This window comes from Pseudomonas sp. GOM7 (assembly GCF_026723825.1).
GTDB lineage: Bacteria > Pseudomonadota > Gammaproteobacteria > Pseudomonadales > Pseudomonadaceae > Aquipseudomonas.
Window position 1 is genome coordinate 1,762,277 of record NZ_CP113519.1, and the last position, 56,683, is coordinate 1,818,959.

General features: G+C 63.0%; 50 protein-coding genes and 2 pseudogenes (2 of these 52 cut by a window edge). 39 read left to right on the forward strand and 13 right to left on the reverse strand.

Annotation, left to right across the window (positions count from 1 at the left end; all coding sequences use genetic code 11):
• The 5 genes from OU800_RS07930 to OU800_RS07950 form a co-directional block, all read right to left on the reverse strand.
• On the reverse strand, positions 1-274 hold the start of the coding sequence (locus OU800_RS07930) for an IS5 family transposase (protein ID WP_268182650.1). The gene continues 731 nt to the left of window position 1, outside the view; only the first 274 of its 1,005 coding nucleotides appear in the window; its start codon is at positions 272-274; its stop codon lies off the left edge, out of view.
• A gap of 261 nt (positions 275-535) precedes the next feature.
• Positions 536-1,381 carry a glutathione-dependent disulfide-bond oxidoreductase gene (gene yghU, locus OU800_RS07935; protein WP_268182651.1) on the reverse strand — a complete coding sequence of 282 codons (846 nt, stop codon included), beginning with the start codon at positions 1,379-1,381 and terminating at the stop codon, positions 536-538.
• Positions 1,382-1,514: 133 nt separating this feature from the next.
• Positions 1,515-1,757, reverse strand: a complete 243-nt coding sequence (locus OU800_RS07940; RefSeq protein ID WP_268182653.1) for a DUF3079 domain-containing protein — start codon at positions 1,755-1,757, stop codon at positions 1,515-1,517.
• Positions 1,758-1,883: 126 nt separating this feature from the next.
• Positions 1,884-2,351, reverse strand: coding sequence for a MarR family winged helix-turn-helix transcriptional regulator (locus OU800_RS07945; protein WP_268182654.1), 468 nt, complete (start codon positions 2,349-2,351; stop codon positions 1,884-1,886).
• 73 nt (positions 2,352-2,424) lie between these two features.
• Positions 2,425-4,194 carry a sigma-54-dependent Fis family transcriptional regulator gene (locus OU800_RS07950; RefSeq protein WP_268182655.1) on the reverse strand — a complete coding sequence of 590 codons (1,770 nt, stop codon included), beginning with the start codon at positions 4,192-4,194 and terminating at the stop codon, positions 2,425-2,427.
• Between the two features lie 254 nt (positions 4,195-4,448).
• Here OU800_RS07950 and OU800_RS07955 point away from each other — a divergent pair, with 254 nt between their 5' ends.
• From OU800_RS07955 to OU800_RS07980, 6 genes are all read left to right on the forward strand, one after another.
• Complete coding sequence (locus OU800_RS07955; protein WP_268182656.1) at positions 4,449-5,924, forward strand: benzaldehyde dehydrogenase; 1,476 nt, start codon at positions 4,449-4,451, stop codon at positions 5,922-5,924.
• 37 nt (positions 5,925-5,961) lie between these two features.
• A complete protein-coding gene (locus OU800_RS07960; protein ID WP_268182657.1) occupies positions 5,962-6,729 on the forward strand; it encodes a coniferyl-alcohol dehydrogenase in 768 nt (255 codons plus the stop codon).
• Between the two features lie 85 nt (positions 6,730-6,814).
• A complete protein-coding gene (locus OU800_RS07965) occupies positions 6,815-8,440 on the forward strand; it encodes a DUF1302 domain-containing protein (RefSeq protein WP_442964741.1) in 1,626 nt (541 codons plus the stop codon).
• 17 nt (positions 8,441-8,457) lie between these two features.
• Positions 8,458-9,822, forward strand: coding sequence for a DUF1329 domain-containing protein (locus OU800_RS07970; RefSeq protein WP_442964742.1), 1,365 nt, complete (start codon positions 8,458-8,460; stop codon positions 9,820-9,822).
• A gap of 49 nt (positions 9,823-9,871) precedes the next feature.
• The gene (locus tag OU800_RS07975) at positions 9,872-10,933 is read left to right on the forward strand and encodes a WD40/YVTN/BNR-like repeat-containing protein (RefSeq protein WP_268182662.1); all 1,062 of its coding nucleotides are present in this window, start codon (positions 9,872-9,874) and stop codon (positions 10,931-10,933) included.
• Positions 10,934-10,979: 46 nt separating this feature from the next.
• The gene (locus tag OU800_RS07980; RefSeq protein ID WP_268182664.1) at positions 10,980-13,370 is read left to right on the forward strand and encodes an efflux RND transporter permease subunit; all 2,391 of its coding nucleotides are present in this window, start codon (positions 10,980-10,982) and stop codon (positions 13,368-13,370) included.
• A gap of 259 nt (positions 13,371-13,629) precedes the next feature.
• On the opposite strand, the gene OU800_RS07985 is transcribed toward OU800_RS07980, so the two are convergent.
• Complete coding sequence (locus tag OU800_RS07985) at positions 13,630-14,580, reverse strand: PDR/VanB family oxidoreductase (RefSeq protein WP_268182666.1); 951 nt, start codon at positions 14,578-14,580, stop codon at positions 13,630-13,632.
• On the reverse strand, positions 14,577-15,641 hold the full coding sequence (locus OU800_RS07990; protein ID WP_268182668.1) for an aromatic ring-hydroxylating oxygenase subunit alpha: 1,065 nt from the start codon (positions 15,639-15,641) through the stop codon (positions 14,577-14,579). Before OU800_RS07990 ends, OU800_RS07985 begins: the two co-directional genes overlap by 4 nt.
• Before the next feature lie 322 nt (positions 15,642-15,963).
• On the opposite strand from OU800_RS07990, the gene OU800_RS07995 reads away from it, so the two are divergent.
• The 4 genes from OU800_RS07995 to OU800_RS08010 all read left to right on the forward strand — a co-directional run bounded on the left by OU800_RS07995 (position 15,964) and on the right by OU800_RS08010 (position 20,746).
• Positions 15,964-16,692 carry a GntR family transcriptional regulator gene (locus OU800_RS07995; protein WP_268182670.1) on the forward strand — a complete coding sequence of 243 codons (729 nt, stop codon included), beginning with the start codon at positions 15,964-15,966 and terminating at the stop codon, positions 16,690-16,692.
• Between the two features lie 242 nt (positions 16,693-16,934).
• A complete protein-coding gene (locus OU800_RS08000; protein ID WP_268182672.1) occupies positions 16,935-17,387 on the forward strand; it encodes a type II toxin-antitoxin system RatA family toxin in 453 nt (150 codons plus the stop codon).
• A 228-nt stretch (positions 17,388-17,615) separates the two neighbouring features.
• Positions 17,616-18,311, forward strand: coding sequence for a hypothetical protein (locus OU800_RS08005; RefSeq protein WP_268182673.1), 696 nt, complete (start codon positions 17,616-17,618; stop codon positions 18,309-18,311).
• Positions 18,312-18,604: 293 nt separating this feature from the next.
• Entirely contained in the window at positions 18,605-20,746 is a 2,142-nt protein-coding gene (locus tag OU800_RS08010; protein WP_268182674.1) for a KAP family P-loop NTPase fold protein, read from the forward strand.
• A gap of 279 nt (positions 20,747-21,025) precedes the next feature.
• Here OU800_RS08010 and OU800_RS24265 read toward each other — a convergent pair whose 3' ends face one another.
• Positions 21,026-21,193: a hypothetical protein gene (locus tag OU800_RS24265; RefSeq protein WP_442964743.1), complete on the reverse strand. Its 168-nt coding sequence runs from the start codon at positions 21,191-21,193 to the stop codon at positions 21,026-21,028.
• Positions 21,194-21,222: 29 nt separating this feature from the next.
• A pseudogene (locus tag OU800_RS24270) lies at positions 21,223-21,477 on the reverse strand (IS110 family transposase); the annotation flags it as partial.
• A gap of 150 nt (positions 21,478-21,627) precedes the next feature.
• Between OU800_RS24270 and OU800_RS08020 the strand changes: the two are divergent.
• The 5 genes from OU800_RS08020 (at position 21,628) to OU800_RS08040 (ending at position 23,829) form a co-directional block, all read left to right on the forward strand.
• The gene (locus OU800_RS08020; protein ID WP_268182676.1) at positions 21,628-21,873 is read left to right on the forward strand and encodes a hypothetical protein; all 246 of its coding nucleotides are present in this window, start codon (positions 21,628-21,630) and stop codon (positions 21,871-21,873) included.
• A gap of 135 nt (positions 21,874-22,008) precedes the next feature.
• Positions 22,009-22,437 (forward strand): hypothetical protein, encoded by a 429-nt coding sequence (locus OU800_RS08025; RefSeq protein WP_268182677.1) that lies wholly within the window; start codon positions 22,009-22,011, stop codon positions 22,435-22,437.
• A gap of 79 nt (positions 22,438-22,516) precedes the next feature.
• The gene (locus tag OU800_RS08030; protein ID WP_268182679.1) at positions 22,517-22,846 is read left to right on the forward strand and encodes a hypothetical protein; all 330 of its coding nucleotides are present in this window, start codon (positions 22,517-22,519) and stop codon (positions 22,844-22,846) included.
• An 86-nt stretch (positions 22,847-22,932) separates the two neighbouring features.
• Entirely contained in the window at positions 22,933-23,196 is a 264-nt protein-coding gene (locus OU800_RS08035; protein WP_268182681.1) for a hypothetical protein, read from the forward strand.
• 219 nt (positions 23,197-23,415) lie between these two features.
• Positions 23,416-23,829 carry an ester cyclase gene (locus OU800_RS08040; protein WP_268182682.1) on the forward strand — a complete coding sequence of 138 codons (414 nt, stop codon included), beginning with the start codon at positions 23,416-23,418 and terminating at the stop codon, positions 23,827-23,829.
• A 211-nt stretch (positions 23,830-24,040) separates the two neighbouring features.
• Here the strand turns inward: OU800_RS08040 and OU800_RS08045 are convergent, their stop codons facing one another.
• From OU800_RS08045 to OU800_RS08055, 3 genes are all read right to left on the reverse strand, one after another.
• Positions 24,041-24,958 (reverse strand): LysR family transcriptional regulator, encoded by a 918-nt coding sequence (locus OU800_RS08045; RefSeq protein ID WP_268182683.1) that lies wholly within the window; start codon positions 24,956-24,958, stop codon positions 24,041-24,043.
• Positions 24,959-25,216: 258 nt separating this feature from the next.
• Positions 25,217-26,200 carry an MBL fold metallo-hydrolase gene (locus OU800_RS08050; RefSeq protein WP_268182685.1) on the reverse strand — a complete coding sequence of 328 codons (984 nt, stop codon included), beginning with the start codon at positions 26,198-26,200 and terminating at the stop codon, positions 25,217-25,219.
• A gap of 251 nt (positions 26,201-26,451) precedes the next feature.
• A complete protein-coding gene (locus OU800_RS08055) occupies positions 26,452-27,744 on the reverse strand; it encodes an OprD family porin (protein ID WP_442964744.1) in 1,293 nt (430 codons plus the stop codon).
• A 306-nt stretch (positions 27,745-28,050) separates the two neighbouring features.
• Between OU800_RS08055 and mhpT the strand changes: the two genes are divergently transcribed.
• The 5 genes from mhpT to OU800_RS08080 all read left to right on the forward strand — a co-directional run bounded on the left by mhpT (position 28,051) and on the right by OU800_RS08080 (position 35,021).
• Complete coding sequence (gene mhpT / locus OU800_RS08060) at positions 28,051-29,253, forward strand: 3-(3-hydroxy-phenyl)propionate transporter MhpT (RefSeq protein WP_268182687.1); 1,203 nt, start codon at positions 28,051-28,053, stop codon at positions 29,251-29,253.
• A 199-nt stretch (positions 29,254-29,452) separates the two neighbouring features.
• Complete coding sequence (locus OU800_RS08065) at positions 29,453-30,283, forward strand: p-hydroxycinnamoyl CoA hydratase/lyase (protein WP_024308460.1); 831 nt, start codon at positions 29,453-29,455, stop codon at positions 30,281-30,283.
• Between the two features lie 66 nt (positions 30,284-30,349).
• Positions 30,350-31,792 carry an aldehyde dehydrogenase gene (locus OU800_RS08070; protein WP_268182690.1) on the forward strand — a complete coding sequence of 481 codons (1,443 nt, stop codon included), beginning with the start codon at positions 30,350-30,352 and terminating at the stop codon, positions 31,790-31,792.
• Positions 31,793-31,923: 131 nt separating this feature from the next.
• Entirely contained in the window at positions 31,924-33,792 is a 1,869-nt protein-coding gene (locus tag OU800_RS08075; protein WP_268182692.1) for a feruloyl-CoA synthase, read from the forward strand.
• Positions 33,789-35,021 carry a thiolase family protein gene (locus OU800_RS08080; RefSeq protein ID WP_268182694.1) on the forward strand — a complete coding sequence of 411 codons (1,233 nt, stop codon included), beginning with the start codon at positions 33,789-33,791 and terminating at the stop codon, positions 35,019-35,021. The genes OU800_RS08075 and OU800_RS08080 overlap by 4 nt, the downstream gene beginning before the upstream one ends.
• A gap of 207 nt (positions 35,022-35,228) precedes the next feature.
• Here OU800_RS08080 and pobA read toward each other — a convergent pair whose 3' ends face one another.
• Positions 35,229-36,413, reverse strand: a complete 1,185-nt coding sequence (pobA, locus tag OU800_RS08085) for a 4-hydroxybenzoate 3-monooxygenase (protein WP_268182696.1) — start codon at positions 36,411-36,413, stop codon at positions 35,229-35,231.
• Positions 36,414-37,069: 656 nt separating this feature from the next.
• Here pobA and OU800_RS24275 point away from each other — a divergent pair.
• The 19 genes and pseudogenes from OU800_RS24275 to OU800_RS08175 all read left to right on the forward strand — a co-directional run.
• Positions 37,070-37,945, forward strand: a pseudogene (locus OU800_RS24275) (cache domain-containing protein); the annotation flags it as partial.
• Between the two features lie 198 nt (positions 37,946-38,143).
• A complete protein-coding gene (locus tag OU800_RS24280; protein ID WP_442964767.1) occupies positions 38,144-38,848 on the forward strand; it encodes a methyl-accepting chemotaxis protein in 705 nt (234 codons plus the stop codon).
• A 145-nt stretch (positions 38,849-38,993) separates the two neighbouring features.
• Positions 38,994-39,851 (forward strand): helix-turn-helix domain-containing protein, encoded by an 858-nt coding sequence (locus OU800_RS08095; protein ID WP_268182702.1) that lies wholly within the window; start codon positions 38,994-38,996, stop codon positions 39,849-39,851.
• Positions 39,848-40,777, forward strand: coding sequence for a pca operon transcription factor PcaQ (pcaQ, locus tag OU800_RS08100; RefSeq protein ID WP_268182703.1), 930 nt, complete (start codon positions 39,848-39,850; stop codon positions 40,775-40,777). Before OU800_RS08095 ends, pcaQ begins: the two co-directional genes overlap by 4 nt.
• Positions 40,778-40,871: 94 nt before the next feature.
• Complete coding sequence (gene pcaH / locus OU800_RS08105; RefSeq protein WP_268182704.1) at positions 40,872-41,591, forward strand: protocatechuate 3,4-dioxygenase subunit beta; 720 nt, start codon at positions 40,872-40,874, stop codon at positions 41,589-41,591.
• A 169-nt stretch (positions 41,592-41,760) separates the two neighbouring features.
• Complete coding sequence (gene pcaG, locus OU800_RS08110) at positions 41,761-42,369, forward strand: protocatechuate 3,4-dioxygenase subunit alpha (RefSeq protein WP_268182705.1); 609 nt, start codon at positions 41,761-41,763, stop codon at positions 42,367-42,369.
• Positions 42,370-42,539: 170 nt separating this feature from the next.
• Positions 42,540-43,385 carry an IclR family transcriptional regulator gene (locus tag OU800_RS08115; RefSeq protein ID WP_268182706.1) on the forward strand — a complete coding sequence of 282 codons (846 nt, stop codon included), beginning with the start codon at positions 42,540-42,542 and terminating at the stop codon, positions 43,383-43,385.
• A 374-nt stretch (positions 43,386-43,759) separates the two neighbouring features.
• Positions 43,760-44,716, forward strand: a complete 957-nt coding sequence (locus OU800_RS08120) for an AraC family transcriptional regulator (RefSeq protein ID WP_268182707.1) — start codon at positions 43,760-43,762, stop codon at positions 44,714-44,716.
• A gap of 226 nt (positions 44,717-44,942) precedes the next feature.
• A complete protein-coding gene (gene benA / locus OU800_RS08125; protein WP_268182709.1) occupies positions 44,943-46,304 on the forward strand; it encodes a benzoate 1,2-dioxygenase large subunit in 1,362 nt (453 codons plus the stop codon).
• Entirely contained in the window at positions 46,305-46,793 is a 489-nt protein-coding gene (gene benB, locus OU800_RS08130) for a benzoate 1,2-dioxygenase small subunit (RefSeq protein WP_268182711.1), read from the forward strand.
• 81 nt (positions 46,794-46,874) lie between these two features.
• Positions 46,875-47,885, forward strand: a complete 1,011-nt coding sequence (benC, locus tag OU800_RS08135) for a benzoate 1,2-dioxygenase electron transfer component BenC (protein WP_268182713.1) — start codon at positions 46,875-46,877, stop codon at positions 47,883-47,885.
• Between the two features lie 148 nt (positions 47,886-48,033).
• The gene (locus OU800_RS08140; RefSeq protein WP_268182715.1) at positions 48,034-48,798 is read left to right on the forward strand and encodes a 1,6-dihydroxycyclohexa-2,4-diene-1-carboxylate dehydrogenase; all 765 of its coding nucleotides are present in this window, start codon (positions 48,034-48,036) and stop codon (positions 48,796-48,798) included.
• A 74-nt stretch (positions 48,799-48,872) separates the two neighbouring features.
• Positions 48,873-50,213 carry an MFS transporter gene (locus tag OU800_RS08145; RefSeq protein WP_268182717.1) on the forward strand — a complete coding sequence of 447 codons (1,341 nt, stop codon included), beginning with the start codon at positions 48,873-48,875 and terminating at the stop codon, positions 50,211-50,213.
• Positions 50,214-50,311: 98 nt separating this feature from the next.
• The gene (locus tag OU800_RS08150) at positions 50,312-51,526 is read left to right on the forward strand and encodes a benzoate/H(+) symporter BenE family transporter (protein ID WP_268182719.1); all 1,215 of its coding nucleotides are present in this window, start codon (positions 50,312-50,314) and stop codon (positions 51,524-51,526) included.
• A 205-nt stretch (positions 51,527-51,731) separates the two neighbouring features.
• On the forward strand, positions 51,732-53,012 hold the full coding sequence (locus tag OU800_RS08155) for an OprD family porin (RefSeq protein WP_268182720.1): 1,281 nt from the start codon (positions 51,732-51,734) through the stop codon (positions 53,010-53,012).
• A 146-nt stretch (positions 53,013-53,158) separates the two neighbouring features.
• Positions 53,159-54,010, forward strand: a complete 852-nt coding sequence (locus tag OU800_RS08160; protein ID WP_268182722.1) for a CoA transferase subunit A — start codon at positions 53,159-53,161, stop codon at positions 54,008-54,010.
• Entirely contained in the window at positions 54,010-54,792 is a 783-nt protein-coding gene (locus tag OU800_RS08165; protein ID WP_017362031.1) for a CoA-transferase subunit beta, read from the forward strand. Before OU800_RS08160 ends, OU800_RS08165 begins: the two co-directional genes overlap by 1 nt.
• The gene (pcaF, locus tag OU800_RS08170) at positions 54,789-55,994 is read left to right on the forward strand and encodes a 3-oxoadipyl-CoA thiolase (RefSeq protein ID WP_268182724.1); all 1,206 of its coding nucleotides are present in this window, start codon (positions 54,789-54,791) and stop codon (positions 55,992-55,994) included. The genes OU800_RS08165 and pcaF overlap by 4 nt, the downstream gene beginning before the upstream one ends.
• Positions 55,995-56,224: 230 nt before the next feature.
• On the forward strand, positions 56,225-56,683 hold the start of the coding sequence (locus OU800_RS08175; RefSeq protein WP_268184239.1) for a 3-carboxy-cis,cis-muconate cycloisomerase. The gene runs 852 nt beyond the window's last position; only the first 459 of its 1,311 coding nucleotides appear in the window; the start codon lies at positions 56,225-56,227; the stop codon falls past the right edge of the window.

Consider the following 56,683-nt stretch of genomic DNA (forward strand, 5'->3'; position numbering starts at 1 on the left):
GCCCGGCAAAGCGCTGAAAGCTCATGCGGTCGAGTAGCTGGAACTCCATCTGTTCGTCGGACAGGTTGAACAACTGCTGCAAGACCAGCAGGCGCGTCATGAGCTCTGTTGGGTACGGAGGCCTACCGCCTTTAGCGCGACTCGGGCGAGGAACCCAGCGGTCGATCTCCTCGGCCATGAGGCGGAAGTCGACATGCTTGTTCAGCAAGGCCAGCGGATCGCCCAAACTGTCGAGTTTCGCTTCACGTTCCTGGTCGGCAAATAGGCTGAGCATGCGCGGGTAGTCCTGTGGTTCAGAGACTCAGATTTTAATGGGAGCAGCCGGTTTTTGGAGGTTCCCAAAGGGGCGCAGTGAGCATACGGCATAACGCGAAAGCCCCGATTTTTCTGGCTTTGGGCAACAACGGGCACCCGTCAAAACGGGTTCAATCTCCCTTCTTCCCGCCACATAGAAAAGCCCCGAACTGCATTGCGTCGGGGCTTGGTTTTTCTGCTTTCCCGGAAAGTCCCGGCTTTCGCCAGGAGCCTTCTCGCTTCAGACCTTGTCCAGATCGGACGCCTGGTGCCGTTCGGGTACTTGCTCCGACTCATCGCCCCAGGTGCGGTTGACGCGGCGGCCGCGTTGCACGGCTTCGCGTTGGGCGATTTCTTCGGCCCAGCGCAGTACGTGGGGGTATTCGTGAACGGAGAGGAATTCTGCGGCCGAGTAGACGTTGTTGCGCACCAGTTCGCCATACCAGGGCCATACGGCGATATCGGCGATGCTGTAGGTGTCGCCGGCCAGGTAGCGGTTGTCGGCGAGGCGCTGGTTGAGCACGTCCAGTTGGCGCTTGGTTTCCATGGTGAAGCGGTTGATGGCGTACTCGTACTTTTCCGGGGCGTAGACGTAGAAGTGGCCGAAGCCGCCGCCCAGGTAGGGCGCCGAGCCCATCTGCCAGAACAGCCAATTGAGGGTTTCGGTACGGCCTGCCGGATCCTTGGGCAGGAAGGCGCCGAATTTTTCTGCCAGGTAGAGCAGGATCGAGCCGGACTCGAACACGCGGATCGGGGGCGTGGTGCTGCGGTCGAGCAGGGCGGGGATTTTCGAGTTCGGGTTGACGCCGACGAAACCGCTGGAGAACTGGTCGCCCTCGCCGATGCGAATGAGCCAGGCGTCGTATTCGGCGCCGGCGTGGCCCTGGGCAAGCAGTTCTTCCAGCAGGATGGTCACCTTCACGCCGTTGGGGGTGGCCAGGGAGTAGAGCTGCAGCGGGTGCTGGCCGACCGGCAGTTCCTTCTCGTGAGTCGCCCCTGCAACCGGGCGGTTGATCTTGGAGAACTGGCCACCGGATGCTGCCAGGTGTTGCCAGACCTTCGGCGGTACGTAGGTGGATTGGGTCATCGATGCCTCGCTTGTCGAAGTGTGACGGGTGCAGTTGCAGCCAAGGCTATCTGGATTGCGCCCGAAATTTGAATGCATAGCGTGCATTTGGATTATCGGCTTGGATGATAGTGCCTGCCGATGATTGCGTTCGTCAGGTGTCGTGGTGGGTGGCAGGGGGAGGGGATGTTTCGCCCGTTTGCACGTCGTTGGGATTTTCCGGCGTAGCGAAGCCCCAGTCGCCGTCCAGGTACCAGTCGTCACCGAGCATTTCCACCGGGTGCATGGTGCGATCCGCGCCGTTGCCGCAGGCCAGGTCAGTGGCCGGGCAGTAGCGGTCGCAGCCCCAGCAGACGCGCTCGGGGTGCTTTGGGAGGAGGGGAAATTTCTTGCTCATGGCGCCACCTTGCGGCAGGTCGTGTCGTCAGGCTAAGGGCGTAGGGTTCGACCCATCTTGATCGAGGTCAAGGTGGGTCTGCCTGACGAACATCGAGGTGGCGCTATCGACTCTGCTGTCGAGGCATTAGCCCCGGTAAAGCTTGCGCAGCAGGTGCAGCAGTTGTTCGCGTTCTTCACCATCCAGAGCGCTGGTGGAGTCCTGGTCGCTTTGCGCGGCGATCTGTTTGAGCTCCTTCAACTGGGTTTCCCCGGCCTTGCTGAGGAAGATGCCGTAGGAGCGTTTGTCCGGCTTGCAGCGCAGGCGCATGGCCAGGCCGAGCTTCTCCAGTTTGTTGACCAGCACCACGGCCTGTGGGGGCTCGATGGCCAGGGCACGGGCGAGTTCGGCCTGCATCAGGCCCGGGTGCTGTTCGATGATCATCAGGGCGGTGAACTGCGCGGGGCGCAGGTCGAAGGCTTCCAGGCGGGTGGAGAGGTGCTGGAAGACTTTCATCTGCGCGCGGCGCAGCACGTAGCCGAGGTAGCGTTCGAGCGCCTGGTCGAGAATGGCGGGGTCGGGGATCTTTTCGCTCAGGTCGGGTGTTCTGGCCATAGTGCCTGCGTTGATGAATTTTCCAGTTAAGCAAGTTAATCATTCTGCTGGCTGGGCTGCCATGACGCCAGCATTAATTGCCGCTGGCGTCCTGGCTGGCGTGCTTCTTCAGACGGTAGGCGAACTGCGCGCGGGTCAGGCCGAGCAGGCGGGCGGCGGCGGCCAGGTTGCCTTCAGCCTTGCTCAGGGCGTCGTCGAGCAGGCGCCGTTCCAGGCGCTCGATGTCCGGCTCGATCTGCAGTTGCTGCAAGCGTTCGAGCAGGTTGTCCTCGCCGTTTTCCGGGCTTTGCATGCCGCTGGAGAGGGTACCGCTCTGGCTCAACGAGTAGAGCTGCGGCGGCAGGGGCTCGTTGTGGAACAGGTGCAGGATGTCGATGGGCCGGCCTTCGTCGCTGGCGATCAGGCCGCGCTCGATCAGGTTCTGCAGTTCGCGCACGTTGCCGGGAAAGTCGTACAGCAGCAGCGCCTTGAGCGCCCGCATGGTCAGCCCGGCAGGTGTGCGCTGGTATTCGCGGCAATAGCGGCTGAGAAAGGCATCCACCAGCAGGGGGATGTCGTCGCGCCGTTCGCGCAGCGGCGGCAGGCTGATAGGGTAGACGTTGAGGCGGTAGAACAGGTCTTCGCGAAAACGCCCGGCCTGCACTTCCTGGCGCAGGTCGACGTTGGTGGCGGCGACCACGCGCACGTCCACCTTGATCGGCTGGCCACCACCGACACGCTCCACTTCGCGCTCCTGCAGGGCGCGCAGCAGCTTGCCCTGGCCGGGCAGGCTGAGGCAGGCGATTTCGTCGAGGAACAGGGTGCCGCCATGGGCGCGCTCGAAGCGCCCGGGGCGTGAATGGCTGGCGCCGGTGAAGGCGCCACGCTCGACGCCGAACAGCTCGGCCTCGATCAGGTTCTCCGGGATGGCGGCGCAGTTGAGGGCGACGAAGGGTTGTTCGCGCCTAGGGCTCAGGCGGTGCAGCTCGCGGGCGAATAGTTCCTTGCCGGCGCCGGATTCGCCGCCGATCAGCACCGTTGCCGGGGTTGGCGCGACGCGCTGCAGGGCGTGGCGGGCGGCGGTGAACGCGGCGCTGGCGCCAATCGGGATCAATTCGCCCGGCTCGCTCGCGCTGCTGCGCAGGGGCGCCGTGGCCTGGCTGGTGGCCGGCGCCGGGGAAGCGTTGGCGTAGAGCAGGGCGAGGTCGGCGCTGACGTCGCCCCATTGTTCGGCGGTCTTGCCGATCACCCGGCACACCTTGTGGCCCATGGCCCGGCACTCCACCTCGCGGAAGATCACCAGGCGCCCGAACAGGCCGCTGACGTAGCCGGTGGCGTAGCCGATCTCGGTCCAGCAGGCCGAGTCCTGGCCGACGCCATAGGCGGCGATGTGTTCGTCCGCCTCGCAGGAGTGGTGCCAGAGAAATTCGCCTTCGTAGAGGCCGGTGTCGGCATCGAACTTGAAGTGCAGCGGCTCCACCTTGGTCATGCCTTCGAGGGTGTGCAGGCGCGTGCCGGCGAAGAACACGGCGGTGCGGTCGGCCTGTGGCCAGCGCGTGCGGATCAGGTGTGCGTCGCGCGCGCCGGACTGGTAGCCGGTACGGGTGAACAGCCCACGCGCGCGTTCCAGGCCGAGGTTGTCGATGAACTCGCGACGCAGGGCGCCGAACGAGGAGCCATGCATCAGCAGCATGCGCTGGTCGTTGAGCCAGATGCGTCCGTCACTGGGGGAGAAGAACAGGCATTCGGCCAGCTCCGCCGTGGTCGGCGACTGATCCTGCTGCAACTGCGAACTGTCGCCGCGCAGCGGGCTGGGATCCTTGCCTTGGGCGAAGTCGCTGAACAGGTGCTTGGGCGTCTCCATGGGTGTCGACTCGCTTCATCAAATCATCAATGGGTAGATAGTTAATTAGCATAACTTTGATCATTTGCGTAATTTCAGTTTGGCAAGAAAAGCCCGTCGACTGCTCGAAAGCTGGACGAAAGTGCCGGATTAGAGCCTCCGCATGAGTTTTCTCGGCGAGTGGGCACAGCGCTTGCTCTAGTGCTTGCAAGGCCAGGCTCGCAACCGATATCGCGAGCGGTGCCCTCACAAGTACAAGAACATCGGAGTGCGATATGTCCGCAGTCAAAGAGGCTGGTTTCCTGCGCGAAGAGCAGTGGCGCGAGAAGATTTTCAACGGCGCCTGGGTCACCCCGCTGGGTGGGGTGAACACCGTGCGCGAACCTGCGACCAATACCCCGCTGACCAGTACCGGCCTGGCCAACGCCGAGGACGTGCGCATCGCCTGCGCCGCGGCTAGCAAGGCGCAGCTAGCTTGGCAGGCGCTGGGGCCGCGGGACAAGGCGCTGATCTTCCGCCGTGCCGCTGGTTATGCCGAGACGCATTTTGCCGAGCTGGCGCTGTTCGTGGCGCGGGAAACCGGCGGCAGCATCCTCAAGGGCAGCCATGAGGTGCGTGAAACCATCGTGCTGCTGCATCAGGCAGCCGGGCTGCTGTCGCAGGGCCATGGTCTGGTGCTGCCCAGCGAGGCCGGGCGTCTGTCCTATGCGCGGCGTGTGCCGCATGGCGTGGTCGGGGTGATCTCGCCGTTCAACTTCCCCCTGGTGCTGTCGCTGCGCTCGGTGGCGCCGGCGCTGGCCGCCGGCAATGCGGTGGTGCTCAAGCCCGATCCGCAAACGCCGGTCAGCGGCGGTTTTCTTATCGCGCGCCTGTTCGAGGCTGCCGGGCTGCCGCAGGGCTTGCTGCAGGTATTGCCGGGCCATGCCGAGGCCGGTGTGGCGCTGTGCGAGAACCCGCAGGTGAAGATGATCGCCTTCACCGGTTCCACCGCTGCCGGGCGCAAGGTGGCCGAGACGGCCGGGCGCACGCTGAAGAAGGTGGCGCTGGAGCTGGGCGGCAAGAATTCGCTGATCGTGCTGGAGGACGCCGACCTGGAATTGGCCGCCAGCAACGCCGCCTGGGGCGCCTGGCTGCACCAGGGGCAGATCTGCATGGCCACTGGGCGCATCCTCGCTCACGCCTCGATTGCCGATGAACTGACCCGCCTGCTGGTGGAGAAGGCCCGTGCCATGACGGTGGGCAACGCCGCCCGTGGCGAGGCGCACATTGGCCCGTTGATCAACGAACGCCAGCACGCGCGGGTCTGCCAGATCGTCGAGGCCAGCGTCGCCGCGGGTGCGCGCCTGGAGGTGGGGGGGCCTGCTGACGGCCTGTTCTACAAGCCCAGCGTGCTTTCCGGCGTGCGCCCCGGCATGTCGGCTTTCGACGAGGAAATCTTTGGCCCGGTCGCCTGCGTGGTGGCGTTCGATGACGACGACGAGGCGGTGGAGCTGGCCAACGCCACCGAATACGGCCTGTCCGCAGCGGTGATCTCGCCCTCGGTCGGGCGCGCCATGGCCATCGGCGAGCGCCTGCACTGTGGCCTGCTGCACATCAACGACCAGACCGTGGCTGACGAGTGCATCAACCCCTTCGGCGGGCGCGGCAATTCCGGCAACGGCGGCAGCGTCGGCGGTCCGGCGGACTGGGACGAATACACCCAGTGGCAGTGGGTGACCATCAAGGATACGCCGCCGCGCTACCCCTTCTGAGCCCAAGCCAACAGAACAATAACAAGAGGAAACCAAGATGAATCTGCAAGGCAAGACCCTGGCGGTAACCGGTGTCGCCTCCGGTATTGGCGCCGAGACCGCACGCCTGCTGCGCTTTCACGGCGCGCGGGTGATCGGCCTGGATCGCAGCGAACCGCACATGAGCCTCGACGGCTTCGTCGAGATCGATCTGGAGCACCCGGCCAGCATCGACCAGGCCGTGGCCCAGCTACCGGCGCAGCTCGACGGGCTGTGCAATATCGCCGGCGTACCCGGTACGGCCAACCCGCACCTGCTGGCGCGGGTCAACTACCTCGGCCTGCGTCACCTGACCGAGGCCGTGCTGCCGCGCATCAACGCGGGCGGCAGCATCGTCAACGTCGCCTCGATTCTCGGCGCGCAGTGGCCCGAGCGCCTGGAGCAGCACAAGGCACTGGCGGCCACCCAAGGGTTCGCCGCTGGCGAGGCCTGGCTGGCGGCCAACCCGGTGCCGCCGCAGACCTGCTACCAGTACTTCAAGGAAGCGCTGATCGTCTGGAGCATGACCCAGGCGCAGCCCTGGTTCATGGCCCATTCGGTGCGCATGAACAGCGTGGCGCCGGGGCCGGTGTTCACGCCGATCCTCGGCGACTTCGTGGCCATGCTCGGCACCCAGCGCACCGAGGCCGACGCGCATCGCATGAAGCGCCCGGCCTATGCCGACGAGGTGGCCGCGGTGATCGCCTTCCTCTGCGCCGACGAGTCGCGCTGGATCAACGGCATCAACCTGCCGGTCGATGGCGGCCTGGCCTCCACCTATCTCTGAACCCACGAGGTCGTAGCACCCCTGTAACACGGCTGTCTCTGCCGACAGCCGTTGCCTCTGCACAACAAGAACAATGAGGAACGACATGAAGCACACACAAGCGAATACCAGCGTTCGCTCGCTGGCCCTGGCCGTCAGTCTTGCCAGCAGCGTGCCGGCCATGGCGGCGCAGATCGATCTGGGCGACAGCGAGTGGCAACTGCGCTGGGACAACACCCTCAAGTACAGCCAGGCCTGGCGCCTCAACCGTGCCGATGACCGGCTCACCAACGCGCCCACGGCGGGTGGCCTGTTCCCCTCGATCCAGAGCCAGGGCGACAAGAATTTCAGCCGTGGGCTGGTTTCCAATCGCCTCGACATTCTCTCGGAAATGGATCTGAGCCACCGCAACTACGGCCTGCGCCTCAGCGGCGCGGCCTGGTACGACCGCGTCTACAACGAGGACACCGACAGCAGCGAGCAGCCGCACTTCCTGCCCAAGACCCGCGACCTGCACGGGCGCGATGCCGAGCTGCTGGACGCCTTCGTCTATCTGCGCGGTGAGTTGGGCGACACCTCCCAGGGCGTGCTGCGCCTGGGCCGGCACAGCCTGGTCTACGGTGAAAGCCTGTTCTATGGTGGCAACGGTATCGGCGCCGCGCAGGGGCCGACCGACGTGGTCAAGCTGCTCAGCGTGCCGGGCACCCAGTTCAAGGAGATCCTGCGCCCGGTCAACCAGATTTCCGGGCAGTTGCAGATCAACCCGCAGCTCTCGGTGGGGGCCTACTACCAGTTCGAGTGGGAACGCTCCAACCTGCCGGGCGCTGGCAGCTACCTGAGTGACCTCGACGGTATCGGCGACGGCTCCGGTGCGCTGACCGATGTGACCGGCGGGCGCACCCTGCACGCCAGTGACATCGAGGCGAAGAACAGTGGCCAGGGTGGCGTGCAACTGCGCTTCAAGCCCGAGGGCACCGAACTGGAGCTGGGCCTGTATGCCGCCCAGTACCACGACAAGGCGCCCAGCGGCCTGTATGGCTACGTCAACGCTACCGGGGCGTCGCCCGTGCTTTCGTCCTACCGCCAGGTGTTCGCCGAGGACATCAAGACCGTCGGCGCCAGCTTCTCCACCGCCTATGGCGACTTCAACTTTGCCGGTGAGGCCTCGCTGCGCTGGAACGCGCCGCTGGTCAGCAACCTGCAGGTGATCGCACCCGGCCAGGTGGCGGACAACGAAGACGATGCGCGCTATGCCAAGGGCCGTACCGCGCACGTCAACCTGTCGACCATCTACCTGCTGTCGCCGTCGGCGCTCTGGGATGGCGGTTCGATCCTCGCCGAACTGGCGTGGAACCGCACCTTGAGCGTCACCGACAACCGCGCCGCGCTGGACAGCAACACCACCCGCGACGCCACGGCCCTGCGCGTGCTGGCCGAGCCGGCGTACTTCCAGATCGCCGATGGTCTCGACCTCAGTGTGCCGATCGGCGTCGGTGTGGTGCTCGATGGCCGTTCCTCGGCGGTGAGCAAGTCCGGCTTCGGCAACACCCATGCCGGTGACTGGAGCGTGGGCCTCAAGGCCACCTACCTGCAGCGCTGGGAGATGGGCCTGAACTACGTGAACTTCTTCGGCGCCCCGGAGGCCGGGCTGCGCGAGGACGGCAACTTCAGCTACGCGCAATCGCTGGCTGACCGCGATTTCGTCTCGCTGTACGTGAAGACCACTTTCTAAGAACAACAACAGGTGTAATGACCATGCCTAACAAGACACTGATTTCCACCCTCTGCAGCTTGGCCCTGCTCACTGGCAGCCTGGCGCAAGCGGCCGTCTCCCCTGAGCAGGCCGCGCGCCTGAAAACCGATCTCACCCCCATGGGTGCCGAGCGCGCCGGCAATGCCGACGGCAGCATCCCGGCATGGGACGGTGGCTACACCCAGGTACCGGCTGGCTTCAAAAGCGGTGACAAGCGCGCCGACCCCTTCGCCGGTGAAAAACCGCTCTACAGCATCAACGCCGCCAACATGAGCCAGTACGGCGAGCTGCTGGCCGAAGGCACCAAGCTGCTGATGAGCAAGTACCCGGACTACCGCCTGGACGTCTACCCCACCCATCGCAGCGCCGCCGCACCGCAGTGGGTGTATGACAACACCTTCGCCAACGCCACCCGTGCCCAGCTCGAAGTGGCCAGCGAGAAGGTCAGCAATGCCTATGGCGGCATCCCATTCCCGATCCCGCAGAACGGCGCCGAGGTGTTGTGGAACTATCGCCTGTCCTGGCAGGGCGGCGACACCATCAGCTCGCCCTTCGACACCTGGCTGATGACCGCTGGCGGCAAGAAGGTGCAGGCCACCCGCGCGCAGTATTCCTACCAGTTCCCCTACTACTTCGAGGAGGGCAATCTGGAGAACTTCAGCGGCAAGTACCTGCTGGGCAAGCTGTACACCGAGCTGCCGTCCTCCAAGGCCGGCGAAGGGCTGATGACCCACTGGGACCTCGACCCCGCCGCCCGCGCCGCCTGGCAGTACCTGGTGGGCCAGCGCCGCGTGCGCCGCGCGCCGAACATTGCCTACGACACGCCTGACTTCGTCACCTCCGGCGTCGGCCTGTTCGACGAGGCCTTCATGGTGTTCGGCCCGACCGACCGCTACGACCTCAAGTTGGTGGGCAAGAAGGAGCTGCTGGTGCCCTACAACAACAACCGCGCCGCCCTGGCCAAGAGTGATGACCTGGTACAGCCGCGCTTCCTCAACCCGGATCTGGTGCGCTGGGAGAAACACCGCGTGTGGGTGGTCGAGGCCACGCTCAAGGCCGGCAAGCGCCATGTGGTGCCGCGCCGCACCTACTACGTGGACGAGGACTCCTGGCAGGTGCTGCTGGTGGACGGCTACGACGCCCAGGGCCGCCTGGGCCGGCAGATGTACAGCCTGACCCTGCTGGCACCGGACATGCCGGCCCTCACCGCGCAGGTGATGTGGGGTAGCTACAACCTCGACACCGGTGCCTACTTCCTCAACTCCTCGAGCAACGACCTGAAGGTGCAGTACCAGAAGATCCCACGGCCTTCTGCCTCCTTCTTCACCCCCGATGCCATGGCCAACTCCAGCATCCGTTGAGTCGAGCAACCGGGGCGGCGTTGCTGCCCCGGCCTTCGAGGAGGTTTCGATGAAAGTCTTAGCGAAAGGGCTCGGCGGGCTCGTCCTGCTGCTGGCCGGTGTTTTCGCCCTGGCCGTGCAAGCGGCCCCCGCCGTGCTGGAGCGCCCGGCGCTGCATAGCGTCAAGGCCGAGCGTAGCGTGATGCTGGGCCTGGCTCGTGCCGGGCAGCGCCTGGTGGCGGTGGGCGAGCGCGGCATCATCCTGCTGTCGGATGACGATGGCGCGCACTGGCGTCAGGCCGAGGCGCCGGTCAGCGTCAACCTCACCGCCGTGCAGTTCGTCGATGCCCAGCAGGGCTGGGCGGTCGGCCATCTCGGCGTGGTGCTGCACAGCAGCGATGGCGGCGAAACCTGGCACAAGCAGCTCGACGGCATCCAGGCCGCCAGGCTGATCCTGCAGGCTGCCGAAGCCGCGGGTGATGAAACCGCCATCGCGCAGGCCCAGGCGATGGTCGCCGACGGCCCGGACAAACCCTTTCTCGACCTGTATTTCCAGAACGATCAGGTCGGCTATCTGGTCGGCGCCTACAACCTGATTCTGCGCACCGAGGACGGTGGCCAGAGCTGGCAGAGCTGGATGCAGCACCTGGACAACCCGCAGGGGCTCAACCTCTATGCCATTCGCGCCTGGCGCGGCGACCTCTACATCGCCGGCGAGCGCGGCCTGCTGCTGCGTTCCAGCGATGGCGGCAAACATTTCGCCGCGTTGCCATCGCCCTACGAGGGAAGCTTCTTCGGCCTGCTTGCCGCCCGGGAGGGGCTGTTGGCTTATGGCCTGCGTGGCAATGCCTGGTGGTCGGTCGATGGCGGCGAGACCTGGCAGGCGCTGGATACCGGCGTGGAATCGGCCCTGGCCGCCGCGCTGGAACTGGCCGACGGGCGCTTGCTGCTGGCCGGGCAGGGCGGTGAGCTGCTGGTCGCACAGCCGGGCAGCCGCAGCGCGCACAGCCTGTCGTTGCGCCTGGCACCGGGCCTGGCCAGTGTCGTCCAGGCCACTAATGGCAGCCTCGCCAGCGCCGGCCTGAGTGGCGTTGCCACCGAGCAAATCCCTGAACAGTCGGCCCAGCGCTGAGTGATCCCCTGTCTGCGTGGCGTGTGCCACGCCTGAGGAGTGCGTAGTGAAATTCGAGAGTCCTGCCGATGCCGAGCCGACCGTTGCCGCGCATCTGGATACCTTCGATCCGCGTTCGGGCAATGTCGTCGAGCGTGCGATCTTCAATCACCGTCTGTTGGTGATCCTGCTGTGCCTGGCGTTGACCCTGCTGCTTGGCTGGCAGGCGCGCGGCATCGGCATCAATGCCAGCTTCGAGAAAACCATCCCTACCCAGCATCCCTACATCGCCAACTTCCTCGCCGAGCGCAGCGAACTGAGCGGCGTCGGCAACGTGCTGCGCATCGCCGTGGCCACCCAGCAGGGCGACATCTTCAACGCCGCCTACCTCGACACCCTGGCGCGGCTCAACGACGAGCTGTACCTGCTGCCCGGTGTCGACCGGCCCTACATGAAGTCGCTGTGGACGCCGACCACGCGCTGGACGGCGGTGACCGAAGAGGGCCTGGACGGCGGTACGGTGATTCCTGATGGCTACGACGGCTCGCCCGCCAGCCTCGACGAGGTGCGCGCCAACGTCGCCCGTTCCGGCGAGATCGGCCAACTGGTGGCCGGTGACATGCGTTCCAGCGTGATCTTCCTGCCGCTGCTCGACCGCAACCCGCAGACCGGCGAGCCGCTGGACTATGCCGCGCTGTCGCAGCAACTGGAGGCCTTGCGCGCCAAGTACCAGGCCGAGGGCGTGAGCATCCACATCACCGGCTTCTCCAAGATAGTCGGTGACCTGCTGGAAGGCCTGGGCCAGGTGGCGCTGTTCTTCATCATCGCCGTGCTGGTCAGCGTGGCCATGCTGCTGGCCTACACCCGCTGCCTGCGTAGCACCTTCGCCGTGGTCGCCTGCTCGCTGGTGGGTGTGCTCTGGCAGGTGGGCTTGTTGGCGTCGCTGGGCTACGCGCTGGATCCCTACTCGATCCTGGTGCCCTTTCTGGTGTTCGCCATCGGCATGAGCCATGGCTCACAGAAGATGAACGGCATCATGCAGGACATCGGCCGCGGCCTGTCGCGCCTGGTGGCGGCACGAATGACCTTTCGCCGCCTGTTCCTCGCCGGGCTCACCGCGCTGATCAGCGATGCGGTGGGTTTTGCCGTGCTCTGGGTGATCGACATTCAGGTCATCCGCGACCTGGCCATCACCGCCAGCATCGGCGTGGCGGTGCTGGTGCTGACCAACCTGGTGCTGCTGCCGGTGCTGCTCAGCTACACCGGCGTTAGCTCCAGGGCGGCGCAGCGCAGCCTGCGCGACCAGCAGGGCGGGCATGAGCGGCACCCGCTGTGGAGCGGCCTGTCGCGCTTCGCCACGCCACGCCGGGCCATCGCCGCGCTGTTGGTCGGCGCCGTGCTGGCGCTGGGCGGCAAGCTCATTGGCAGCCAGTTGCAGATCGGCGACCTCGACCCCGGCGCGCCGGAGCTGCGCGCCGACTCGCGCTACAACCGCGATGCCGCCTTCATGAACGCGCACTACGCGGCCAGCTCGGACATCTTCGTGATCATGGTGCGCACCCCCGAGGATCAGTGCACGCGCTACGCCACCCTGGCCGCAGTGGACGAACTGGCCTGGCGCCTGGAGCAACTGCCCGGCGTGGAGGCGACCAACTCCATGGCCAGCCTGAGCAAGATGGCCAGCGCCGGCTACAACGAGGGCAACCTCAAGTGGTACGAGCTGATCCCCAACGAAGGCGCGCTCGGCGCCGTGCAAACCCGCGCGCCGCGTGAGCTGTTCAACCAGGGCTGCTCGCTGCTGTCGCTGTACGTCTACCTGGCCGACCACAAGGCGGCGACGCTGGCGCGGGTGGTGGCCGAGAGCGAGGCCTTCATCGCCCAGCAGTCGCTGCCGGAGGTGAAATTCATGCTCGCCGCCGGCAGCGCCGGCATCGAGGCGGCCACCAATATCGTGGTCGAGAAGGCCATGCACGAGATGCTCTACTGGGTCTACGGTGCGGTGATCCTGCTGTGCTGGATCACCTTCCGCAACTGGCGCGCGGTGCTTGCGGCCATCCTGCCACTGATGCTCACCTCGGTGCTGGCCGAGGCGTTGATGGTGGCCCTGGGCATGGGGGTGAAGGTGGCCACGCTACCGGTGATCGCCCTCGGTGTGGGTATCGGCATCGACTACGCGCTGTACGTGCTCAGCGTGCTGCTGGCGCGGATGAAGGCCGGCGACAGCCTGGTGGAGGCCTACTACGGCGCGCTGCTGGCCACCGGCAAGGTGGTGCTGCTCACCGGCCTGACCCTGGCCATCGCCGTGGCCACCTGGGTGTTCTCGCCGATCAAGTTCCAGGCCGACATGGGCATCCTGCTGGCCTTCATGTTCCTGGTGAACATGCTCGGCGCGCTGATCCTGCTGCCAGCGCTGGCCTGGTTGCTGTTACCGCGTGATGGCAGGCAGGCGGCGAGATAGGGCACCTGTCGATCTACCCGTAGCCCGGATGCAATCCGGGAACTGGCTGGCCCGCAAATCCTCGGATTGTATCCGGGCTACGAACACCCGCTTCCGCAGGTGTGATAGGGGGAGTCAAAACAGGCGAGCGCCCAAGCCTCCAGCCACGCCAAACCATTCCCTCTCCCCTCGGGGAGAGGGTTGGAGAGGGGGCTACACGACGTCTCAATCAATAGGCGCCGTTCCGTGCAGCCGTAGGGTGCGCTGCGCGCACCACTCCTTACAGATCCACCACCAGACAGGCACTGCGCGAGCGTGAACAGCAGGGCGTGAACTGATCATTGCGAGCCTTTTCCTCCTCGCTGAGAAACAGGTCGCGATGCTCCGGCTGGCCATCCACCACGCGAGTCAGGCAGGTGCCGCAGATGCCCTGGCCGCACGACACCGGAATATCGAAACCGGCATCCTCCAGTACCTCCAGCGCCGTGCGATCCTCTGGCACCTGCAGCTCCAGGCCTGAGCTTGCGATGCGCAGGGTAAAGGCGCCACCGCCGCTCTCAGCCTCCGGCGCGGCGAAGTATTCGCGGTGCAGGCGTTCTTCCGCCCAGCCCTGGGCGCGGGCGCTGTCCAGCACGTATTCCATGAAACCGTTGGGGCCGCACACATAGAGCTGGCTACCAGCTGGCTCGGCAGCGAGCAGGGCGGGCAGATCGAGCTTCTGCGCTGCGTCGCCATCGTCGCGGTGCAGATGCGTGTGCGCGGCGAAGGGCGCGCTGGCCAGGCGTTCGGCAAAGGCGGCGAGCTTGCCTGAGCGCACGCATTGGTGCAGCTCGAAGTCGGCACCGAGGGCGTGCAGGCGCCAGGCCATGGACAGCAGCGGCGTGATGCCGATGCCGCCGGCCAGCAGCAGGCTGCGTGGCGCCTGCTCGTCCAGGGCGAACAGATTGCGTGGCGCGCCGATGCTCAGGCGCTGGCCGATGCGCAGCGACTCGTGCACGGCCTGCGAGCCGCCGCGCGAGGCGGCGTCACGCAATACGGCGATGCGGTAGCGCTGGCGCTCGGCTGGGTCGTTGCACAGCGAATACTGACGGATCAGCCCGTTGGGCAGGTGCAGGTCGATATGCGCGCCGGCCTCGAAGGGCGGAAGCGGTGCGCCATCGGCCGCCACCAGTTCCAGGCCGAGAATGCCCTCGGCCTCCAGGCGCATGGCGCGGATGATGACCTCGATCATGATGCGCTCCTGGCCAGAATCTGCCCGTCGCTCTGGGCCTGCTCGGCCTTGACCAGACGCTCGATGATGCGCCGCGCCTGTACGCCCCCGGCGTCGATATTGAGCTTGAGCAGGTTGCGCTCCGGGTGGCGCAGCAGATTGCGTTGCTGGCGTTCGAGCATCTCCAGGTCTTCGCTGAAAATCTTGCCCTGGCCTTCGCGGATGCGATCGGTGAGTTCGGCGTCATCCACCTTGAAGCGCCGCGCCATGCCCCAGAAGTACCAGATGGAGGTGTCGTTCTCGGGGGTGATGAAGTCGACCACGATGCTGCTGGCCTTGTACTGATCGGGCGCTTCATAACCGCCATGCCCGGCAATGGCCACGCCCACCTCGATCAGTACGTGGCTAGGCGGGGTGAAGCGGCAGATCTGCCAGCGATCCACCGGTGCGTCCTCGTCCAGGCCATTGGCACGTAGCGCCGCACGCCAGAAGGGCGGGGCGGAGATGTTCTCCATGAAGCGGCTGGTGATCACCTCGCTGCCCTCGACGCGGGTATTGACCGGCGCCTCGTCGATTTCCTTCTGGCCGATGCTGCTGGCGTGCACGTAGGTCTCGTGGGTCAGATCCATCAGGTTGTCGACCATCAGCCGGTAGTCGCAGGCGATGTGATACAGGCCGCCACCGTAGGCCCACTCGGGGCTCTCCGCCCATTGCAGATGCGGCAGTTGCGCCGGGTCGGCCAGCGCCTGGTCACCGGGCCAGACCCAGATGAAGCCGTAGCGCTCGATCACCGCGAAGCGGCGAATGCAGGGGAAATGCTGCACGCGCTGGTTGGGCATGGCGGCGGTCTTGCCATCGCAGCCCATGGCCAGGCCATGGTAACCGCAGACCAGCAGGCCGTCCTCGACGTAGCCCAGCGACAGTGGCGCGCCACGGTGCGGGCAGAAGTCTTCCAGGGCCACGGCGCGGTTTTCCGGGCCACGGTAAAACACCATCGACTCGCCGCAGATGGTGCGGCCCAATGGCTTGCTATCGATCTCTTCCGGCGTGCAGGCAACGTACCAGGCATTCTTCGGGAACATGGCAACCTCCTCGAGGCTATTGTTGTTATTGGATCCAATAGTCTGCCTGCTAGGGGTAAATAGCCAGCTAAAACCAGATTTATGGATCCATTAATGGGCGTTAATCGCACGAAAAGCCGAATTGACCTGGCCATTGGCTGCCGTAGACTGGCGCCATTGGATCCAATAACAGGTCGTTGAAAAACGTAGGCGAGGTAGGCAAGACAAGGCAAAAACAGCCGAAAAAGCGCAGTTTACGTTCTGTAAATGAGCATTTTGAGGCTGTTTTTAACGCAGTATTGCCAACGTAGGTAGTTTTTCAACGGCCTGATAAGGAGAGGTCATGAGCAAACCGGGACAACGGGTGCTGGCGCTGTTGCGGCAGATGATCGCCGAGGGCAGTCTGACGGCGGGCGAACGCATCGCCGAAATCCCCACGGCCGAGCGCCTGGGCGTATCGCGCATGCCGGTACGCATGGCGTTTCGCGTGCTGGAGCAGGAAGGCCTGCTGATTCGCCATGGCGCACGCGGCTACGCGGTGCGCCAACTGGGCGAAGAGGAACTGGCCGGCGCCGTGGAAGTGCGTGGCGTGCTCGAAGGCCTGGCCGCACGCCAGGCCGCCGAGCGCGGCGTCTCCGAAGCCGTGCGCGCAGTGCTGCTGGAATGCCTGGCACAAGGCGACCAGCTATTCGACAAGGGCTACCTGAGCGAAGAAGACCTGACCCGCTATCACGACATCAACCTGCGCTTTCACCAGGCCCTGGTGGAAGCCAGCGGCAACCCGGCCATCGCCACGGCCCTGGCGCGCAACGACCACCTACCATTCGCCTCGGTCAGCGCCCTGGCCGTGGATCGCGCCCACCTCGATCGCGAATACCGCCGCTTCAACTTCGCCCACCTGCAACACCACGCCGCCGTCGACGCCGTACTCGCCGGCCAGGGCGCCCGCGCTGAAGGCATCATGCGCGAACACGCCAACGCCACTTTGCGCTACGCACGGTTGTTCGGCACGGAGGAGGGCGGTAGTAGCGGGCGGACGGTGATTCAGCGGGGCGCTCAAAAGGCGGAGTAGCAAGAGCCTCTTCTGCAACGGCCTGGCTATTCAGCCGCAGCGAGCTGCGTAGCCCGGATGCAATCCGGGAACCGTGCAGACAGCCTATTCGGTGAGCGCCATGGTGGGAAAACGTTTGAGGACTGCTGATAAAACTATGATTTGGAAGGCTTTTCAGTACCAGGCGTAACGGCATGGTGCGGAGTTAGATGGAAGGCTCTACTATCGGATTAGTACCGCCTTCCATTTAATCAGTGTTGACGATGAAGACTATCAAGCACCAGATCGAGATCGAGTGTAGTCAGGAAAAACTGTTTGATATCACTCAAGACTATACAAACAGGCTTGCGTGGGATCCCTACTTGACGGAAGCCTATTTGCTTGATGGTGCAGAGTGTGCTGATTTGGGTGTCTATTCGTATTGTAAAAATCGTTTCGGTTCGGTAATGGTTTCTTGTTATATCTCATTCAGTAAACCACATGTGGCGGCTGTGACTATGGTCAGAGGGCCATTGATTCTCAAGCGATTCAGCGGCGCTTGGAATGTCAAACGATTAAGTGAAACGCGGAGTTTGCTAGTGTTTACGTATAGTTTTGATTTGAAAGGAGGGTTTATTGGGCGCTTGTTTTTGCCGGTGGCTGTCTATGTGTTTTCAAAAGATATGAAAAATAGACTTTTAGCCATTAAGCGCTATCTCGAACCAGTAACGGTGTAATAGATCGTTCTAGTTGACCCGAAAAGTTATGGGTTTTGGTGGGTAAAGTATCTCGATAAAATAATTTGTTAATTTTTTTGGTTGAGGCCTAATTTATTTGTTATCTGTAAAATTTGGCGGATCTATTTGTTGTGCTCTTTGTTGGTCTGAAAATATAGCTGTCAGTACTTAATTGCTGTTGGGCAGATTGAGGCGAGATACGTACATTCGACACTGGGAGATAGCGCGATGGCCAAGACCGTTCCGTGGTGGACTCTAATTCCAACGGCGCTGTTCGTTGGTTTAGCCGTGTGGGCGATTGATTCACCCGTCGAAAACCCTTCCGCGCAAGAAGTGACGATAGCCTTCCCAGGTGGTGGGAAGATCCATGTCCGTTCAGAACGCGAAACATTGGACTTCGAGGCGTTAATGACCAAGTTGTTTAGCGAAGATTACAGCAGAAACGGGCTGCTCGGCTGGCTACGAGACAGGAAGCATCTGTACTCTCTCGAGACAACAGAGCTCGCGGAAGCCCTCAAAACGAAATTGTGCGATCCGATTCCTCTGGAGCCATTGGAGGAGAGGTTAGCCAAAGCTGCCGACTGCGCCTCAAAGCCCGCCGTGGACGCCTTGCGTCGCCTCTCTTCCGAACGTGTCGTGCCTTTTCATTATGTTGGTTTGCGTGTGCGTGCAGGCATTCAAGCTTCGAGCCCTCATCGGCCTGGCAAGGGACGCGTGAACGTTTGTAGAACGGGACGATATGTCGCGCAACGGCTTCAGGTAATTGATCCTATTACGAACCGAGTAATTGAAGTCCAGGCGGGCGGCACATATGAATGTACAGTTGGCGAGTTCCCTGACATCCAGTTGGATCCCGAGGACGCCAACGAACTCTTCGGGCGTCCCGCAGGTCGGTTAGAGAATGCCATCGCAGTTGTCCTGTAAGTATGTATTGCTGCTCTGCAATAGAAAGGAAAAGATAGCAAATTTATTTTTGCGGAAGTAAATTTCATCTTTTTTGTGTTTTTGTACAGTAGTAATGGTAGAGCAAAAAGAGGAAGTCAGGCGAATACGTTGGCAGCTCAGTAGGTGAGTGGTAAGTAGTTGATTTAATTTGTTTTTTCTGCGGTGGTCATGCCGATGGTGCGGAGTTAGATGGAAGGCTCTACTATCGTGTTAGTACCGCCTTCCATCTAATCACTGTTAGGCAATCAAAAATCATGTATTGGATGCGCACCATGTTTTTACGGAAGAAGGAAGATTCGGTAGTTCAAGAAATCGAAAATTCTTCTGTGCCTGAGGAAGAGCAGAAAACGGCAAGAATTACCGCAGATAATCCAATTACTACAGCAGAGGAAGATGCGCTTGGACGACTCAAGCCTGCTTCATCATTTGCTGAACAAGTATTAACTCTTGATTGTAGCGAAGGAGTGGTTGTCGGTGTGTTAGGACCCTGGGGATCAGGGAAAACGTCGTTCGTAAATTTGTCCCAGTCTTTTCTAAGGGAATTAGGCGTAACGGTACTTGAATTTAATCCATGGATGTTCAGTGGAGCAGATCAACTTGTTCAATCGTTTTTCATAGAGCTATCTGCTCAACTAAAGCTCCGTCCTGAACTATCTGAAATTGGAGAGCTTATTGAGGAGTATGGTGATACTTTTTCTGGCTTGGGTTGGTTGCCACTAGTAGGGCCATGGATTGAACGGGGACGAGTCGTAACGGACCTCGTTGCTAAGGCATTGCAGCGGAAAAAGAAAGGTGTTAAATCAAGCCAAAATAGGGTACGCCGATCCCTCAAGAAAATAGATAAGCCAATAGTCGTTATATTGGATGACATAGATCGCTTATCGACCCAAGAAATACGCGATGTATTCAAATTGGTTCGATTAACCGCAAACTTCCCGAATATCATCTATTTGTTAGCTTTTGACCGCTATCGTGTCGAACAAGCTCTGGGGGAACAAGGAATTCCGGGGCGGGACTATCTCGAGAAAATACTCCAAATAGCAATTGATCTACCCGCAATTCCAGAGCATGTACTGAATACGCAGATATTCAAAGCAATAGATGCTGCACTTGAAGATATCGAGAACACAGGGAGATTTGATTCAGACCTTTGGCCAGATGTCTTCATGGAGGTGATTCGCCCACTAATAAGAAATATGAGAGATGTTCGTCGATATGCAGCAGCTATACATTGCACTGCAAGAGATATAGGGGCTCAAGTTGCACTGGTTGATGTGTTGGCATTAGAAGCAGTACGAGTTTTTCTCCCAGATGTATTTCATAGTTTGCACTCTTCTGTGGATGGACTGACAACGACCGCAAGCGGATATGGCTACCGTGAAGAATCCCCAGAACTGAAAAATCAGATCGATAATCTGGTAGCAAAAGGAGGAGAGCACGAAGAAAGCATACGTAACTTGGTCAGGCGATTATTTCCTGGTGGCGAACGGCATTTAGGTGGCTCACATTATGGTGGAGATTGGAGTAATCGTTGGCTCAAGGAAAGACGGGTAGCTCATGTAGAAGTGCTTCGTTACTACTTAGAGCGCGCTGCGGGTGAGAAACTACAGGCTTTCTCTAACGCCGAGATTGCTTGGTCGTTGATCTCCGATAAAACTGAGTTCGAGACTTATTTAAAATCGCTGCCCTTAGATCAATTACAGGACATTATTTCGTCACTTGAAGCGTATGAAGATGATTTTGCTGATCAACATGTTATCCCCGGGACGGTGGTTTTGCTAAATCTGCTTCCACAGCTTCCAGATCGTCAACGCGGAATGTTTGATCTAGACACAAGGCTCGTTGTTGGAAGAGTTGTTTACCGGCTCATCCGCGCACTTAAAGAACCAGAAGTCATTGAGGCCGCAGTTAAGGAAATACTGCCCCAGATACAATCTTTGTCTTCAAGGCAAGAACTTATAACTGACGTTGGTTATCGAGAAGGGGCAGGTCACAAGCTGGTTTCTGAGGAGGCCGCGAAAGCTTTTGAAGTGGAATGGCGAGCCCAGGTTCGTTCTGCCAGCGCCGACGAACTAGCAAGCGAAACTGATTTACTAAGGACGATGTTGCTTGTTAAAAGGGAAGCAGACCCAGACGAGCCAGATTTAATGGTTCCGGACTCCACGGATGTCACATATGCGCTACTGAAAAGCGCAAGAAGCGAGGTTAGGAGTCAGTCAATGGGAAGTCGTGCTGTGCGGCTAAAACCGAGACTTGCATGGGATATATTGATCGATCTGTATGGCGATGAAAATGTACTGCGAGATCGAATCGATCAACTGAAAGCGTCTCCACCGGATGAAATTGGGGATTTATTTGAATTGGCAGATAAATATCTTTCTGGGTGGAGGCCTAAAGATTTTGGTGATGAGTAGCAATTGGCGAAATTTGCCTAACAATGCCTATATGGACTACCCCCACAAGTAGTGAGCAATAGCTTTTCGATCCTGTCGTCAGCGCGGTTGCATTCGTATATCCGGCCTGTTCTGGGCTCTTGCGCCCTGGCCATTCTGTAGTTCGCGCAGCGGGGGCCAAGCGTTCAATCGATCACGGGGATCATCATTGTTATCGGCCTTGTTCCGCTGCAGGACTCGCCTGTTCCGACAGTTTCGCTATTCACTGCAACCACAAGAAAACCATCACTCCCTTACTGATTACCCCCGCCGCCAGACGGGCTTGACGCTCTGCCAATTGCCACTGAACCGCTGCTCATGGCACCACACCGCCCAGCAGATCCGCACCAGCTTGTTGGCCAGCGCCATAGCACCCTTGTTGTGGCCGATCCGCGCTGCCGTCTGCACAGCCCAGCGCTGCAACAGCATCAGCTTTTCCGGCGTTTGGGCCTGGCAGCGTTTTGCGGCGAGTATGGTTGCACGTAGCGAGGATGCAGCTGCTTCACCCAATGACCTAGCGATTGCGCCAACCGTCCCCAGTAATGCGCTGTGCCGCAGGCCTCCATCACCCACTCGACCGGCTCGGCCTGCTCCTGTATATATCGTCGGAACGCCTCTCGGTTCAGCCGCTTGCGCTGCACCACCTGGCCGTAACGGACACTCTCGGCAACATGGTAAACGGACTTGGCCAGATCAACAGCGATGCGCTTCATAACGGCTCTCCCAATTTCGGCTATCACAGTGCTCCGGTATAGAACTGTGGCGTGGGAGAGTCCATTACAGCATTCAAAGCGCTCACTTCGTTCGCTGGGACCGGCGAAGCCGGCCCCTTAGCTTAATCGTTAGAGCTCTAGGAGCAGACCGTGATCAATGACCATGGACTAGCAGTGGAAGTCTCAAGAATTCTTCTAGAGGTGAGTGGGCGAATAGACGAGACGGTCGCCCTTGTTCACCAGCAGAGTTCAGAACCTGAATCACAAGAGTACTGTCGCGCAGCAGGTGCAATCATGGGCTCCATTCTTACGGAAATTCTCAACCCTATATTTCAAAGCCATCCGGACATTGCACCACTGGAGTTGCAAAGCTTTTACATTCGCCCTGAAAAATAGGCCCGAAGGCAGATAACAGTGCGGATTCAGCGCTTACATGTGACGCCGAGCAACTCTAACACTTGTTCAAGTCGCTCGCTTCGCTCACTTCGGGGCCGGCTAAAGCCGGCCCCTTAACCAAACGTTAGAGGTCATATGCTCAGCAAGCGAACTCTCGGATTCCTTGAAGGCTTGGCAAACGCTTCTAGTGCTGTTTACACAGAGGGCGGTCTTCTATTTACATTCAAATTTGGCTACCAGCAGGCGCATAACTGCTCAATCACTTCGTTAAGAGAATCCTTAGTTACAGCTGGCCGACAGTTCTTGGAACTCACCGAAAAAGATATTCAAGATCTAGGTCGTTTCTTCCAGGGCTCGCTTGGTCAATACACCAAAGAAACGCCATCTCAAGATGCTCAGGAAATCGCTAGGTCTTTGGTTGAACGCCTTCACCACGACCTTCAATTCGACTCAGCATCTCTGGTGGTTGAAGACGAGAACTACGGTATGACGGTGCAACTTGAGATGGTTCAGCGTCTCAATAATGGCCTCTACAGCTTGGAAATCTGGTGGTCCGTCGATTGACCTCTAACACCTGGTTCAAACCGTTCGCTTCGCTCACTGGGACGGGCTAAAGCCCGCCCCTTAACCAAACGTTATGAGCATGAATATAGAATCCCGTGCCATCGCACTACAAAATGCCGTGATATCCATCTTGCTGCGCCTTGCAGTTATCACCTCTCCACTCTGGGCACCGCTATTAGCTGGATATTCTTTTATGCTTTATGGCCTAATGTTTGGCCGTGTTTCCAAAAACATCTCAGAGGGCGGGGTTGCCCTAGCTGGAGTGACGGCCTTTATTGCTGGAATTTTTGCCATACTTCTACTGCCAATTAGGTCATGGATAATAAGAATCATCGTCCTCATCCCGTACCTATGCATTGCACCGGTTATAATATATTTCAGTGGGTGGGCAGGCATGCTAATAAATTGACCACGCACGCTCATAACTACTGGTTCAAATCGCTCGCTGGGATCGATAAAGCCGGCCCCTTAACCAAACGTTAGAGAACTCTACGCATGCAAAGTAATATTGTCCAAACTTTCTTGATGGCAATATTTTTCTTTCTAAGCCTTTCAGTTCTAGCAGAGCCAAGCAAGGAAGAATTTGAAAGGCAAGTAGAAATAGAAAAGACAGAAATGCATTCTGACAAATCAGCAGTTGAAGCTGCTTACGCTTTTTGCAAAAACCTCACTGAGGCGGAGAAAATCAAAAAAATAACGTGCATTGCATTTGATAAATATAAAAGTGATAAGCTTAGAGAGCTACTAAACTCCGAGTAGTATAATTTCTGACAACAGCATTTAAAACGCTCGCTCCGCTCGCTGGGACGGGCTAAAGCTCGCCCCTTAACCAAGCGTTAGTGACGGAAAAGTTGACAGTTATTTGTTGTGCTCTTCGTTGTTTGGGGAAGGGAACTGTCGCATTTAAGGTGTTCTCGATAAATGAAATTTCTCACCTGAATGGGTGATTTTTCAGCTCCATACCGTGCAGGGTTAAAGATGAACAAATCTGAACTATCGAATCTCTACCGAGACTACATCGACTGCTTGAACCAGCAGGATTGGCTTTCGTTGGGGCGCTTTGTTCATGAGGAGGCTACTCATAACGGCGTGCACCTCGGCGTGTCAGGCTACCAGCGCATGCTGGAGAAAGACTTTTCCGAGATACCGGATCTTTCCTTCAATATCGAGTTACTGGCTTGCGATCCTCCGTACATAGCCAGCCGGCTTCGCTTCAACTGTACGCCCAGGGAGAAATTCCTTGGCCTGGATGTTTGCGGAAGAAGGGTGTCCTTTACCGAGAATGTCTTCTACGAGTTCCGCGACGGAAAGATCGTGCAGGTTTGGTCCGTCATCGACAAGGCGGCTATCGAGGCGCAGCTCCTTAGCCCTGGCGACCCGAACCAGTCCTGACCTCTCAATCGAGCGAACGCCTGCTCGCGGCGGTGCTCATGTCGAACCGTCGGCGGGCGCAACGCTACCAGCGGGTAGCCTGGGTAGAGCATAGCGATACTCAGGATGCAGCAGACGATGGGTTTTGCATTGCTCTACCCATCCTGCGGGCTTTCTCGAGCAGACTCAGGCGGCGATCAATAGCCCTCACGGATGGGGGGGCGGTGCATCGTCATTTCGGGCCTATTACACCGGCGACACTGAGTATCTGTTCGCGCAACCAGATGCTGGCGGCATCCTCATGGTTGCGAGGGTGCCAATAGGCGTTGAGGGACAGCGATGGCAAAACGATCGGTGGCTCGAATAGATCCAGGGAGGTGGCGAACTGCTGCAGCAGACGACGCGGCAGCGTACATAGCAGATCGGTGCCTGCCACCAGTGGTGGTGCCATGGCGTAGCTTTGAGTCGACATCACCACCTGGCGGCTGCTGCCGAGCTTGGTCAAAGCGCGATCCACGATGCCAGAGAAAGGGTCGCCTGCCGATGAAACCAGCAAATGCGGCAAAGAGCAGAATGCCGCTAGATCCAGTTCACGCTGCCCGCGTGGATGGCCTTTGCGCTGTGCGGTGACGAAGTGGTCGGAGAACAACTGACGACCCACCCAGCCTTGGTTGATGGCTTCACCAATACCGATGAAGAGATCGATCTCGCCTTCTTCCATCTGCAGAAATAGCGTGTTGGGATCGGGTAGGACGAAGCGCAGGCGTGCCATCGGCGCCTGCTCGCGTATCCGGTTGAACAGCTCGGCGCCCAGCATCAGGGCCGGGTTTTCGTGCAAGGCCACGACGAAAGCCCGCTGGCTGGTGGCGGGGTCGAACACCACGGGCTCCAGCAGTGCCGACATACCACTTAGAACCTGCCGCAAGGTTGGGCGCAGCGCCAGAGCGCGTGGTGTCGGCAGAACCCCGCGCCCAGTAGGCGCGGCGATGAACAGCCGTTCGCCGAACACCCGGCGTAGGCGCGCCAATCGAGCGGACATCGCGGGCTGGCTGATGCCCAGGCGCAATGCGGCGTGAGTAATGTTCTGCTCATCCAGCAAGGCGTCCAGGGTCAGCAGCAAGTCCATGTCGATGCCCGATGGCAGCTTCATGTCGGTAATCTCCTAACAGGCCGTTGAAAAACGTAGGCGAGGCGGCCAGTGCAATACCGATGGCGGCCCCGCAAAAACAGCCGCAACGACCAACGGGAGTAACAGCCGAAGGCTGGCCCGAAGGGCGAACGCAGTGAGTCAAAAAGCACTGGGCCCGCATTCGGGTTTACGTGTTGTAAATGAGCATTTTGGCTGGGCTCGCACGCGAGGCTGTTTTTAACGCAGCAATGGCAACGCAGGTAGTTTTTCAACAGCCTGTTAATTCTCCTTGCGATCGGTATAGGTGACGGGCACCCAATCATAGCCTCCGGAGGAGCTGGTACGCAGGTGGCCCATGCCGGGGAAGGGCAGATGGGGTGCCGCGATGAGGGCTCGCTCGCGCGCGAACGCGGCGAACTGTGCTTTACGCACGGAAGCCGCCTTGGCCTGGTTCTGATCGAAGGTGATCGTCACCCCTGGCATGGGGAACTGCACTGCTGCAACGTGGATGAGGTCGCCGACGAAGGTCAGGCTCTCGCCAGCGCTGGTCAACCGATAGAAGGCCGAGCCTGGTGTATGCCCGGGATGGAGGGTCGCTGTGATACCTGGCAGCACCTCCTGGGTTGCTGCGAACGTCTTCAGCTTGCCCGCATCCATATAGGGCTTCAGGGTCAGTCTGGCGATATCAAAGTAACGCTGTTCATAACCTGTCTTCTTCTGGTTGCTTTCATTGAAGAAGAAGTCGACGTCGGGTTTGCCGACATACACCGTGGCATTGGGGAAAACGCGCTGCCCATCCTTGACCAGGCCGCCGGAATGATCCGAATGAGCATGGGTGAGCAACACGTCGGTCACGTCTTCGGGCTGCAGGCCCTGTGCTGCCAGGCGTTCGAGAAGACGCCCGCCATTGCCTGGGCCGAACAGTTGGCCGGCTCCTGTATCAATCAGCACGGTGTGCCCCGGTAGCTTCACCAGATAGACATTGATCGAGGTTTCCAGAGGGTTGCGTTGGAAACTCCTCATCAACAGTTTGTCGATGTTTTCTGGCGTCGCGCCTTTGAGCAAGGCATGCAGGTCGATGGGGATTGTTCCATCGCTAAGCGCGGTTACTTTGATATCCCCGACACGCACGTTGTAGCTGCCTGACTCCTGTTGTACGGCATGGCTGGGTATGGGCGCCGCCGTCTGCTGGGCGTGCGCTAAAGGGAATTGCAACAAGGTGGCTGCCAATAAGGCAGCGGCGAAGCGGCTGTTCATATGCATGATGATGTACTCCTGAGCATGGAGGCATCAGCGTAGGACTTCGCCAGGTATCCAACCAGATAGTTGAGAGCTATGTGACCTATCCATTGCGTGGATGGTTACGAGGTAAGAGGAATGCCGGCAGGCCTGATGCTGTGCAGTCCGGCCGCGCTGTAATGGGGGATGTGCAGCCAGTAAAACGCAGCCATATGCCATAAACCATTGGCCCGCCATTCAGCGGGCCAATCGCTTATGAGGTGCTCACCTGCACCTCACCAGATCGGCAGGGTATAGGTGGCCATCAGGCGTGTCTGGTTTTCGTCGCGGAAGGCGGCGCCGGCGGGGAAGTCGTTGTGGTAGAAGGACTGCCGCACGCGCAGGCCGACGCCGCGCAGCGGGCCGCTCTGGATCACGTAGCCCATCTCCCATTGCGCCTCGCGCTCCTTGCGCTCATCGATGTTGAAGGCAGCCAGTTCGATATTGTCGCCGCGCACGTAGCGCAGGCGTGCGGTCAGGCCGGGGATGCCGGCGGTGGCGAAGTCGTAGTCCCAGATGGCCTGCCACATGCGCTCCCTGGCGTTTAGGTAGTCGGAGCTCATGGTCATTTCGCTGATGCCCATGAGTTCGGTGCCGGAGATGTAGGGCGTGGCGGTGTCGCCGCCCTGGTGGGCGTAGCCCAGCGTCCAGCGGTGCCCGCTCAGGGCGTAGGCGAATTGCAGCGACAGGTGGCGGTTGTCCACCTTGCCGGCAGCGCCGATGCCGTTCTCGCCGCTGAAGAAGGCGCGCAGGTCGGTGCTCAGGGTGCCGGGGCCGACCGACACCTTGTGCAGGGCGCCGAGGTAGCTCTGGTCGTAGAGGTCGGCCACTTCCAGGTAGTGGGCCTTGAGGGTCAGTTCCGGGCTCAGGGCGTAGTCGCCGCCGACGAAGGCCATGTGCGAGGTGGTGGCGCGGCCGTTGAAGCGGCCATTGGGCGAGGCGATGGTCATGGCCTCGTAGTCGGTGGAGTTGCGCTTGGCGATGCGGTCGACGTAGCCGCCATGCAGGGTCAGGCCGTCGATCTGCGCGGAGGTCAGGTAGCCACCGCGAAAGGTCTGCGGCAGCAGGCGCGACGGGCTGGACAGGGCCGAGGGCAGGGCCAGGTTGAGGTCGCCGGCCTGCAGCAGGGTCTTGTCGAACTTCATCTTGCCGGTCAGGCCCAGGCGTGAGTAGTCGTCGGCGGCACGGCCACTGCTGGGCGATACCGGCAACAGCTCGGTGCCGCTGCGCGATGGCGAGGAGTCGAGCTTGAGGCCCAGCAAGCCGGTGGCGTCCAGGCCGAAACCGAGCGGGCCTTCGGTGAAACCGGACTGGAACTTGAGGATGAAGCCCTGCGCCCATTCGCGTGCCTCGGACTTGGCGCCGTCATCCTGGTAGTCGCGATCCATGTAGTAGTTACGCAGGGTCAGGCTGGCGTGGCTGTCCTCGATGAAGCCTTGTGCCTGTGCGCCCGTGGCCAAGGCAACCGTGCTCAGGGCGATGAATCTTGAGAACGGACGCGCGGTGGCACCGATGGAAGCTCTGGACATGCTCGAGATCCTTTCTTGTTGTTGTTTTGCGGGTGGCCGAGAGGCGGCCGTTTTTCGGGAGCATGGGATTGATTAGAGGTCTTATCAAATTGTAGTGGTCGATTACCGCCCATGAAACGCCGCTATCTTTTCTCGCTTCATGCCTTGGTATTAATTTATCTACATGTTTTTTAAGGATTTACAAGGTTTTTGCGTGGGGTTTTCGTGGGGGTGTTTTTTTAGTTTTCTTTGTTAATCTCTTTCTTGTCGAGGCTGCCAATGCCTCATTGCGACTCCCTTACAAGAACAACAAGAGCGAGGCCCCTCATGACAACGTCATCGAGCCGATCCCGGCTAACCATCGTCATCTGCTTCATCGTCGCCCTGATCGAGGGGCTCGATCTGCAATCGGCTGGCATTGCCGCCGCCGGCATTCGCGCTGCCTTCAATCTGGAGCCGGGGATGATGGGCTGGATGTTCAGTGCCAGCATCATCGGCCTGCTGCCTGGCGCCTTTCTTGGCGGCTATGTCGCCGACCGCATCGGGCGCAAGAAGGTGCTGGTCGCCGCCGTGGTGCTGTTCGGTATCTTCTCCCTGTGGACGGCCTATACCAGCAGCCTGTCCGGCCTGCTGGCGGCGCGCTTTTTCACCGGCTTGGGCCTGGGCGCGGCGCTGCCGAACCTGATCGCGCTGTGCGCGGAAGCCGTGGAGGAACGTCAGCGCAGCACGGCTATCAGCATCATGTATTGCGGCGTACCGCTGGGTGGTGCAGGTGCGGCGGTGATCGGCATGTTGGCCGGAGAGGCCTGGCAGTGGGTGTTCATCGTCGGTGGGGTGGCGCCCTTGGCCATCGCACCGCTGATGCTCTGGCTGCTGCCGGAGTCCTCGGCCTTCAACCGTGAGCAGGGCAATCTCTCGCAGGCTCGGCCTTCGACCCTGGAGGCCCTCTGTGGCGAAGGGCGCACGCGCATCACTCTGTCGCTGTGGATCAGTTACTTCTTCACCCTGACGGTAATGTACATGCTGCTCAACTGGCTGCCGTCGCTGCTGTTGGAGTTGGGTTTCAGCAAGCCGCAGGCTGGCCTGGTGCAGATGGCCTTCAATATCGGCGGGGCGCTGGGTTCGCTGCTCGGCGGGGTGCTGCTCGACCGCTTCCAGCGTACTCCGGTGGTGCTGTCGATCTACCTGGGCCTGCTGTTGGCGCTGGCCGGTATCGGCTTGTCCAGCAATCTGGCCAGCATGGTCTCGGCAGGCTTTGCCGCTGGCGTGTTCGTCATGGCGGCGCAACTGGTGCTCTACGCCCTGGCACCGGCCTATTACCCCACTCAGGTGCGCGCCACGGGCGTTGGTGCGGCGGTAGCCATCGGGCGCCTGGGCTCGGTGAGCGGGCCGTTGGCTGCCGGGCACATTCTGGCCGCAGGTGCCGGTACGGCAGGGGTGCTGATGGCGGCTGCACCTGGCCTGTTGGTGGCGGCGCTGGTGGTGGTGGCCATGGGCAGCCGAGAGCGCCGCACCTTGGCTGCGACCTGAGCAGACGGAAGGGCGCCCTGGCGGCGCCCGTGCTCCAAGTGGCCGAGTCATTGATTTTGTTAGCCAGATAACCTTTATCTTCGGTGGCTCACCATTTATTCGGGCGATGATCGAACATTTCGCGAAAATAGTTAATTGACATAACTATATGCTCAGCCTACCTTGAGCACATCTACCCCACACATGCAGGACACCCCAAATGAGCAAGTACGAATCGCGCTGGCAAACCGTCAAGGTCGACGTCGAAGAGGGCATCGGCTGGGTCACCCTCAACCGCCCGGAAAAACGCAACGCCATGAGCCCGACCCTCAACCGCGAGATGGTCGATGTGCTGGAAACCCTGGAGCAGGATGCCGACGTCGGCGTGCTGGTGCTGACCGGCGCAGGCGAGTCCTGGACGGCGGGCATGGATCTCAAGGAATACTTCCGTGAAGTCGACGCCGGCCCGGAAATCCTTCAGGAGAAGATTCGCCGCGAGGCCTCGACCTGGCAGTGGAAGCTGCTGCGCATGTACGCCAAGCCGACCATCGCCATGGTCAACGGCTGGTGCTTCGGCGGTGGCTTCAGCCCGCTGGTGGCGTGCGACCTGGCCATCTGCGCCGACGAAGCCACTTTCGGCCTGTCGGAAATCAACTGGGGCATCCCGCCGGGCAACCTGGTGAGCAAGGCCATGGCCGACACCGTTGGCCACCGCCAGTCGCTGTACTACATCATGACCGGCAAGACCTTCGGTGGGCAGAAGGCTGCCGAGATGGGCCTGGTCAACGAAAGCGTGCCGCTGGCGCAACTGCGCGAGACCACCATCGAGCTGGCGCGTAACCTGCTGGAGAAGAACCCGGTGGTGATGCGTGCGGCGAAGATCGGCTTCAAGCGTTGCCGCGAGCTGACCTGGGAGCAGAACGAAGACTACCTGTACGCCAAGCTCGACCAGTCGCGCCTGCTGGACAAGGAAGGTGGCCGCGAGCAGGGCATGAAGCAGTTCCTCGACGACAAGAGCATCAAGCCGGGCCTGCAAGCCTACAAACGCTAAATATGCGTGCTCGGGGCGGTTGTGTGTGCCCGCCCCTGAATAACAATCACAAGATGGAGCCAGACCATGTTCGATGTGCCTTTGCTGATCGCCGGGCAGACACGCCCGGCCACGGGCGGCGCGGTATTCGAGCGCCGTAGCCCCTTCACTGGCGAGGTCGTCAGCCGCGTCGCCGCTGCCACCCTGGAAGACGCCGATGCCGCCGTCGCTGCCGCGCAGGCGGCCTTCCCGGCCTGGGCCGCGTTGGGGCCGGGCGAGCGCCGTGCGCGCCTGCTGGAGGCTGCCCGTTTGCTCGAGGCCAACCGCGAGCGCTTCATGGCCATGGCCGTGGAAACCGGCGCCACTGCCGACTGGTACGGCTTCAACGTCAAGCTGGCGGCCAACATGCTGCGTGATGCCGCCGGCATGACCACCCAGATCAAGGGCGAGGTGATTCCCTCCGACGTACCCGGCAGCTTCGCCATGGCCCTGCGTCAGCCCTGCGGCGTGGTGCTGGGCATCGCCCCGTGGAATGCGCCGATCATCCTCGGCACCCGCGCCCTGGCCATGCCCCTGGCCTGCGGCAACACCGTGGTGCTCAAGGCGTCGGAAAACAGCCCGGCGGTGCACGCGCTGATCGGCGAAGTACTGCAGCAGGCCGGCCTCGGCGATGGTGTGGTCAATGTCATCAGCAACGCCCCGGCCGATGCCGCCGCCATCGTCGAACGGCTGGTGGCCAACCCGGCGGTGCGCCGGGTCAACTTCACCGGCTCCACCCATGTCGGGCGGATCATCGGCCAGCTCGCCGCGAAACACCTGAAACCGGCAGTGCTGGAGCTGGGCGGCAAGGCGCCGTTGCTGGTGCTGGACGACGCCGACCTGGATCAGGCCGTGGCCGCCTCGGCTTTCGGTGCCTACTTCAACCAGGGGCAGATCTGCATGTCCACCGAGCGCCTGGTGGTCGACGAGCGCATCGCCGACGACTTCGCCGCGCGCCTGGCTGCCAAGGTCGGCACCCTCACTGCCGGCCTGCCGGGTGAGGCCGTGCTCGGTTCGCTGATCGACGCCGCCGCTGGTGAGCGCATCATGGCCCTGGTGCAGGATGCCGTGGACAAGGGCGCCGTGCTGCTGGCCGGCGGGCAGATCGACGGCAGCGTGATGCAGCCAGTGCTGCTCGACCGCGTCACGTCGGCCATGCGCCTGTACCGCGAGGAGTCCTTCGGTCCGGTGGCGGTGATCCTGCGCGGGCAGGGCGACGAGGAACTGCTGCGCCTGGCCAACGACTCGGAGTTCGGCCTGTCCTCGGCGATCTTCAGCCGTGACGTGTCGCGTGCGCTGAACCTGGCGCAACGGGTGGAGTCGGGCATCTGCCACATCAATGGCCCGACCGTGCACGACGAGGCACCGATGCCCTTCGGTGGGGTGAAATCCAGTGGTTACGGCAGTTTCGGCTCCAGCGCGAGCATCGACCACTTCACCCAGTTGCGTTGGGTGACGATGCAGAACGGCCCGCGCCATTACCCGATTTGAACAATCGGAACAGCCTTGCATAGCCCCAGCCCGTGAGTCTTTGAGCGGGCTGTGAGCGCCCCGAATTGAGTTTGCCGGGAAGCCCCGGCGTCGCGTCGTGCCCGAACCGGCACGACCGGAGGTGATAACAAGTGAACAATGCATCCTCCCAACCGCTCGCTGCCCGCTATCGCCCGGTGGCCCTGGGCTCGCCGGACGTGCACATCGAGGAGCGTACCGGCAACGTCTATCTCAAGGCCCGCGAGCCACTGGCCGAATTGCCGCCACGCCTGCTCGACCGCCTGCTGCACTGGGCCGAGGTGCGCGGCGAGCACACTTTCGTCGCCCGCCGTGGTGGCGATGGCCAGTGGCAGTGCATCAGCTATCGAGACATGCTGGCGCGTGTGCGCTGCATCGCCGCGCACCTGCTCGATCATGACCTGAGCCCCGAGCGCCCGCTGGTGATCCTCTCCGGCAACGACCTGGAGCACCTGCAACTGGCCCTAGCCGCGATGTACATCGGCGTGCCGTACTGCCCGGTGTCGCCGGCCTATGCCACCGTGGCCCGCGACTACGCCAAGCTGCAGCACATCTTCGACCTGCTGCGCCCGGGGCTGGTGATGGCCGCCGATGGCGCCGCCTTCAGCCGTGCCATCGACGCCGTGGTGCCCGCTGACCTGCCCTTGCTGCTGGTACAGGGCGAGGTAGCGGGGCGCCAGGCCCTGCGCTTCGACGAGCTGCTGGCGCCGCGCGAGCTGGCCGCCGCCGATGCTGCCTTCGCCCGCACCGGGCCGGACAGCATCGCCAAGTTCCTCTTCACCAGCGGTTCGACCAAGCTGCCCAAGGCGGTGGTCACCACCCAGCGCATGCTCTGCGCCAACCAGCAGATGCTGCTGCAGACCTTCCCGGTATTCGGTGAGGAGCCGCCGGTGCTGGTGGACTGGCTACCGTGGAACCACACCTTCGGTGGCAGCCACAACGTCGGCATCGTGCTGTACAACGGCGGCAGCCTGTACCTCGACGACGGCCGGCCAACGCCGCATTTGTTCGGCGAAACCCTGCGCAACCTCAAGGACATCTCGCCCACCGCCTACCTCACCGTGCCCAAGGGCTGGGAGGAACTGGTGGCCGCGCTGGAGCAGGATGGCGAGCTGCGCGAGCGCTTCTTCGCGCGCATGAAGCTGTTCTTCTTCGCCGGCGCCGGCCTCAGTCAGCCGGTCTGGGATCGCCTGGATCGCGTGGCCGAGCAGCATTGCGGCGAGCGCATCCGCATGATGGCCGGCCTGGGCATGACCGAAACGGCGCCGTCCTGCACCTTCACCACCGGGCCGCTGTCGGTGGCTGGCTATGTCGGCCTGCCGGCGCCCGGTTGCGAGGTCAAGCTGACGCCGGTGGACGGCAAGCTGGAAGCACGCTTCCGTGGCCCGCACGTGATGCCCGGCTACTGGCGCCAGGCCGAACTCAATACCGAGGCCTTCGACGAGGAGGGCTTCTACCGCTCCGGCGATGCCCTGCGTTTCGCCGATGCCGCCAACCCGCACTGGGGCCTGATGTTCGACGGCCGCATCGCCGAGGACTTCAAGCTCAGCACCGGCGTGTTCGTCAGCGTCGGCCCGCTGCGTACCCGCGTCATCCTGCAGGGCGCGCCCTATGTGCAGGACGTGGTGGTCACCGGGCCGGATCGTCAGCGTATCGGCCTGCTGGTATTCCCCAGCGTGCCGGCCTGCCGCGCACTGGCTGGTTTGCCGAGTGATGCCAGTGTCGAAGCGGTGCTGGCAGCCGAACCCGTGCGCCAGTGGCTGGCCGGGCTGCTGGAGGAGCTCAACCGCGAAGCCACCGGGTTGGCCTCGCATATCGCCTGGGCCTGCCTGATGAGCGAGGCGCCGAGCCTGGACGCCGGCGAGATCACCGACAAGGGCTCGCTCAACCAGCGCGCCGTGCTCAGCCGCCGTGCCGAGCTGATCGAGCGTCTGTACGCCGACCCGGCTGCGCATTGCGTGCTGGCCCAGGCGCGGCCATGAAGGGCCAGTTCGAGGCCTTCGAGCAGGTCGCGCTGCTGACTGCCGCGCGCACCCCCTGGATCGATTACTGCGGGCCGCTGGCTCAGGTGTCGCCCATCGACCTCGGCATCCATGTCGCCCGCGCCGTGCTGGCACGGGCCGGCATCGATGGCGAGCGGGTCGACAGCGTGCTGGCCGGCAGCATGGCCCAGGCCAGTTTCGACGCCTACATGCTACCCCGGCATATCGGCCTGTACGCCGGCGTGCCGATCGAGGTGCCGGCGCTGGCGGTACAGCGCATCTGCGGCACCGGCCTGGAGCTGCTGCGCCAGGCCGGCAACCAGCTCGAACGCGGCACTGCCAGCCTGGCGCTGTGCGTGGCGGCCGAATCCATGTCGCGCAATCCCATCGCCAGCTACGAGCACCGCGGTGGTTTTCGCCTCGGCGCGCCGGTGGGCTTCAAGGATTTTCTCTGGGAGGCGCTGCTCGACCCTGCCATCGCCCAGACCATGATCGACACCGCGCAGAACCTGGCCCAGCGCTATGGCTTGCGCCGTGAAGAGGTGGACGCCTTCGCCCTGGGCAGCTTCGACAAGGCATTGGCGGCGCAGGCCGAAGGCTGGTTCGACGACGAGATCGCACCAGTGAGCAGTACCCATTTCGAGCTGCCGGGCTATCAGCCTCGCCACCTGAGCCTGCCGCGCAAGGTCACCCAGCTAGATCGCGACAGCCATCCCCGGCAGACCAGTGCCGAGGCCTTGGCGGCGCTGTCGCCGGTCAGCCCCGGTTCGGTGCAGACCGCCGGCAACAGTTGCGCCCTGGTCGATGGCGCTGCAGCCGTGCTGGTGGGCGATGCCCGCAGCGTCCGTTCGCCCTTGGCCTTGCTGCGCGCCAGTGCGGTGGTTGGTGTGCCACCGGAGATCATGGGCATCGGCCCGGCACCGGCGATCCGCTTGCTGCTCGACGGTACCGGGCTGAGCCTGGATGCCATCGACAGCCTGGAAATCAACGAGGCTCAGGGCGCTCAGGTACTGGCCGTGCAGCGCGAGCTGGAGCTGGATCCAGCGCGCCTGAACCGCCATGGCGGCGCCATCGCCCTCGGCCACCCACTGGCCGCCACCGGCTTGCGCCTGGCGCACAGTGTCGCCCGCCAATTGCAGGCGCGCGGCGCTCGCTATGGCATCGCTGCCGCCTGCATCGGTGGCGGGCAGGGGATGGCGCTGCTGTTGGAAAATCCGACCTGTCGGTAATGCACTGCGCCCTCGTTGGCAGGGCTTGTGCGTGGCGCGAGCCAGAATCGCGGATAAATCCGCTCCTGCCGGCCGTGCGACCCGATGCCTGGGGCGCAGGGAAAACCGCTTTTGTAGGAATTCATTCGCGATCATTGCGCGCTCGGTGCCGACAATGATCGCAGGTGAAGCCCTCGGGAGGAGGGGGGCGATGATCCCCCCATGCACTCATTCCACCGCTTCGTAGGGCAGGCCGACATAGTTCTCGGCAATGGTGCGGCGCCCGGCTTCGGAGCCGACGAAGTAATCCAGCTCAGTCTGCTGCATGCGCTGGCTAAAGGCGTCGGTGTCGGGGAAGCGGTGCAGCATCGAGGTCATCCACCAGGAAAAGCGTTCGGCCTTCCAGATGCGCCGCAGGCAGATTTCCGAGTACTTCTCCAGCAACTCCGTGCGGCCTTCCCGGTGCACCTTGAGCAGGATGCGGTACAGCGTGCTGACGTCGCTGGCGGCCAGGTTAAGGCCCTTGGCGCCGGTGGGCGGGACGATGTGCGCAGCGTCGCCGACGAGGAACAGATGGCCGTACTGCATGGGCTCGACCACGAAGCTGCGCAGCGGGGCGATGCTCTTCTCGATGGACGGGCCGGTGACCAGCTTGGCGGCGGTTTGCGTCGGCAGGCGGCGCTTGAGTTCGTCCCAGAAACGCTCATCCGACCAGTCCTCCACCTTCTCCTCGCTGCTGACCTGCACGTAGTAACGGGTGCGGGTCGGCGAGCGCATGCTGCACAGGGCGAAGCCGCGTTCGTGGTTGGCATAGATCAGTTCGTCATGCACTGGCGGGGTGTCGGCCAGCACGCCGAGCCAGCCGAAGGGGTAGACCCGCTCGAACTCCTTGAGCACGCCATCGGGAATGGATTGGCGCGATACGCCATGGAAGCCGTCGCAGCCGGCAATGTGCTGGCAGTCCAGACGGATATGCTGGCCGTCGTGGACGAAGGTGACATAGGGCTGTTGCCCCTTGAGCTCGTGCAACTGGACATCACTGGCGCCATAGAAGCTTGGCGCGCCGCAGGCGCTGCGGGCCTCCATCAGGTCGCGGGTGACTTCGGTCTGGCCGTAGACCATGACCGTCTTGCCGCCGGTCAGGCCACGCAGGTCGATGCGCTCCAGGCGATCATCGAAGGCCAGCTCGAAGCCATCGTGCACCAGGCCTTCGCGATCCATGCGCTGGCTGACGCCGGCTTCGCGCAGCAGGTCGACCATGCCTTGTTCGAGCACGCCGGCACGGATGCGACCGAGCACGTAGTCGGGGCTCTGGCGTTCGATGATGACGTTGTCGATACCGGCCTTGTGCAGCAATTGGCCGAGCAACAGGCCGGACGGACCGGCGCCGATGATTGCAACTTGGGTTTTCATTGTTGTTGTCCCTTGGGGTAACTGCCGCTTGCAAGGCAGGAATACTGGAAGCTGTATTTTTGAGGTATCCAGGCGGCTCATGAAGGCACTATTTGTACTGATACTTGGATATTTCGATGATTTTGCGTGAAGCGGGGATGGGGATTCATGGCCTGGCCGGGGCAGATGTCCGGGCAGGCAACCGAGGCGGTACCTCACCGAGCCATGAGGGGACTGGTAGCCAAGGGCGTTCTGATCTAAACCTTGCGTAGGGTCGTTGCCGTTTCGATGCGTGGTCGTGCGTGAAACGGCAACAGAACCTAGGTCGCATGAATGACGACGACCTCAATGCCCGTCGGCGAGGCTTCGGGGAGGGAGAATCTGCTTGCAGGCACAGGGGCTGCGTTTGTTCGCAGCTCTCAAGCGTGTCGAGAAAATGCCGATAGCCTATTGAATCCATTCGCCAATGCTTTCATGCAGAGGGCGGATTTTCCTTACATGAGAGAAAAACTCCAATGAACATCAAGCAGAAGCTGACCTGGGCATTTGCCGCTATCGCCTGCGTGCCCATCCTCCTGGTGGCCGCGGTGGTCATCTACAATCTGCGCGTGCAGGCACAGGCGGATTTTCTCGACGGCAGCAAGAGGGAGATTCGCCAGGTCGACAACGCCATGGCCATGTTCTTCAAGGGCGTCAGCGAGAACGTCGACTACATCGCCAGCCTGCCGCAGGTGGTGGCGGCACCGACCTTGAAGAACTACTCCTCGGCCGATGCGCCGAGCATGCCGCTGCCACAGACCAATCAGGACATGGAAAGCTTCTTCGATCGCTTCGCCAAGGCCCACCCGACCACGGCCTATCTGTCCTATGGCCGGGTCGATGGCGGCTATGCCATCTGGCCGAGTGACCCAGGCCTGAAGAGCTATGACCCGCGCGTGCGGCCCTGGTACAAGACCGCCATGGCCTCTCCTGGCAAGACGCTGCGCACCGCCGCCTACTACTGGGCGCCGGACGATGCGGTGCTGATCGGCACCGTGCGCACCGTCAACGATGCCCAGGGCAACCTGGCCGGCGTGGTGGGGCTGGACGTGTCGCTCAAGCAGCTTACCGATCTGATCAAGCAGATCAAACTCGGTGAAACCGGCTACCTGATGCTGGTTGAGGACAGTGGCAACGTGCTGGTCGATCCACGCAATGCCGATAACAATTTCAAATCGCTCAACGATCTGGGCGGCGAGTATGCGCGCATGGCCGGCGCCGACGGGCTGCTGGAGGTGGAGCTCGACGGCACAAGCTACATGGCCAATATCTGGACGTCGCCGACCCTCGGCTGGCGCTTCATCGGCCTGATCGAACGCAGCGAGGTGATGGCCAAGGCCAACGCCCTGACCTGGCAGATCGGTGTCATCGTGCTGCTGCTGGCCGTGGTCTTCGCCGTGGTCGGCGCGGTGTTCGCCAAGCTCATCGTCACCCCGATCCGCAGCGTGGCAAACGGCCTGGAGAACATCGCCCAGGGCGAAGGCGATCTGACCCGTAGCCTGGCCGTACAGGGCAAGGACGAAACGGCGCTGCTGGCGCGCTGGTTCAACCAGTTCCTCGGCAGCATTCGACAATTGGTGCAGAACGTCATCGAGGCGTCTGCGGCACTGCGCCATACCTCCGAGGGTTCGACCCGTGTCGCCCATGACATGAACGATGTGGCCGAACGGCAGCGCGGTGCGGTGGAGATGGTTTCCACTGCCTTCAACGAGATGGTCGCCACGGCCAACGAAGTGGCGCGCTCGTGCAGCGAGGCGGCCAACTCCGCCGACAATGGCCAGCGCCAGGTGCATGCCGGGCAGGCGCAGATCGAGGATGCCACCGACAGCGTCACGCGCCTGAGCGACAACCTCAAGCAATCGGCGCTGGCGCTGCAGGCGCTGGAGCAGGACAGCCAGAACATCAACGCCATTCTCGGCACCATTCGCTCCATCGCCGAGCAGACCAACCTGCTGGCGCTCAACGCCGCCATCGAGGCCGCCCGCGCCGGCGACCAGGGCCGTGGTTTCGCCGTGGTGGCCGATGAGGTACGGGCTCTGGCTCAGCGCACGGCCGACTCCACCGGCGAGATCGACAGCCTGTTGGGCGGCCTGGCTCGGCGCACGCAAGAGGTGACCCGGCAGATGCAGAGCAGCCTGGAAATGTCCCAGGCCAGCGTCGAGCGCATCGGCATGGCCAGTCAGAGCTTCGAGCAGATTCGCGGCGCGGTGGATCACATTCGCGACCAGAACACCCAGATCGCCACGGCGGCCGAAGAGCAGCATCAGGTGGCCGAGGACATCAACCGCCACATCGCCCAGATCCAGGAGGATGCGCTGCTGGTGGAAAACCTCGCGCAGTCGGCACACCGCGATTCGCAGGAGCTGGCGCAACTGTCCGAGCAGTTGCATGGCTTGGTGGGGCGCTTCCGCACCTAGAGCCTAACGCCAGACGCACCGCCGAACCCGGGTTCGGCGCTTGCCTTTGCGCTCCTGAGTGTGGCCAGAGTTGCATTTTCCGCTGCAACTCTTTGGCGCTTGCAGGCATCATTGGCCGCGATACCTGCACGTTTCGAGGATTGCCATGACCGGCCAGGTGCCCGTATTCAAACTCTATGGCGAAGAGCGCGCCTGGCCGACGCCGGATCTGATCCATTGCGAGTCGATCGCCGAGCGTAGCCGCCTGCACGGCTGGGAGATCCGTGCCCATCTACACAGCGATCTGCTGCAGGTGCTGTACATCCAGAGTGGCCATGCCGAGGTGGAAATCGACGGTCAGGTGCGGGTACTCGAGCAGGCGGCGGTGCAGGTGGTGCCGGCGCTGTGCGTGCATGCCTTTCGCTTTTCCGAGGACATCCAGGGCCATGTGCTGACCCTGGCACAGCCGTTGGTCGAACATATGGGGGAGGCTCTGGAGCGGCCGCCGCTGAGCCAGGCCGCCTGCTATCCGGCCGAGGGGCATGAAGGTCGCCTGGACGTGCTGTTCGCCACCCTGGCACAGGAGTACGGGCGACACGAGACGGGGCGTGAGTTGATGCTGCAGTCTTTGATCAGCGCGCTACTGGTCTGGCTGGCGCGCCAGGCCCTGGCCGACGAGCGTGCCGAGGCCTTGCCGAGCGACCGCGGGCGCAATCACCTGCGGCGTTTCCAGGCCTTGGTGGAGCAGCACTACCGCGAACATCGCCCGCTGGACTGGTACGCCTCGCAACTGGGCCTTAGCGTGGCGCACCTCAACAGCCTGTGCCGGCGCCTGGCCGGGCAGTCGGGGCTGCAACTGCTGCACCAGCGCCTGCTGCTCGAAGCCAAGCGCAACCTGGTGTACACCTCGATGACCATTGCCCAGGTGGCCGACAGCCTGGGCTTTTCCGAGGCCGCGTATTTTTCGCGCTTCTTCCGCCGTGGTACGGGTTGCACACCCAAGGACTTCCGGAGCCAGCGATGAACTTCGACACCCGTATCAAGTTTCGCCATCTGCTGAGCTTTCTCGAGATCGCCCGCCAGCGCAGCTTCGCCAAGGCCGCCGATGCGTTGGCCGTGAGCCAGCCGGCAATCTCCAAGACGCTCAAGGAGCTGGAAGACATCCTCGACGCCAGCCTGTTCGAGCGCGGCCGCCAGGGTGTGACCCTGACCAGTGCCGGGATCGCCTTCATGCGTTATGCCGGGCCCTGCGTGCAGGCTCTGCGCGACGGGGTGAGCAGCTTGCGCGCTGGCGAGCACGAGGCCGGGCAGGTGCGTGTCGGTGTGCTGTCAACGGTGGAGAGCCTGCTGATGCCCGAGGTGGTGCGGCGCCTGCACGCAGGCCATGAGGCCCTGGTGGTCAGCGTCGCCACCGGGCCTGGGGCCTACCTGCTCGGGCAGTTGCGCGTCGGTGAGCTGGATCTGGTGATCGGCCGCATGACCGACAGCCCGGATATCCAGGGGCTGACCTTCGAGCACCTGTATAGCGAGTCCCTGACCCTGGTGGTGCGCCCCGGCCATCCGCTGCTGGCTATTGGCGAGACGCTGGCGCACCTCGGGGATTACCCCCTGGTTTTGCCGACGCAGGGCACCACCATCCGCAAGCATGCCGATAGCCTGTTCGTGCAGTGTGGCGTGAGTCCTTCGCGGCAGCGCCTGGAAACCCTGTCGCCAGCGCTGAGCCGACGCTACGTGCTGTGCAGCGATGCGTTGTGGGTGGCGCCGCAGGACGCGGTGCGCCTGGACGTGCAGCGTGGTGAACTGGCCGAGCTGCACCTGCCGGTGCGCGAGCCGGGTGGTTCGGTGGGCATCTGCCGTAACGGGGCACTGGGGCTGTCATTGGCTGCCGAGCGCTTCTGCGATGTGTTGCGCGAGGTGGCGCAGGCCTATCGGGAGGGGGATTTTCCATAACCTTTTGGTTATGAATTGGCGGCTTCTTTTCAATGTTCGTGGTGCGCGTTGTGCCAGACACTGTGGCGACAACAACCCATAACAGGAGCGCGCCATGCCTGCCGAGGACAATCGCCGTTTCGTCATTCGCGACCGTAACTGGCACCCCAAAGCCTTCACCCCGGACTACAAGACCTCCATTGCCCGCTCGCCGCGCCAGGCGCTGGTGAGCATCCCGCAGTCGATATCCGAAACCAGCGGCCCGGATTTCTCGCTCCTGAAGTTCGCCGAGCACGACAACGACCTGCTGCTCAACTTCAACAACGGTGGCCTGCCCATCGGCGAGCGCATCATCGTTTCCGGCCGAGTGATGGATCAGTACGGCAAACCGATCGCCCATACCCTGGTGGAAATGTGGCAAGCCAATGCCGGTGGTCGCTACCGGCACAAGAACGACCGTTACCTGGCACCGCTCGACCCCAACTTCGGTGGCGTTGGCCGTGCCCTGACCGACAGTGAAGGGCGCTACAGCTTCCGCACCATCAAGCCCGGCCCCTATCCGTGGCGCAATGGCCCCAACGACTGGCGCCCGGCGCACATCCACTTCTCCATCAGCGGCCCGTCGATCGCCACGCGGCTGATCACCCAACTGTACTTCGAGGGCGATCCGCTGATTCCGCTGTGCCCCATCGTCAAGTCCATCGCCAACCCGGACGCGGTGCAGACACTGATCGCCAAGCTGGACATGGGCACCGCCAATCCGATGGATTGCCTGGCCTATCGCTTCGACATCGTGCTGCGTGGGCAGCGGAAGACCCATTTCGAAAACAACTGATGAGCCGCCCAGGATCTGCTGCGCGTCGGCCAGACGGCGTTAAAAACGGCTTCGGAATGCTCATTTACTACTCGTAAACTCGAGTGCGAGCCCAGTCCGTTCCTCAGCCCTTTTTGCCTTGTCTGGCTCTAGCTCGCGAGATCCTGAGCAGGCTCATAGGAGGATGACCATGCCTGTTGAATTGCTGCCGGAAACCCCTTCGCAAACTGCCGGCCCCTACGTGCATATCGGCCTGGCCCTGGCCGCCGCCGGCAACCCGACCCGCGAGCAGGAAATCTGGAACCAGATGGCCAGGCCCGACGCGCCGGGCGAACATATCGTGCTGCTCGGTCACGTCTACGATGGCAACGGCCATCTGGTGCGCGATGCCTTTCTCGAACTGTGGCAGGCCGACCATCAGGGCCAGTACGACGAGGATTACGACCCGTCCAAAGCGTTCAACGGTTTCGGCCGCACCGCCACCACCTTCGATGCCGGTAGCGAATGGTTCGCCTACACGGTCAAGCCGGGCGTGGTACAGAACGCCGCCGGCGTGCCGATGGCGCCGCACATCAACGTCGCGCTGTTCGCCCGTGGCATCAACATTCACCTCGCCACCCGCCTGTATTTCGAGGACGAAGCCGAGGCCAACGCCAAGGATCCGGTGCTCAACCTGATCGAGCAGCCCGAGCGCCGCGAGACGCTGATCGCCAGGCGCTGCGAAGTGGACGGCAAGCCGGCCTATCGCTTCGATATCCGCATCCAGGGGGAGGGCGAGACGGTCTTCTTCGACTTCTGAGTCGTGCGCCGGTGCGTGCTTCTGCGAGGTACGCGCCGGCCTCTGGACGAGAGGGGGCGCCTGGCAGCAGGCGCATCCGGCGGCGATCTGCTGCTTCTGGCAAGGCTTTACGATTACCGCACCCTAGTTCGATAATCGCCAAGCGCTGTCCATCCAGACTCGGAGGCCCCATGAGCGAAAATCGTCCCCCCCTTGCCAGCCTGGCGCCGCCACCCTACGTGTCGCCGGCCAAGCGCATCGAAGAGTTCGCCGGTGACCCCAACTTCATGACCTCCCTGGCCCGTGGCCTGGCGGTGATCAATGCCTTCCAGGAACGCAAGCGCCACCTGACCATCGCGCAGATCAGCCACCGCACCGAGATACCGCGTGCCGCCGTGCGCCGCTGCCTCTATACGCTGATGAAACTGGGCTACGTGACCACTGATGGACGCACCTACTCGCTGCTGCCCAAGGTACTCACCCTGGGTCATGCCTACCTGTCGTCGACGCCACTGGCAGTGTCCGCACAGCCCTATCTCGACCGTCTCAGCGAGCAACTGCACGAGGCCTGCAACCTGGCCACGCTGGAAGGCGAGCAGGTGCTGTACTTGGCACGCTCGGCGATCCCGCAGCGGCTGATCTCGGTGGATCTGAGCGTCGGCAGCCGCCTGCCGGCCTACTGCACGTCCATGGGGCGCATCCTCCTGGCGGCGCTGGATGATGACCAGCTACAGGACTACCTGGCTCACGCCGAGCTGCTGCCCAAGACCAGTCGCACCTTGCACACTCCCGAGGCCCTGTGGGAGTGCCTGCAGCGTGTGCGCCAGCAGGGCTGGTGCATCGTCGACCAGGAACTGGAGCAGGGTCTGCGCTCGTTGGCCGTGCCGGTGTACGACTCTGCCGGTCATGTGCTGGCCGCCATGAATATCAGCACTCACGCCAGCCGTGTACCGGTCGCCGAGCTGGAAAAGCGCTTCCTGCCGCTGATGCTCAGTGCCAGCCGTGAACTGAGCGGGCAGCTCTTTCGTCCCGCCTGATTCGGCAAAACGGGGCGATTATCGAACGCCGTGATATTCGCTGAAGGCCCGATTGCCTAAGCTGGGCAGGCCATCGTTCTGCCAATGTTGCAATCGGTTACGCCTGACTGCTGGGCAGAACGAACAGCAAGCCTGTATCTATGGCATGAGAGTCTGTTCAAAGTCTCGCGAGCTAGAGCCAAACAAGGCGAAAAGACCTGAGGAACGGATTGGGCTCGCACTCGAGTTTACGAGTGGTAAATGAGCATCCGAAGGGCTTTTCAACGCCGTTTGGCCGACGCGCAGCAGGCTTTGAATAGGCTCTGAGCGAGGAGGGCAGCCTTGGCCCGTCAGCACTCGCCATCTTTATAACAATGATAAGAGTGCCGTGAGTTATGGACTGTCATCTGCTCAATGAGAAGAGTCGGCTGTTTGCCAATGCCGATCCTTATGCGGTGTCCGACTACGTCAACCAGCATGTCGGCGCGCATTGCATCCGCCTGCCCAGCAGCGGCCGTCCGGCGGCCAGCCTGAGCCATCGCAGCTTCGGCAGCCTCGACCTGTGCCGCATCAGCTATGGCGGCAGCGTGCGGGTCACCTCGCCGGCGCTGGAAACCATCTACCACCTTCAGGTGCTGTTGCAGGGCCATTGCCTGTGGCGCGGCCATGGCCAGGAGCACTACTTCACCCCCGGCGAGCTGCTGTTGATCAACCCGGACGATCCGGTCGACCTGACCTATTCCGACGACTGCGAGAAGTTCATCGTCAAGCTGCCGGCCCATCTGATCGAGCGGGCCTGCGTCGACAACCACTGGCAGCGCCCTGGCGATGGCGTGCGCTTCGCCTCGCGTCACCAGTTGCAGCAACTCGAGGGTTTCGCCAACCTGCTCGGCCTGGTCTGCGCCGAAGCCGAGAGCGCGCAGTCGCTGCCCTCGGTGCAGGAGCACTACACGCGCATCATCGCCAGCAAGCTGCTGGGGCTGCTCGGCAATAACGTGCAGCGCCAGGAGCTGTCGCAGAGCAGCCCGTCGTTCGAGCGCCTGGTGCAGTTCATCGAGGACAACCTCAAACAGGACATCAGCGTCGAGCAACTGGCCCAGCTCGCGCACATGAGCCCGCGTTCGCTCTATGCCCTGTTCGACAAGCACCTGCAGACCACGCCCAAGCACTACATCCGCCAGCGCAAGCTGGAGCGTGTGCATGCCTGCCTGAAGGACCCGACGGCCAAGGTGCGCAACGTCACCGAGGTGGCGCTGGACTACGGCTTCCTGCACCTGGGGCGCTTCTCCGAGAGCTACAAGAGCGCCTTCGGTGAATTGCCATCGGATACCCTGCGGCGGCGCGAGGGGTAGGCCCCGGATTGCATCCGGGCTACGGGGGTAGGTGTTTGCGGATGGTCCCTCTCCCGCCCTTCGGGCACCCTCTCCCGCAAGCGGGAGAGGGTCATCAGAAGGCCGCATAGCGGCCGTTTATTGGTGCTGCAGAAAACGGATAAAGACCTGCAAGAACTGGATATTGGCCCCGGCAGCGAGCCCCTAGCCTTGGAACCGTTGAAACAATAACAACGGAGCCATGGCCATGACCCTGGGACTCGACTACCTCAACAGCCTGCTTGAAGAAGACAAGGACAAGGGCATCTTCCGCTGCAAGCGCGAGATGTTCACCGACCCGCGCCTGTTCGACCTGGAGATGCAGCACATCTTCGAGGGCAACTGGCTGTATCTGGCCCACGAGAGCCAGATCCCCAACGTCAACGACTACTACACCACCTACATGGGGCGTCAGCCGATCTTCATCGCGCGCAACAAGGACGGTGAACTCAACGCCTTCATCAACGCCTGCAGCCACCGTGGCGCCATGCTCTGCCGCTTCAAGAGCGGCAACAAGGCCAGCTACACCTGCCCGTTCCATGGTTGGACCTTCAACAACAGCGGCAAGCTGCTCAAGGTCAAGGATCCCAAGGACGCCGGCTACCCGGACAGCTTCAACTGCGACGGCTCCCACGACCTGAAGAAGGTCGCCCGCTTCGAGTCCTACCGAGGCTTTTTGTTCGGCAGCCTGCGCGAGGACGTGGCGCCGCTGGAGGACTTCCTCGGCGAGTCGAAGAAGATCATCGACATGGTCTGCGACCAGTCCACCGAGGGCCTGGAAGTGCTGCGTGGCTCCAGCACCTACGTCTACGAAGGCAACTGGAAGCTGCAGGCGGAGAACGGCGCCGACGGCTACCACGTCACCGCCGTGCACTGGAACTACGCCGCCACCCAGCAGCAGCGCAAGCTCAAGGAAGCCGGCGACGACATCCGCGCCATGAGCGCCGGCGGCTGGGGCAAGAAGGGCGGCGGTTTCTACTCCTTCGAGAACGGCCATCTGCTGCTCTGGACGCGCTGGGACAACCCCGAGGATCGCCCGCTGTTCGCCGACCGCGAACGCCTGGCCGCCGAGTTCGGCGAGGCGCGTGCCGACTGGATGATCGGCCACTCGCGCAACCTCTGCCTGTACCCCAACCTGTACCTGATGGATCAGTTCGGCTCGCAGCTACGCATCGCTCGCCCGCTGTCGGTGGACAGGACCGAAGTGACCATCTACTGCATCGCGCCCAAGGGCGAGAGTGCCGAAGCGCGCGCTCGGCGCATCCGCCAATACGAAGACTTCTTCAACGTCTCCGGCATGGCCACGCCGGATGACCTGGAAGAATTCCGCGCCTGCCAGCAGGGCTTCGCCGGTCGCGCCATGGAGTGGAACGACATGTCGCGCGGGGCCAAGCACTGGATCGACGGCGCCGACGATTCGGCCAGGGAGATCGACCTGCAGCCGCTGCTGTCCGGTGCGCGCACCGAGGACGAGGGCCTGTTCGTGCTGCAGCATCACTACTGGCAGCAGCAGATGATCGAGGCAGTGAAGCAAGAACAGGAACACCTGATCCACGTGGAGGGTGCGTGAATGAGCCTTTCCTATGACGTCGTGCGCGATTTCCTCTACCGCGAGGCGCGCTACCTGGACGACAAGCAGTGGGACGAGTGGCTGGAGCTGTACGCCCCGGACGCCGAGTTCTGGATGCCGGCCTGGGATGATCGTGATCAGTTGGTGGAGAACCCGCAGACCGAGATCTCGCTGATCTGGTACGGCAACCGCAGCGGCCTGGAGGATCGGGTGTTCCGCATCCGCACCGAGCGTTCCAGTGCCACCATCCCGGATACCCGGACGTCGCACAACATCAACAACATCGAGATCGTCTCGCAGGGCGAGGGCGTGACCAAGGTGCGCTTCAACTGGCATACCCTGAGCTTCCGCTACAAGACCGTCGACCACTTCTACGGAACCAGCTTCTACACCCTCGATACGCGTGGGCCGAACCCGCTGATCAAGGCCAAGAAGGTGGTGCTGAAGAACGACTACGTCAGGCAGATCATCGACGTTTACCACATCTGAATCCGCTGCAGCCTTGCCGGCGGGGCCATTGGCTCCCGCCTCGGGTCGCTGCACGCCAAAAACTGCATAGCGAGGTGCGCCATGAGCCACAAGATCGCACTGAATTTCGAGGACGGGGTCACCCGCTTCATCGACGCCAACCAGGGGGAGACGGTGGCCGATGCCGCCTATCGCCAGGGCATCAACATTCCGCTGGACTGCCGCGACGGTGCCTGCGGTGCCTGCAAGTGCTTCGCCGAGGCGGGGCAGTACGACCTCGGCGAGGAATATATCGAGGATGCCCTGAGCGAGGCCGAAGCCGAGCAGGGCTACGTGCTGACCTGCCAGATGCGCGCCGAGAGCGACTGCGTGATCCGCGTGCCGGCGTCGTCGCAACTGTGCAAGACCCAGCAGGCCAGTTTCGAGGCCGCCATCAGTGCCGTGCGCAAGCTCTCCGACAGCACCATCGCGCTGTCGATCAAGGGCGAGGCGCTCAACCAACTGGCGTTCCTGCCGGGGCAGTACGTCAACCTCAAGGTGCCGGGCAGCGAGCAGACGCGCGCCTACTCCTTCAGCAGCCTGCCGAAGGACGGCGAAGTCAGCTTCCTGATCCGCAACGTGCCGGGCGGGCTGATGAGCAGCTTCCTGACCAACCTGGCCAAGGCCGGCGACAGCATCAGCCTGGCCGGCCCGCTGGGCAGCTTCTACCTGCGCGAGATCAAGCGCCCGCTGCTGTTGCTGGCCGGCGGTACCGGCCTGGCGCCGTTCACCGCGATGCTGGAGAAGATCGCCGCCGAAGGCTGCGCGCACCCGCTGCACCTGATCTACGGGGTGACCCACGACCATGACCTGGTCGAGCTGGACAAGCTGGAAGCCTTCGCCGCGCGCATTCCCGGTTTCACCTTCAGCGCCTGTGTGGCCAGCGAAGGCAGCAGCTACCCGCACAAGGGCTACGTGACCCAGCACATCGAACCCAGGCACCTCAACGATGGCGAGGTGGACATCTACCTGTGCGGCCCGCCGCCGATGGTCGAGGCGGTCAGCGCCTACATCCGCGAGCAGGGCATCGCTCCGGCGAATTTCTACTACGAGAAATTCGCCGCCAGCGCCTAGGTGCGAGCGGGCATTCGTAGCCCGGATGCAATCCGGGGAAGGCCCACGCACCAGTCCCGGATTGCATCCGGGCTACAGGCTGAGTCACCCCTCTGCCAATCATGGGAGAGGGGGGAGATAGCGGATACCCCGGATTGAGGTGAGCAAGATGAACAAGCGTTTCCAAGACAAGGTCGCCGTGGTCACCGGCGCCGCCCAGGGCATCGGTCGCCGTGTGGCCGAGCGGCTGTTGGAGGAGGGCGCGCAGGTGGTGGCGGTGGACCGCTCCGAGCTGGTGTTCGAGCTGGCCGAGCGCGAGGCGGTGCTGTGCCTGACCGCCGACCTGGAACAGGCCGACGACTGCCAGCGGGTGATGAATGCTGCGGTCGAGCGCTTCGGCCGGCTCGACATCCTGATCAACAACGTCGGCGGCACCATCTGGGCCAAGCCGTTCGAGCACTACGAAACGGCGCAGATCGAGGCCGAAGTGCGCCGCTCGCTGTTCCCCACCCTGTGGTGCTGCCATGCGGCGCTGCCGCAGATGCTGGCGCAGGGCTGCGGCGCCATCGTCAACGTCTCGTCCATCGCCACCCGTGGCGTCAACCGCGTGCCCTACGGCGCGGCCAAGGGCGGCGTCAACGCACTGACCGCCTGCCTGGCCTTCGAGACCGCCGAGCGCGGCATTCGCGTCAACGCCACCGCGCCCGGCGGCACCGAGGCGCCGCCGCGGCGCATCCCGCGCAACAGTGCCGAGCAGAGCGAGCAGGAGAAGGTCTGGTACCAGCAGATCGTCGACCAGACCGTGCACAGCAGCCTGATGAAACGCTACGGCACGCTCGACGAGCAGGTCGGCGCGATTCTCTTCCTCGCCTCGGACGAGGCCTCCTATATCACCGGCGTGACCCTGCCGGTAGGCGGTGGCGACCTGGGCTGAATCACCCTCCCGGCCGCTGCCACGGCCGTGGAACACAACGCAGTTTCTACAACAAAAACAAGAGAACCGATGCCATGCGACAGATCGACGTTCACGCCGTCATAGACGGTGCCCGCTTCACCCGTTTCCACTGGATGGTCATGGCGCTGTGCGCGCTGTTGCTGATCTTCGATGGTTACGACCTGTTCATCTACGGCGTGGTGCTGCCCTCGATCATGCAGCAGTGGAGCCTGACGCCACTGCAAGCCGGTGCGCTGGGCAGCTACGCGCTGTTCGGCATGATGTTCGGCGCCCTGGCGTTCGGCACCCTGGCCGACCGGATCGGGCGCAAGAAGGGCATCGCCATCTGCTTCGTGCTGTTCTCCTCGGCGACCATCCTCAACGGCTTCGCCAGCAGCCCTAGCGAGTTCGGCATCTTCCGCTTCCTCGCCGGCCTCGGTTGCGGCGGCCTGATGCCCAATGCCGTGGCACTGATGAACGAGTACGCGCCTAAGCGCCTGCGCAGCACGCTGGTGGCGGTGATGTTCAGCGGCTACTCGCTGGGCGGCATGCTCGCTGCCGGGGTGGGCATCTACATGCTGCCGCGCTTCGGCTGGGAGTCGATGTTCTTCGCCGCTGCGGTGCCGCTGCTGCTGTTGCCTCTGATTCTCTGGAAGCTGCCGGAGTCGGTGGGTTTTCTGATGCGCCAGGGCCGTCATGAGCAGGCCCGCGCGATATTGGCCAAGGTCGAGCCGGAGCTGCGTATCGACGCGGCCGATCAGTTGCATATGAACGATGCCAAGGGCCAGGGCGTGGCGGTATTCGAGCTGTTCCGCGAAGGCCGCGCACTGCGCACCTTGTGCCTGTGGCTGGCGTTCTTCTGCTGCCTGCTGATGGTCTACGCGCTCAGCTCTTGGCTGCCCAAGCTGATGGCCGGCGCCGGCTACAGCCTGGGTTCGAGCCTGTCGTTCCTGCTGGCGCTGAACTTCGGCGGCATGGCCGGGGCCATCCTCGGCGGCTGGCTGGGCGACCGCTTCAACCTGGGCAAGGTGATGGTGGCGTTCTTCGTCGCCGCCGCCCTGTCCATCAGCCTGCTTGGCTTCAAGAGCCCGACGCCGCTGCTCTACTGCCTGATCTTCATTGCCGGGGCCACCACCATCGGCACGCAGATCCTGCTGTACGCCGGCGCCGCGCAGTTCTACGGCCTGTCGATCCGCTCCACTGGCCTGGGCTGGGCCTCCGGCATCGGCCGCAATGGCGCCATCGTTGGCCCGCTGCTCGGCGGTGCGCTGATGGCCATCAACTTGCCGCTGCAACTGAACTTCATCGCCTTCGCCGTACCGGGTGCCATTGCCGCCCTGGCCATGGCGGTGTTCACCCTCAGTGGCCAGCGGCGCCAGGCCGCCGACGCCGCGTTGCTCGCCGCCAAGGCCTGATCCGCACGCCGTGCGCCTGCCCGCTGCCGGGCAGGGCCGGCCGTTCCGACACCGAGCGCCTTCCGCTGCGGAAGGCCACACTGACTTGCGAGGCTGACATGCACGCTTTGCTGCGCGACTGTTCGCTGCCTGCCCTGGTGGCCGGTCTGCTGGCCACCACCATTTCCTACGCCGGGCCGCTGGTGCTGATCTTCCATGCGGCGGAAAGCGCCGGCCTGTCGCAGGCGCTGCTGTCGTCCTGGGTCTGGGCCATCTCCATCGGCAGCGGCGTGCTGGGCATGGTGCTCAGCCTGCGCTATCGCACGCCGGTGGTGATTGCCTGGTCGATCCCCGGCAGCGCGCTGCTGGTGGGGGCGCTGCCCACGCTGGGGCTGAACCAGGCCATCGGTGCCTACCTGGTGGCCAACCTGATCCTGCTGCTGATCGCCCTCAGCGGCAGCTTCGACCGCCTGCTGGCGCGCCTGCCGGGCTCCATCGCGGCGGGGTTGCAGGCCGGCATCCTGTTCGCCTTCGGCATCGAGGTGTTCAAGGCGCTGCCCGAGCAGCCGCTGCTGATCGCCAGCATGTTCGTCACCTACCTGCTGCTGCGCCGCTCGGCGCCGCGCTATGCGGTGGCTGGAGTGCTGCTGGTGGGCGCGGCGCTGACCCTGTTCGGTGGGCAACTGCGCAGCGAGGCACTGGTGCTGGAACTGGCCACGCCGCAGTGGATCGCCCCCGAGTTCAGCCTGGCCGCCACCCTCAACCTGGCGCTGCCGCTGGTGCTGGTGGCGCTGACCGGGCAGTTCATGCCGGGCATGGCGGTGCTGCGCAACGCCGGCTACGACACCCCGGCCAGCCCGATCATCGGCGCCAGCGCCATCGGTGGGGCGCTGCTGGCACCCTTCGGCTGCCATGGCCTGAACCTGGCGGCGGTCACTGCCAGCCTGTGCACCGGGCGCGAGGCCCATGAAGACCCACGGCGGCGCTATATCGCCGCACTATCGGGCAGCCTTGCCTACCTGGTGTTCGGCATTGCCGGGGCCACGCTGGTGTCGTTGTTCGCCGCCTTTCCTGCCGCGCTGATCGCCGCCCTGGCCGGGCTGGCGCTGTACGGCGCGTTCAGCGAGGCCCTGGCGCGCAGCCTGAGCGAGCCGCAGGAGCGTGATGCCGGGCTGTGCACCTTTCTGGTGACGGCTTCCGGGGTGACCTTCCTCGGCCTGTCGGCCGCCTTCTGGGGGCTGCTGTTCGGCCTGGCCGCGCACCTGCTGCTGCGGGCAAGGCGGCAAGCGCCAAGTGCCGCGAATGCCCCACGGGCCGCGCCGCTGCGCGAATGAAACGCCGCGTCACCTGACAGGCGCCGTGCGTATCGCTGCGCGCGGCAATGCCTGGTGCGCACAGCGCACCCTACAAGCTGAAACCTCGGCCTTCGTCGGGTGCGCTGCGCGCACCCCATCCAGACCCGATTCACCCTCCCAACCGGCTGCCCCTGGCTGCCGGGCGGGTTTCTGCAACCACGATAACAACAAGAGCATGATCACCATGAACCACACCCCACGCCTTTGCCTGCTGTCCACCGCCATCGCCGCCTGCCTGCCAAGCCTGAGCCAGGCCGGCGAGGGCGGTTTCATCGAAGACACCACTGCCACCCTCACGGCGCGCAACTATTACTTCAGCCGCGACTTCTCCGACATCGTCGGGCCGAACCGGCAATCCAAGGCCGAGGAATGGGCGCAGGGCTTCATTCTCAACCTCAAATCCGGCTACACCCCGGGGCCGGTGGGCTTCGGTGTCGATGCCATCGGCCTGCTCGGCATCAAGCTCGACAGCAGCCCGGATCGGGTCAACACCGGCCTGTTGCCCACACGCGAGAGCGGCAAGGCGGCAGACGACTACAGCCGCCTGGGCGTGGCGGCCAAGGTGCGGGTGTCCAAGACCGAGCTGAAGGTGGGCGAACTGCAACCCAACCTGCCGCTGCTGACCTTCTCCGACATCCGCCTGCTGCCGCCCAGCTATCAGGGCATGAGCCTGGTTTCCAACGAGTTCGCCGGCCTCACCCTGCAGGCGGGCCACCTCAATTCCACCAGCCTGCGCAACGAGGCCGGCGACGACAAGATGCTCGCCATGCTCGGGCACCTGCCGCAGCGCGGCGCGACCAGCGATGCCTTCAACTATGCCGGCGGCGACTATGCCTTCAATGCCGCGCGCAGCTCGCTGAGTGCCTGGTACGGCCAGCTCGAGGACATCTACCAGCAGCGTTTCCTCGGCTTCAAGCACAGCGAGCCACTCGGTGCCTGGACGCTGGGCGCCAACCTCGGCTTCTATGGCTCCAGCCAGGATGGCAAGGGCCTGCTCGGCGACATCGACAACCAGGCGCTGTTCACCCTGCTCTCGGCCAGGCACGGTGGGCATACCTTCTATATCGGCTACCAGGCGATGTTCGGTGACACGGCCTTTCCCCGCGTGTTCGCCAACATCACGCCGCTGGGCAACGAGGTGCCCACCTTCGAGTTCGCCTCCGCCGACGAGCGCTCCTGGCAACTGCGCTACGACTACGACTTCGCCGCCATGGGCGTGCCGGGCCTGGTGGCCGGGGTGCGCTACATCCGTGGCGACAACGTCGATGTGCAGGCCACCAATCGCAGCGGCCCGCGCTACGAGGGCAAGGACTGGGAACGTGACCTGGACATCGGCTACGTAGTGCAGAGCGGTTCGCTCAAGGGCCTCGGCGTGCGTGTGCGCAACGTCGTCGCGCGCTCCAACTACCGCAGCGATATCGACGAGAACCGGCTGATCCTCAGCTACACCTGGAACCTGCTGTAAGAGGGTGTAGGCACGACTAAACAGGAATTGTTCGATAATCGCACTATAAGGCGATTATCGGATTGTTCGGCCGAATGCTCCGCCCTAATCTGGGCTCACTCGCCACCTCGGGTCGGTGGCATCTGCAACCTGAAGAGAACTCAACGATGGCCGACATCATCACCCTGCGCGAGGCCATCTCGCGCCATGTCCACGACGGCGATTGCGTCGCCCTCGAAGGCTTCACTCATCTGATTCCCACTGCCGCCGCCCATGAGCTGATTCGCCAGGGCAAGAAGGATCTGCACCTGGTGCGCATGACCCCCGATCTGGTCTATGACCTGCTGATCGGTGCCGGCTGCGCGCGCAAGCTGACCTTTTCCTGGGGCGGCAACCCCGGCGTCGGTTCGCTGCACCGCCTGCGCGACGCGGTGGAGAAGCACTGGCCGCACAAGCTGGAGATCAGCGAGCACAGCCACGCGGCCATGGCCAACGCCTACGTGGCCGGTGCCTCCAATCTGCCGTTCGCCGTGTTGCGCGGCTACCAGGGTTCCGATCTGGTCAAGGTCAACCCGGACATCAGGTTCATCGAGTGCCCGTTCACCGGCGAGAAGCTGGCGGCGATTCCCAGCGTGCGCCCGGACGTCACCGTGATCCACGCGCAGAAGGCCGACCGCAAGGGCAACGTGCTGATCCAGGGCATCCTCGGCGTGCAGAAGGAAGCCGCCCTGGCCGCCAAGCGTTGCATCGTCACGGTCGAAGAAATCGTCGACGACCTTGAGGCGCCGATGAACGCCTGCGTGCTGCCGACCTGGGCCATCAGCGCCGTCTGCGTGGTACCCGGTGGCGCCCATCCGTCCTACGCCCATGGCTACTACGAGCGTGACAACCGCTTCTACCAGGACTGGGATCCGATTGCTCGCAACCGCGACAGCTTCACCGCCTGGATCGATGAGTACATCCGCGACACCGAGGATTTTGCGCACTACCAGGCGAAAGTGAAGGGGGAGGCCAAGTGATGAGCGAGTTCAACACCAATGAAATGATGACCGTGGCCGCCGCGCGCCGCCTCGGCAATGGCACCGTCTGCTTCGTCGGCATCGGCCTGCCGTCCAAGGCCGCCAACCTGGCACGCCTGACCCACGCCCCGGAAGTGGTACTGATCTATGAGTCCGGCCCCATCGGCGCCAAGCCGAGCGTGTTGCCGCTGTCCATCGGTGACGGCGAGTTGGCCGAAACCGCCGACACCGTGGTGCCCACCGGCGAAATCTTCCGCTACTGGCTGCAGGGCGGGCGCATCGACGTCGGCTTCCTCGGCGCAGCCCAGGTCGACAAGTACGGCAACATCAACACCACCGTGATCGGTGACTACCACGCGCCGAAAGTGCGCCTGCCGGGCGCCGGTGGCGCGCCGGAAATCGCAGGCTCGGCGAAGAAGGTGCTGATCATCCTCAAGCAGGGCCATCGCACCTTCGTCGACAAGCTGGCCTTCATCACCTCGGTCGGCCATGGCGAAGGCGGCGATCATCGCAAGCGCCTGGGGCTGCCGGGCGACGGCCCGGTGGCGATCATCACCGACCTGTGCATCATGGAGCCGGAAGCCGGCACCAACGAATTCATCGTCACCTCGCTGCATCCGGGCGTGACCCGCGAGCAGGTGATCGAGAACACCGGCTGGCAGATTCGTTTCGCCGACAGCGTGGGCACCACCGAGGCGCCGACCGCCGCGGAACTGGCCGCGCTGCGTGACCTGGAAGCGCGCACCGCTGCCGCCCACGGCCAGGCCGGAGGTGAAGAATGAGCCGTGACGTATTCATCTGTGATGCCGTGCGCACGCCGATTGGCCGTCTGAATGGCGCGCTGTCGGCGGTGCGCGCCGACGACCTGGCGGCGATTCCGCTCAAGGCGCTCATCGAGCGTAACCCGCAGGTCGACTGGTCTGCCGTCGATGAAGTGTTCATGGGCTGCGCCAACCAGTCCGGCGAAGACAACCGCAACGTCGCCCGTATGGCGCTGCTGCTCGCCGGCCTGCCGGAAACGGTGCCGGGCGTGACCCTTAATCGCCTGTGCGCCTCGGGCATGGAGGCGGTGGGCGCCGCCTTCCGCGCCATCGCCACGGGGGAAATGGAGCTGGCCATCGCTGCGGGCGTCGAGTCCATGACCCGCGCGCCCTACGTGATGGGTAAGGCCGACAGTGCTTTCGGTCGCGGCCAGAAGCTGGAAGACACCACCCTGGGCTGGCGCTTCGTCAACCCATTGATGAAAGAGCAATACGGCGTCGACCCGATGCCGGTCACCGGTGACAACGTCGCCGAGGACTACGGCATCAGCCGAGCCGATCAGGACGCCTTCGGCCTGCGCAGCCAGCAGCGTGCGGCGGCGGCTCAGGAGTGCGGCTACTACGCCGAGGAAATCGTCCCGGTGGTGATCAAGACCAAGAAGGGCGAGATCGTCGTCGACCGTGACGAGCACCCGCGTGCCGACACCACCGCCGAAGGCCTGGCCAAGCTCAAGCCGGTCAATGGTGAAGGCAAGACCGTCACCGCCGGCAACGCCTCGGGCCTCAATGATGGCGCCTCGGCGATGATCCTGGCCTCTGCCGAAGCGGTGCAGAAATATGGCCTCAAGCCCCGCGCCAAGGTGCTGGGCATGGCCAGCGGCGGCGTCGCGCCACGCATCATGGGTGTCGGCCCGGTGCCGGCGGTGCGCAAGCTGCTGGCGCGGCTGAACCTGAGCATCGAGCAGTTCGACGTGATCGAGCTGAACGAGGCCTTCGCGGCCCAGGGGCTGGCTGTCACCCGCGATCTCGGCCTGCCGGACGACAGTCCCAAGGTCAACCCGAACGGCGGCGCCATTGCCCTCGGTCACCCGCTGGGCATGAGCGGCAACCGCCTGGTACTGACTGCCGTGCATCACTTGGAGAAGACCGGCGGTAAGCTGGGCCTGGCGACCATGTGCGTGGGTGTGGGGCAGGGGCTGGCGCTGGCCATCGAGCGGGTTTGAGGTTTATTGGTGCGCACAGCGCACCCTACGGTTTGGCATATGACGTGCCTCGTAGGGTGCGCCGTGCGCACCATAGCTTAGGGTGCCCGCCGTGCCAGTTCCTTCTCCCCTCTGGGGAGAGGGGCCGTGCGAGCGCTTGCAGGTTGATGCCACACTAGCCGTACATTTTTCCCAGGAGCGTTTCGCTCGTGAGCAACCAACTCTTCGATGCCTACTTCACCGCGCCGGCCATGCGCGCGATCTTCTGCGATGCGGGGCGGGTGCAGGGCATGCTCGACTTCGAGGCCGCCCTGGCGCGGGCCGAGGCGCGCGTGGGGCTGATCCCCGCCGAGGCCGTGGCGCCCATCGAGGCTGCTTGCAAGGCCGAACTCTACGATTACCCGGCGCTGGCTCAGGCCATCGCCACGGCGGGCAATTCCGCCATCCCGCTGGTCAAGGCACTGGGCAAGCGCATCGCCGCCACTGACCCAGAGGCCGAGCGCTACGTGCACCTCGGCGCCACCAGCCAGGACGCCATGGACAGCGGCCTGGTGCTGCAACTGCGCGCCGCCATCGGTCTGCTGGAAAGCGATCTGGCGAAGTTGGCCAATGCCCTGGCGGCGCAGGCCGAGCGCCATATCGACACGCCCCTGGCCGGCCGTACCTGGCTGCAACAGGCCACGCCGGTGACCCTTGGCATGAAGCTGGCC

Excerpts from the sequence above, each read along its gene's own strand:
- benA (WP_268182709.1), top strand. The coding sequence starts at position 44,943 with ATGACCCTGGGACTCGACTACCTCAACAGCCTGCTTGAAGAAGACAAG.
- OU800_RS08010 (WP_268182674.1), top strand. The coding sequence starts at position 18,605 with ATGTTTTTACGGAAGAAGGAAGATTCGGTAGTTCAAGAAATCGAAAAT.
- OU800_RS07955 (WP_268182656.1), top strand. The coding sequence starts at position 4,449 with ATGTCCGCAGTCAAAGAGGCTGGTTTCCTGCGCGAAGAGCAGTGGCGC.
- OU800_RS24265 (WP_442964743.1), bottom strand. The coding sequence starts at position 21,193 with ATGCTGTTGCAGCGCTGGGCTGTGCAGACGGCAGCGCGGATCGGCCAC.
- OU800_RS07965 (WP_442964741.1), top strand. The coding sequence starts at position 6,815 with ATGAAGCACACACAAGCGAATACCAGCGTTCGCTCGCTGGCCCTGGCC.
- OU800_RS08160 (WP_268182722.1), top strand. The coding sequence starts at position 53,159 with ATGGCCGACATCATCACCCTGCGCGAGGCCATCTCGCGCCATGTCCAC.
- OU800_RS07970 (WP_442964742.1), top strand. The coding sequence starts at position 8,458 with ATGACCATGCCTAACAAGACACTGATTTCCACCCTCTGCAGCTTGGCC.
- OU800_RS08045 (WP_268182683.1), bottom strand. The coding sequence starts at position 24,958 with ATGAAGCTGCCATCGGGCATCGACATGGACTTGCTGCTGACCCTGGAC.
- OU800_RS08120 (WP_268182707.1), top strand. The coding sequence starts at position 43,760 with ATGGACTGTCATCTGCTCAATGAGAAGAGTCGGCTGTTTGCCAATGCC.
- OU800_RS08005 (WP_268182673.1), top strand. The coding sequence starts at position 17,616 with ATGGCCAAGACCGTTCCGTGGTGGACTCTAATTCCAACGGCGCTGTTC.
- OU800_RS08165 (WP_017362031.1), top strand. The coding sequence starts at position 54,010 with ATGAGCGAGTTCAACACCAATGAAATGATGACCGTGGCCGCCGCGCGC.
- pcaG (WP_268182705.1), top strand. The coding sequence starts at position 41,761 with ATGCCTGTTGAATTGCTGCCGGAAACCCCTTCGCAAACTGCCGGCCCC.
- pcaH (WP_268182704.1), top strand. The coding sequence starts at position 40,872 with ATGCCTGCCGAGGACAATCGCCGTTTCGTCATTCGCGACCGTAACTGG.
- OU800_RS08115 (WP_268182706.1), top strand. The coding sequence starts at position 42,540 with ATGAGCGAAAATCGTCCCCCCCTTGCCAGCCTGGCGCCGCCACCCTAC.
- OU800_RS07940 (WP_268182653.1), bottom strand. The coding sequence starts at position 1,757 with ATGAGCAAGAAATTTCCCCTCCTCCCAAAGCACCCCGAGCGCGTCTGC.
- OU800_RS07990 (WP_268182668.1), bottom strand. The coding sequence starts at position 15,641 with ATGTTCCCGAAGAATGCCTGGTACGTTGCCTGCACGCCGGAAGAGATC.
- yghU (WP_268182651.1), bottom strand. The coding sequence starts at position 1,381 with ATGACCCAATCCACCTACGTACCGCCGAAGGTCTGGCAACACCTGGCA.
- OU800_RS08070 (WP_268182690.1), top strand. The coding sequence starts at position 30,350 with ATGTTCGATGTGCCTTTGCTGATCGCCGGGCAGACACGCCCGGCCACG.
- OU800_RS08145 (WP_268182717.1), top strand. The coding sequence starts at position 48,873 with ATGCGACAGATCGACGTTCACGCCGTCATAGACGGTGCCCGCTTCACC.
- OU800_RS08040 (WP_268182682.1), top strand. The coding sequence starts at position 23,416 with ATGAACAAATCTGAACTATCGAATCTCTACCGAGACTACATCGACTGC.
- OU800_RS07985 (WP_268182666.1), bottom strand. The coding sequence starts at position 14,580 with ATGATCGAGGTCATCATCCGCGCCATGCGCCTGGAGGCCGAGGGCATT.
- OU800_RS08055 (WP_442964744.1), bottom strand. The coding sequence starts at position 27,744 with ATGTCCAGAGCTTCCATCGGTGCCACCGCGCGTCCGTTCTCAAGATTC.
- pobA (WP_268182696.1), bottom strand. The coding sequence starts at position 36,413 with ATGAAAACCCAAGTTGCAATCATCGGCGCCGGTCCGTCCGGCCTGTTG.
- OU800_RS07975 (WP_268182662.1), top strand. The coding sequence starts at position 9,872 with ATGAAAGTCTTAGCGAAAGGGCTCGGCGGGCTCGTCCTGCTGCTGGCC.
- OU800_RS08150 (WP_268182719.1), top strand. The coding sequence starts at position 50,312 with ATGCACGCTTTGCTGCGCGACTGTTCGCTGCCTGCCCTGGTGGCCGGT.
- pcaF (WP_268182724.1), top strand. The coding sequence starts at position 54,789 with ATGAGCCGTGACGTATTCATCTGTGATGCCGTGCGCACGCCGATTGGC.
- mhpT (WP_268182687.1), top strand. The coding sequence starts at position 28,051 with ATGACAACGTCATCGAGCCGATCCCGGCTAACCATCGTCATCTGCTTC.
- OU800_RS08025 (WP_268182677.1), top strand. The coding sequence starts at position 22,009 with ATGCTCAGCAAGCGAACTCTCGGATTCCTTGAAGGCTTGGCAAACGCT.
- benB (WP_268182711.1), top strand. The coding sequence starts at position 46,305 with ATGAGCCTTTCCTATGACGTCGTGCGCGATTTCCTCTACCGCGAGGCG.
- OU800_RS08000 (WP_268182672.1), top strand. The coding sequence starts at position 16,935 with ATGAAGACTATCAAGCACCAGATCGAGATCGAGTGTAGTCAGGAAAAA.
- benC (WP_268182713.1), top strand. The coding sequence starts at position 46,875 with ATGAGCCACAAGATCGCACTGAATTTCGAGGACGGGGTCACCCGCTTC.
- OU800_RS08065 (WP_024308460.1), top strand. The coding sequence starts at position 29,453 with ATGAGCAAGTACGAATCGCGCTGGCAAACCGTCAAGGTCGACGTCGAA.
- OU800_RS08035 (WP_268182681.1), top strand. The coding sequence starts at position 22,933 with ATGCAAAGTAATATTGTCCAAACTTTCTTGATGGCAATATTTTTCTTT.
- OU800_RS08155 (WP_268182720.1), top strand. The coding sequence starts at position 51,732 with ATGAACCACACCCCACGCCTTTGCCTGCTGTCCACCGCCATCGCCGCC.
- OU800_RS08030 (WP_268182679.1), top strand. The coding sequence starts at position 22,517 with ATGAATATAGAATCCCGTGCCATCGCACTACAAAATGCCGTGATATCC.
- OU800_RS07960 (WP_268182657.1), top strand. The coding sequence starts at position 5,962 with ATGAATCTGCAAGGCAAGACCCTGGCGGTAACCGGTGTCGCCTCCGGT.
- OU800_RS08095 (WP_268182702.1), top strand. The coding sequence starts at position 38,994 with ATGACCGGCCAGGTGCCCGTATTCAAACTCTATGGCGAAGAGCGCGCC.
- pcaQ (WP_268182703.1), top strand. The coding sequence starts at position 39,848 with ATGAACTTCGACACCCGTATCAAGTTTCGCCATCTGCTGAGCTTTCTC.
- OU800_RS24280 (WP_442964767.1), top strand. The coding sequence starts at position 38,144 with ATGGTCGCCACGGCCAACGAAGTGGCGCGCTCGTGCAGCGAGGCGGCC.
- OU800_RS08080 (WP_268182694.1), top strand. The coding sequence starts at position 33,789 with ATGAAGGGCCAGTTCGAGGCCTTCGAGCAGGTCGCGCTGCTGACTGCC.
- OU800_RS08050 (WP_268182685.1), bottom strand. The coding sequence starts at position 26,200 with ATGCATATGAACAGCCGCTTCGCCGCTGCCTTATTGGCAGCCACCTTG.
- OU800_RS08140 (WP_268182715.1), top strand. The coding sequence starts at position 48,034 with ATGAACAAGCGTTTCCAAGACAAGGTCGCCGTGGTCACCGGCGCCGCC.
- OU800_RS07950 (WP_268182655.1), bottom strand. The coding sequence starts at position 4,194 with ATGGAGACGCCCAAGCACCTGTTCAGCGACTTCGCCCAAGGCAAGGAT.
- OU800_RS07945 (WP_268182654.1), bottom strand. The coding sequence starts at position 2,351 with ATGGCCAGAACACCCGACCTGAGCGAAAAGATCCCCGACCCCGCCATT.
- OU800_RS07995 (WP_268182670.1), top strand. The coding sequence starts at position 15,964 with ATGAGCAAACCGGGACAACGGGTGCTGGCGCTGTTGCGGCAGATGATC.